The organism is Chryseobacterium oncorhynchi (genome assembly GCF_002899895.1).
Lineage (GTDB): Bacteria > Bacteroidota > Bacteroidia > Flavobacteriales > Weeksellaceae > Chryseobacterium > Chryseobacterium oncorhynchi.
The window spans coordinates 634385-692055 of record NZ_PPEI02000001.1; the positions used below are offsets into that span (position 1 = coordinate 634385).

General features: G+C 33.5%; 61 protein-coding genes and 3 tRNA genes (2 of these 64 running past the window's edge). 10 read left to right on the top strand and 54 right to left on the bottom strand.

The window, feature by feature from the left end:
• Positions 1-4294 carry the 5' portion of an alpha-2-macroglobulin family protein gene (locus C1638_RS03020; protein WP_109618048.1) on the bottom strand. 1634 nt of this gene lie to the left of the window's left edge, so 4294 of the gene's 5928 nt are visible here — the first part of the coding sequence; the start codon lies at positions 4292-4294; its stop codon lies off the left edge, out of view.
• 18 nt (positions 4295-4312) lie between these two features.
• Here C1638_RS03020 and C1638_RS03025 point away from each other — a divergent pair, with 18 nt between their 5' ends.
• The 5 genes from C1638_RS03025 to C1638_RS22225 all read left to right on the top strand — a co-directional run bounded on the left by C1638_RS03025 (position 4313) and on the right by C1638_RS22225 (position 7386).
• Positions 4313-5068, top strand: a complete 756-nt coding sequence (locus C1638_RS03025; protein WP_109618051.1) for a UbiA prenyltransferase family protein — start codon at positions 4313-4315, stop codon at positions 5066-5068.
• Positions 5069-5071: 3 nt separating this feature from the next.
• Positions 5072-6151, top strand: a complete 1080-nt coding sequence (gene recF / locus C1638_RS03030) for a DNA replication/repair protein RecF (protein ID WP_109618053.1) — start codon at positions 5072-5074, stop codon at positions 6149-6151.
• The gene (locus tag C1638_RS03035) at positions 6148-6816 is read left to right on the top strand and encodes a hypothetical protein (protein ID WP_109618055.1); all 669 of its coding nucleotides are present in this window, start codon (positions 6148-6150) and stop codon (positions 6814-6816) included. The genes recF and C1638_RS03035 overlap by 4 nt, the downstream gene beginning before the upstream one ends.
• 7 nt (positions 6817-6823) lie before the next feature.
• A complete protein-coding gene (locus tag C1638_RS03040; RefSeq protein WP_109618057.1) occupies positions 6824-7117 on the top strand; it encodes a hypothetical protein in 294 nt (97 codons plus the stop codon).
• A 104-nt stretch (positions 7118-7221) separates the two neighbouring features.
• A complete protein-coding gene (locus C1638_RS22225; RefSeq protein ID WP_165826487.1) occupies positions 7222-7386 on the top strand; it encodes a bacteriocin-like protein in 165 nt (54 codons plus the stop codon).
• Positions 7387-7453: 67 nt separating this feature from the next.
• On the opposite strand, the gene C1638_RS03045 is transcribed toward C1638_RS22225, so the two are convergent.
• The 3 genes from C1638_RS03045 to C1638_RS03055 are packed head-to-tail and all read right to left on the bottom strand — an operon-like array spanning position 7454 to position 11231.
• On the bottom strand, positions 7454-9484 hold the full coding sequence (locus C1638_RS03045) for a transporter-like protein (protein WP_109618059.1): 2031 nt from the start codon (positions 9482-9484) through the stop codon (positions 7454-7456).
• Between the two features lie 13 nt (positions 9485-9497).
• Positions 9498-10142: a monofunctional biosynthetic peptidoglycan transglycosylase gene (mtgA, locus tag C1638_RS03050; RefSeq protein WP_109618061.1), complete on the bottom strand. Its 645-nt coding sequence runs from the start codon at positions 10140-10142 to the stop codon at positions 9498-9500.
• A 42-nt stretch (positions 10143-10184) separates the two neighbouring features.
• Positions 10185-11231 (bottom strand): ABC transporter substrate-binding protein, encoded by a 1047-nt coding sequence (locus tag C1638_RS03055; protein WP_165826488.1) that lies wholly within the window; start codon positions 11229-11231, stop codon positions 10185-10187.
• A 60-nt stretch (positions 11232-11291) separates the two neighbouring features.
• Between C1638_RS03055 and C1638_RS03060 the strand changes: the two genes are divergently transcribed.
• Both C1638_RS03060 and C1638_RS03065 read left to right on the top strand, forming a co-directional pair.
• A tRNA-Arg gene (locus C1638_RS03060) sits at positions 11292-11365 on the top strand.
• A 206-nt stretch (positions 11366-11571) separates the two neighbouring features.
• Complete coding sequence (locus C1638_RS03065) at positions 11572-12693, top strand: tyrosine-type recombinase/integrase (RefSeq protein ID WP_165826489.1); 1122 nt, start codon at positions 11572-11574, stop codon at positions 12691-12693.
• On the opposite strand, the gene C1638_RS03070 is transcribed toward C1638_RS03065, so the two are convergent.
• The 22 genes from C1638_RS03070 to C1638_RS03180 all read right to left on the bottom strand — a co-directional run bounded on the left by C1638_RS03070 (position 12690) and on the right by C1638_RS03180 (position 35925).
• A complete protein-coding gene (locus C1638_RS03070) occupies positions 12690-14552 on the bottom strand; it encodes a hypothetical protein (RefSeq protein ID WP_109618065.1) in 1863 nt (620 codons plus the stop codon). The two genes, C1638_RS03065 and C1638_RS03070, sit on opposite strands and share 4 nt — an antisense overlap.
• Positions 14552-16576 (bottom strand): hypothetical protein, encoded by a 2025-nt coding sequence (locus C1638_RS03075; RefSeq protein WP_109618067.1) that lies wholly within the window; start codon positions 16574-16576, stop codon positions 14552-14554. Before C1638_RS03075 ends, C1638_RS03070 begins: the two co-directional genes overlap by 1 nt.
• Position 16577: 1 nt before the next feature.
• Positions 16578-21065: a phage tail tape measure protein gene (locus C1638_RS03080; RefSeq protein WP_109618069.1), complete on the bottom strand. Its 4488-nt coding sequence runs from the start codon at positions 21063-21065 to the stop codon at positions 16578-16580.
• Positions 21066-21771: 706 nt separating this feature from the next.
• Positions 21772-22032 carry a hypothetical protein gene (locus C1638_RS03085; protein WP_109618071.1) on the bottom strand — a complete coding sequence of 87 codons (261 nt, stop codon included), beginning with the start codon at positions 22030-22032 and terminating at the stop codon, positions 21772-21774.
• The gene (locus C1638_RS03090) at positions 22019-22345 is read right to left on the bottom strand and encodes a hypothetical protein (RefSeq protein ID WP_109618073.1); all 327 of its coding nucleotides are present in this window, start codon (positions 22343-22345) and stop codon (positions 22019-22021) included. The genes C1638_RS03085 and C1638_RS03090 overlap by 14 nt, the downstream gene beginning before the upstream one ends.
• 24 nt (positions 22346-22369) lie before the next feature.
• Positions 22370-22603: a hypothetical protein gene (locus C1638_RS03095; protein ID WP_109618074.1), complete on the bottom strand. Its 234-nt coding sequence runs from the start codon at positions 22601-22603 to the stop codon at positions 22370-22372.
• A complete protein-coding gene (locus C1638_RS03100) occupies positions 22600-22821 on the bottom strand; it encodes a hypothetical protein (protein WP_109618076.1) in 222 nt (73 codons plus the stop codon). The genes C1638_RS03095 and C1638_RS03100 overlap by 4 nt, the downstream gene beginning before the upstream one ends.
• 147 nt (positions 22822-22968) lie before the next feature.
• Complete coding sequence (locus C1638_RS03105) at positions 22969-24684, bottom strand: hypothetical protein (RefSeq protein ID WP_109618078.1); 1716 nt, start codon at positions 24682-24684, stop codon at positions 22969-22971.
• Positions 24659-25300 (bottom strand): hypothetical protein, encoded by a 642-nt coding sequence (locus C1638_RS03110; RefSeq protein WP_109618080.1) that lies wholly within the window; start codon positions 25298-25300, stop codon positions 24659-24661. The genes C1638_RS03105 and C1638_RS03110 overlap by 26 nt, the downstream gene beginning before the upstream one ends.
• Entirely contained in the window at positions 25275-25607 is a 333-nt protein-coding gene (locus C1638_RS03115) for a hypothetical protein (RefSeq protein ID WP_109618083.1), read from the bottom strand. The genes C1638_RS03110 and C1638_RS03115 overlap by 26 nt, the downstream gene beginning before the upstream one ends.
• Entirely contained in the window at positions 25604-26176 is a 573-nt protein-coding gene (locus C1638_RS03120; protein WP_109618085.1) for a hypothetical protein, read from the bottom strand. Before C1638_RS03120 ends, C1638_RS03115 begins: the two co-directional genes overlap by 4 nt.
• A complete protein-coding gene (locus C1638_RS03125) occupies positions 26163-26987 on the bottom strand; it encodes a hypothetical protein (protein WP_109618087.1) in 825 nt (274 codons plus the stop codon). The genes C1638_RS03120 and C1638_RS03125 overlap by 14 nt, the downstream gene beginning before the upstream one ends.
• A 102-nt stretch (positions 26988-27089) precedes the next feature.
• Entirely contained in the window at positions 27090-27347 is a 258-nt protein-coding gene (locus C1638_RS03130) for a hypothetical protein (RefSeq protein ID WP_109618089.1), read from the bottom strand.
• Positions 27344-27640, bottom strand: coding sequence for a hypothetical protein (locus C1638_RS03135; protein WP_109618090.1), 297 nt, complete (start codon positions 27638-27640; stop codon positions 27344-27346). Before C1638_RS03135 ends, C1638_RS03130 begins: the two co-directional genes overlap by 4 nt.
• 192 nt (positions 27641-27832) lie before the next feature.
• Complete coding sequence (locus C1638_RS03140; protein ID WP_109618092.1) at positions 27833-28252, bottom strand: hypothetical protein; 420 nt, start codon at positions 28250-28252, stop codon at positions 27833-27835.
• Positions 28253-28254: 2 nt separating this feature from the next.
• Positions 28255-28695, bottom strand: coding sequence for a hypothetical protein (locus tag C1638_RS03145; protein WP_109618094.1), 441 nt, complete (start codon positions 28693-28695; stop codon positions 28255-28257).
• Positions 28676-29488: a hypothetical protein gene (locus tag C1638_RS03150; RefSeq protein WP_228428004.1), complete on the bottom strand. Its 813-nt coding sequence runs from the start codon at positions 29486-29488 to the stop codon at positions 28676-28678. Before C1638_RS03150 ends, C1638_RS03145 begins: the two co-directional genes overlap by 20 nt.
• Positions 29489-29526: 38 nt before the next feature.
• Positions 29527-30447 carry a DUF6712 family protein gene (locus C1638_RS03155; protein ID WP_109618098.1) on the bottom strand — a complete coding sequence of 307 codons (921 nt, stop codon included), beginning with the start codon at positions 30445-30447 and terminating at the stop codon, positions 29527-29529.
• On the bottom strand, positions 30447-31793 hold the full coding sequence (locus C1638_RS03160) for a hypothetical protein (RefSeq protein ID WP_109618099.1): 1347 nt from the start codon (positions 31791-31793) through the stop codon (positions 30447-30449). Before C1638_RS03160 ends, C1638_RS03155 begins: the two co-directional genes overlap by 1 nt.
• A 374-nt stretch (positions 31794-32167) precedes the next feature.
• The gene (locus C1638_RS03170) at positions 32168-32980 is read right to left on the bottom strand and encodes a hypothetical protein (protein WP_109618102.1); all 813 of its coding nucleotides are present in this window, start codon (positions 32978-32980) and stop codon (positions 32168-32170) included.
• Between the two features lie 60 nt (positions 32981-33040).
• Positions 33041-35098: a hypothetical protein gene (locus tag C1638_RS03175; RefSeq protein ID WP_123838313.1), complete on the bottom strand. Its 2058-nt coding sequence runs from the start codon at positions 35096-35098 to the stop codon at positions 33041-33043.
• 2 nt (positions 35099-35100) lie between these two features.
• Positions 35101-35925: a Clp protease/crotonase-like domain-containing protein gene (locus C1638_RS03180; protein WP_109618106.1), complete on the bottom strand. Its 825-nt coding sequence runs from the start codon at positions 35923-35925 to the stop codon at positions 35101-35103.
• A gap of 106 nt (positions 35926-36031) precedes the next feature.
• Here C1638_RS03180 and C1638_RS03185 point away from each other — a divergent pair, with 106 nt between their 5' ends.
• On the top strand, positions 36032-37870 hold the full coding sequence (locus C1638_RS03185) for an acyltransferase family protein (protein WP_109618109.1): 1839 nt from the start codon (positions 36032-36034) through the stop codon (positions 37868-37870).
• 37 nt (positions 37871-37907) lie between these two features.
• On the opposite strand, the gene C1638_RS03190 is transcribed toward C1638_RS03185, so the two are convergent.
• The 26 genes from C1638_RS03190 to C1638_RS03305 form a co-directional block, all read right to left on the bottom strand.
• On the bottom strand, positions 37908-38531 hold the full coding sequence (locus C1638_RS03190; protein ID WP_109618111.1) for a glycoside hydrolase family 19 protein: 624 nt from the start codon (positions 38529-38531) through the stop codon (positions 37908-37910).
• 10 nt (positions 38532-38541) lie between these two features.
• Positions 38542-39009, bottom strand: coding sequence for a hypothetical protein (locus tag C1638_RS03195; protein WP_165826490.1), 468 nt, complete (start codon positions 39007-39009; stop codon positions 38542-38544).
• Entirely contained in the window at positions 38912-39361 is a 450-nt protein-coding gene (locus C1638_RS03200; RefSeq protein ID WP_123838314.1) for a hypothetical protein, read from the bottom strand. The genes C1638_RS03195 and C1638_RS03200 overlap by 98 nt, the downstream gene beginning before the upstream one ends.
• A complete protein-coding gene (locus C1638_RS03205; RefSeq protein ID WP_109618116.1) occupies positions 39318-39686 on the bottom strand; it encodes a hypothetical protein in 369 nt (122 codons plus the stop codon). The genes C1638_RS03200 and C1638_RS03205 overlap by 44 nt, the downstream gene beginning before the upstream one ends.
• Before the next feature lie 15 nt (positions 39687-39701).
• Entirely contained in the window at positions 39702-41768 is a 2067-nt protein-coding gene (locus tag C1638_RS03210; protein ID WP_109618118.1) for a polysaccharide deacetylase family protein, read from the bottom strand.
• A 12-nt stretch (positions 41769-41780) separates the two neighbouring features.
• Entirely contained in the window at positions 41781-42458 is a 678-nt protein-coding gene (locus C1638_RS03215) for a hypothetical protein (RefSeq protein WP_109618120.1), read from the bottom strand.
• Positions 42459-42497: 39 nt separating this feature from the next.
• Positions 42498-43049 (bottom strand): hypothetical protein, encoded by a 552-nt coding sequence (locus C1638_RS03220; RefSeq protein WP_109618122.1) that lies wholly within the window; start codon positions 43047-43049, stop codon positions 42498-42500.
• A complete protein-coding gene (locus C1638_RS03225; RefSeq protein WP_109618124.1) occupies positions 43049-43450 on the bottom strand; it encodes a hypothetical protein in 402 nt (133 codons plus the stop codon). Before C1638_RS03225 ends, C1638_RS03220 begins: the two co-directional genes overlap by 1 nt.
• A 673-nt stretch (positions 43451-44123) precedes the next feature.
• On the bottom strand, positions 44124-44444 hold the full coding sequence (locus C1638_RS03230) for a hypothetical protein (RefSeq protein ID WP_109618126.1): 321 nt from the start codon (positions 44442-44444) through the stop codon (positions 44124-44126).
• A 13-nt stretch (positions 44445-44457) separates the two neighbouring features.
• A complete protein-coding gene (locus tag C1638_RS03235; RefSeq protein WP_109618128.1) occupies positions 44458-44859 on the bottom strand; it encodes a hypothetical protein in 402 nt (133 codons plus the stop codon).
• A gap of 2 nt (positions 44860-44861) precedes the next feature.
• Complete coding sequence (locus C1638_RS03240; protein WP_109618129.1) at positions 44862-45452, bottom strand: hypothetical protein; 591 nt, start codon at positions 45450-45452, stop codon at positions 44862-44864.
• A 4-nt stretch (positions 45453-45456) separates the two neighbouring features.
• Positions 45457-45906 (bottom strand): hypothetical protein, encoded by a 450-nt coding sequence (locus C1638_RS03245; RefSeq protein ID WP_109618132.1) that lies wholly within the window; start codon positions 45904-45906, stop codon positions 45457-45459.
• A 42-nt stretch (positions 45907-45948) separates the two neighbouring features.
• Positions 45949-46197, bottom strand: coding sequence for a hypothetical protein (locus C1638_RS03250; protein ID WP_109618134.1), 249 nt, complete (start codon positions 46195-46197; stop codon positions 45949-45951).
• Positions 46198-46419: 222 nt separating this feature from the next.
• Entirely contained in the window at positions 46420-46605 is a 186-nt protein-coding gene (locus tag C1638_RS03255) for a hypothetical protein (RefSeq protein WP_109618136.1), read from the bottom strand.
• Positions 46602-47375 carry a DNA adenine methylase gene (locus C1638_RS03260; protein ID WP_109618138.1) on the bottom strand — a complete coding sequence of 258 codons (774 nt, stop codon included), beginning with the start codon at positions 47373-47375 and terminating at the stop codon, positions 46602-46604. The genes C1638_RS03255 and C1638_RS03260 overlap by 4 nt, the downstream gene beginning before the upstream one ends.
• Before the next feature lie 47 nt (positions 47376-47422).
• Positions 47423-48487, bottom strand: coding sequence for a hypothetical protein (locus C1638_RS03265; protein WP_109618139.1), 1065 nt, complete (start codon positions 48485-48487; stop codon positions 47423-47425).
• A 35-nt stretch (positions 48488-48522) separates the two neighbouring features.
• A complete protein-coding gene (locus C1638_RS03270; RefSeq protein WP_109618141.1) occupies positions 48523-48870 on the bottom strand; it encodes a hypothetical protein in 348 nt (115 codons plus the stop codon).
• Between the two features lie 8 nt (positions 48871-48878).
• A complete protein-coding gene (locus C1638_RS03275; protein ID WP_109618143.1) occupies positions 48879-51866 on the bottom strand; it encodes a hypothetical protein in 2988 nt (995 codons plus the stop codon).
• A gap of 24 nt (positions 51867-51890) precedes the next feature.
• A complete protein-coding gene (locus tag C1638_RS22155) occupies positions 51891-52316 on the bottom strand; it encodes a hypothetical protein (RefSeq protein WP_123838315.1) in 426 nt (141 codons plus the stop codon).
• 2 nt (positions 52317-52318) lie between these two features.
• Entirely contained in the window at positions 52319-52624 is a 306-nt protein-coding gene (locus tag C1638_RS03285; protein ID WP_109618147.1) for a hypothetical protein, read from the bottom strand.
• Between the two features lie 6 nt (positions 52625-52630).
• On the bottom strand, positions 52631-52858 hold the full coding sequence (locus C1638_RS03290; protein WP_109618148.1) for a hypothetical protein: 228 nt from the start codon (positions 52856-52858) through the stop codon (positions 52631-52633).
• Positions 52859-52946: 88 nt separating this feature from the next.
• Positions 52947-53052: transfer RNA gene (locus tag C1638_RS22230), tRNA-Asn, on the bottom strand.
• Between the two features lie 71 nt (positions 53053-53123).
• Positions 53124-53230, bottom strand: a tRNA-OTHER gene (locus C1638_RS22235).
• Between the two features lie 104 nt (positions 53231-53334).
• Positions 53335-53532 carry a hypothetical protein gene (locus C1638_RS03295; RefSeq protein ID WP_109618151.1) on the bottom strand — a complete coding sequence of 66 codons (198 nt, stop codon included), beginning with the start codon at positions 53530-53532 and terminating at the stop codon, positions 53335-53337.
• Positions 53533-53572: 40 nt separating this feature from the next.
• A complete protein-coding gene (locus tag C1638_RS03300; RefSeq protein WP_109618153.1) occupies positions 53573-54130 on the bottom strand; it encodes a helix-turn-helix transcriptional regulator in 558 nt (185 codons plus the stop codon).
• A gap of 4 nt (positions 54131-54134) precedes the next feature.
• Entirely contained in the window at positions 54135-54356 is a 222-nt protein-coding gene (locus C1638_RS03305; RefSeq protein WP_109618155.1) for a hypothetical protein, read from the bottom strand.
• Between the two features lie 142 nt (positions 54357-54498).
• Here C1638_RS03305 and C1638_RS03310 point away from each other — a divergent pair, with 142 nt between their 5' ends.
• Positions 54499-54783, top strand: coding sequence for a hypothetical protein (locus C1638_RS03310; protein WP_123838316.1), 285 nt, complete (start codon positions 54499-54501; stop codon positions 54781-54783).
• Between the two features lie 258 nt (positions 54784-55041).
• On the opposite strand, the gene C1638_RS03315 is transcribed toward C1638_RS03310, so the two are convergent.
• The gene (locus tag C1638_RS03315) at positions 55042-55206 is read right to left on the bottom strand and encodes a PTS sugar transporter subunit IIBC (RefSeq protein WP_076350970.1); all 165 of its coding nucleotides are present in this window, start codon (positions 55204-55206) and stop codon (positions 55042-55044) included.
• On the bottom strand, positions 55193-56683 hold the full coding sequence (locus tag C1638_RS03320) for a recombinase family protein (RefSeq protein ID WP_109618158.1): 1491 nt from the start codon (positions 56681-56683) through the stop codon (positions 55193-55195). Before C1638_RS03320 ends, C1638_RS03315 begins: the two co-directional genes overlap by 14 nt.
• A 662-nt stretch (positions 56684-57345) precedes the next feature.
• Between C1638_RS03320 and C1638_RS03325 the strand changes: the two genes are divergently transcribed.
• Positions 57346-57671, top strand: partial view of an AAA family ATPase gene (locus C1638_RS03325; protein WP_109618160.1) — the beginning only. The gene runs 4255 nt beyond the window's last position; only the first 326 of its 4581 coding nucleotides appear in the window; it begins with the start codon at positions 57346-57348; its stop codon lies off the right edge, out of view.

The window sequence follows — 57671 nt, forward strand, 5'->3', positions numbered from 1 at the left end:
AGCTAGGAAGAGCGAACATAATTTCCCAGATTGGATTGGTAGTCAATTCCAATGTATTGGAAACATTTGAAATAGTTGTTGAAGTAGCATCTTTAAGGTTATCCAAAACAAATGTTTTGGTTTCTCCTTCTTTTACAAAAACAGGAACAGCATCGGTAACCAGCATTCTGTTCGGTAACACGGCAACCGCCTGCTGTTCTCCATCAGAATAGGCTCCTGCTTTAGCCACCACTTTTAAAATGATTGAAGAAACATTGTTTGGAACTTTTAACTTCCACGTTAATGCACCGTTTCCGTTTTCAGTCAGATCAAAATTTTGAGCTCCTGAAGCAACACCAAATTTTGAAGAGATATTTTCGTTTGTGAATGCATCCAGAATCTGTAATTCTGCAGAACCACTCAGTTTTTTATCGGTAAGGTTTGACAATTTTGACTGTAAGTTCAATTCATCCCCTTCTCTTAAGAATCTAGGATAGTTTGGCGTTACAGAGAATTCTTTCTGTGTTACCACTTCTTTTTCCTGGGTAGCAGCTCTGGCATCCTTGGTATGAGCAAGGAACATCAGCTTCCATTTTGTAAGAGCTTCCGGTGATATGAATTCAAAGCTTACATTGCCTTCTGCATCGGTTTTTAGATTCGGATAGAAGAATGCTGTTTCACTTAAGTTTTGGCGTACAGGAACTTTTTCTAAAGATTCTTTTTGTTGAGATTGTTCTACAGCTGCATCTGCAGCAACACTAATTCCCGCCACTGAGCCAGCAAGTGATTCCTTTCTTTCCACAGCATATGCTTTTACAACAACCTCCTCAATATTTTTAGATGAAACGGTATCTTTAGATCTAGCGGAAGGAGCCGGAGGTAAAGCGCCGCGTTTTCTTGGGCTTCTTACAGCATTCCCACCTAGATTATAGTATAGGCTGCCATCAAACCAGTTAAAATTAGGAACTTCAACATAATTCCCATTATAGTATTCCTGTCTTTTCTGATATCTTTTCTGCAACAAATAATCCTGCATAGTGTAAGATGAAATCATTGTAAATGGCGTGTATAACTTCTCCCAGTTATATTTATTTACAGCAAACTGATCCAGAGACATATCATACATATTGGCCAATACCTCTGCATTTACTTTTTCCTTATCATTTCCGGTAACTTTAATGGTCCATTTTTCTTTTGAATTAGGCTCCAGTTTATCTCTGAAAGTAACTGTTTCTATTTTTAAAGGCTTCTCTGTATCTTTTATTTTCAGGGCTGCACTCTGTGTTTCCACATCATTAAATGCAACCAATTGAAACTGAAGGTTAAGTTCTGATACACTCTTCTCTTTTGGAATATTGGCGGTATACTCTAAAATTCCATTTTTCAGCTGATGGGTTTCTGAAATGGTTTTTCCAGATCCATCCTGAACAAAAACATTTACCAAAGCATCAGGAACCGCAGAATACACATAAACTTTTGTTTTCTCACCTCTTGTTACCTCATCTTTTGGAGCAATTACCGTAAGGAATGTTTTTTGAGCCGGTTTCAGCAAATTTTTATCCCAAACACTGAAGTATTGGGCTGATTTTATGGTGTCTTTTCCTTCAATATTGAACAATTCCAGCTGATAATCTCCGGCTTCCAGCTTCCCTAAATCAAGGCTGGTCGAAAGTTGAGTGTTATCCGTTGACGCCGGTTGTTGTCTATCCGTAATTACTTTTTCTGTTTTCCAGTTTTTAATCTCATCATTTTTATCAAACATGTCGTGTGGAAACTTGCTGATAAATTCATTTTTTGAGTATTTCGGTAAATTTTGAACTTCTGATTTAAAATTATTTCTAAAAATCCTGTCCGGAGCTGCCAGCTTTGACAACTTCACCTGATATGGTTTTTTAAGATTTTGTTCGTTATAATTTTTTGTTTCTACTTTAAGCTTTACATTTTCATCACTAAAAGCATTTTTAACATCATCTGCTTTAATGTAATGAGAAACTGAAGCCACACTCAGCTGTGTATTGGCAGACTGTGTTTCGCCATTAATATCTGTAACAGAAGCATTGATTTCATAATTATCAATCTGTATTCCCTCTAGTTTTTCATCTTTCTTTAGATCCAGACGAATAACAAATTCTCCTTTTTCATTGGTTTTAGCTTCTCCCAGAATTGAATTTTCATTGTCGTCACCTCTTGGATACCACCAGAAATATCTCCATCTGATATTATGTTTCTTGATCTCGTAGTTTACCGTGGTATTGCTTAATGCTACACCGGAGAACATCGTAGCTTTCCCTTTAAGTTCTATGGTCTGACCATATTTATATTCGTCTTTTACAGGCTCAAAGGTTACTTCAAACTTTGGTCTCTTGTATTCCTCTACCCTGATATCTTTATACCCATCACTTTTGCCATCCGTATTCAGATAGAAAACCCCGTTTAGTTTTCCTTTTGGTAAGGTAAAACTTCCATGATAAGATCCAAATTCATTGGTCGTAAATTTTTGTGAAGAAACTTCCTGATTATTGGCATCCAATAAGGTTATTTTTTGCTGTAATCCTGAAACTACAGACTCTATTTCCTTATTCAGCTGCGTATTCACTACCTTGAAGTATACAATCTGCCCCGGTCGGTAGATGGCTCTGTCTGTGAAGATTTGTGCCTTAGTACGGGATTCTTTGTTTGGATTATAATCTTCTGTGCTGCCTCGGCTTCCATAAACCTGCATGATCTGAAAATCATTGGTCTTTGGCTGTTGGATAAGGAAAGTTCTATAATATTCTTTACTCGCAGTAACAGGAAGTTGGAAAACTCCTTTTTCGTTGGTTTTACCTGTAAGTTTGTTAATCGAGTTATTACCTGCAAATTCATGAAAAGTAAGGTTTTCACTTATGACAGGTTTTCCGTTTTCACTGTTAACCAATTTCAATTCATCAGACAGCGAGTTTTTAGAAGACTTATTTTGGTAAATGATCTTGCTTCCGGAAACAATGAAGTAAAAATTCTGTTGGGAATCAATATCATTAGTTTTATCATTTTCACCGTCTACTGAATATTCTACAACATAAATTCCTGATGGAAGTGGTTTAATCTCCAATGAAGTTTTGTGAAGTTTATAATCTTTAGCATCTGAAAGCTGATAGTTTTCTTTTCTTACCAGACTCTTTTTTATATTTTTAAAGTTCGTACTTCCATAAGAATTCTGCATATATTTCATCAATGATGCAAAATCCTCTTTTACTTCATAAATGTTTAAAGAAAAATCTGTAACATTTTGAGATTCTGCTACAAAATGAATAGGCAGATTATTTTGGGTCTGCTTTTCATATTTAATGGTTAACGACGGATTTTTAATCTGTGTTTCCTTACTTTTAATATTTCCGATGAAAGGAGACTTCGGATACTCGCTTTTTGCCTGTTCTGCAATAGCAAGTGCTTCCTTAAATTTATCTTTCATGACAAGTTCAGTCATGATATCTTCCATGATCAGTACTTTGTAATCACCCTCTACATTAGATTTGGCAAGATTCTGAAGCTGTTCAAGCTTATCTTTACATTGATTGAAGTTGCAGTTATCAACCAATTTTTCTTTCATGAAATACAGCTTGGGATTTCCGTTGTTTGAGGCAATCAAGTCATCAAAGATGGCATTAATTGAGGTACGGTTTTCTGTAAGCTCATTTTTGGTAAAAAGATTACTCTCTGATAAAAAGCTAACCTTTTTAAGAGCATACCAATCGTAAAGGCTTGGAAAGTAAGCAATATCCTTTATCTCTGAAAACAAAGCTTTATACTTTTCCAATGATGTCTTTTTCAGTTCCTGTTTCTGCTGATCCAGTTTCTGATAGTTTTTGGTTAAATAATTTTTAAAATCAAGCTTTGACCATGTTTCAATCTGTGAAACATCTTGTGTATTGATATTAGTTCTTCCATTGATTTTCCAATAATTCTGGTTGTAATAATCCAGAAAAAAACCGTTCAAAAGAACTTGATAAACTAGTTTCTCTTCTCCTTTCAATTTTCCCTCAGCATCTTGAAGTTTGCTGAAGAACTTTGAAGCCGAATCATTCTTATCATCGTCTACGGTTTGCTTTACAATACTGAACTCTGCTTTCAGGGAACGGATCAGCTGAATTGTATTATTTTCTTTCATAGCTTTGTTTTCTAGGTCCAAAATAATGGGAAGATTAGATTTATAAGCTCCTTTCTGACTATTTTCTGCTATTTTTTTCCACTGGTCATCGTAATATTTCTGTGCAAAAACCGGTGAAAAGCCTAGCGATAAAAGCGAAAGCATAAATATCTTGGAAAATCTTTTCATATATATTAAATTTGATAAATGAACATTTTAAAAATACTGAAAAAATCCGTTATAGACAGTCAAGTTTACGTATCCTTAATGGGAACTCTTTTTGCAGTATTTTTCATGAAAGAGCAAAACACATTCCGTTTGCCTACTGTTCTTCTAATTTTCATCACCTATTTCAGTGGGTATCTTTATACTAAATATCAATACACCAAGCATTTTTTCAAAATTCTGGTTTTAAATGCGGTTGCAGGAATTGTCTGTGCTTTTCTGATCATTCACAATCATAATGAAATAAGACTGTTAAAGTGGTTTGTAATTGTTGTTTTAGGATTGCTCTACAACAGTTTTTTTCTTGATATTTATATCCGAAAAATTCCTCTTTTAAAAGTATTCTATGTGGGATTGGTTTGGGCATTGGTTAACTGCTGGCTCACTCTTCCGGAATTCAGTCTTCCCATTTTCCTGATCAGTTTTTTCTATATCACGGCATTGGTACTTCCATTTGACATTCGGGATATGAATAGTGATACCGTAAAGACTTTCCCCATGTTAATAGGCATTCAAAATACAAAATACATTGCCTATGCCCTTGTCTTCATAAGCAGTCTTATAGCTATTTTTTACCTTAAGCCTCTTTATGTCATTTCATTTTTTTTATCTACAATTATCACTTATATTCTTATTTATTTATCTGAAAATAAAAGAGATGACGCTTATTTTTCATTCGGTGTGGAAACTTGTTCAGCACTTCCTTTTTTATTTCTACTAATAATGGAGTATTTTTGACGAATGATTATCAAGAAGCTTTCCCTTTACAATTTCAAGAACCACTCTGAGAAAAAATTTGAATTTTCCCCGCAGATCAACTGTTTTGTGGGCAATAATGGTGCGGGAAAGACCAATATTCTGGATGCTCTTCATTATTTATCGGTAGGGAAAAGTTTTTTAGGAAATACGGATCTGAACAACATCAAAAGAGAAGAAGATTTTTTCACTATTGATGCTGAAATCCAGAACGAAGACAGTGAAGATATCATAAGAATTACTCAGCCTAAAGAAGCCAAAAAAATCATCAAAAAAAATGACAAAAGCTATGACAGGCTTGCTGATCATATTGGTTATTTACCCAGTGTAATGATTTCTCCTTATGACTCCAACCTGATTTCAGACTCTGGAGAAAGCAGAAGAAAGTTTTTAGATTCCATGATTTCTCAAACGGATTCCGAATATCTTTTTGATCTGATACAATACCAAAAAACCATTCAGCAGAGAAACGCATTATTGAAATATTTTGCTAAAAACAGAACATGGGATAAGGATTCTTTGGAAATTTACGATGAACCGATCGCTCGATTTGGAACAAAAATTTTTAATAAAAGAAAAGTATTTGTAGAACAATTAAATCCTATTGTAAAGAATTTTTATCAAATTATTTCCGGAGGAAAAGAGACGGTTTCAGTCATTTATGAATCTCATTTACTGGAAAATTCTTTTGCAGAGCTTTTAAAAGGAAGCATTGAAAAAGACCGTATGCTCACTTATACTTCAAAGGGAATTCACAAGGACGATCTTCTTTTTGAGATGGATCATGTTCTCATCAAGAAAATTGGTTCGCAGGGACAGCAGAAGTCATTCCTTATTTCACTTAAACTTGCTCAGATGAGCCTTGTTAAGGAACTTACCAAGAAAACCCCAATTCTTTTATTGGATGACATTTTTGACAAACTTGATGATACCAGAGTTTCTCAATTAATTGAATTGGTGAACAAGGAAAGCTTTGGACAGATATTCATTACGGATACTCACAGAGAGCGAACTGAAAGTGTGGTGAAAAAAATTAATGAGGAAAGTATTATATTTGAGGTATGATCTCAAGGGTATTTATCATCGTATTTTCACTATTATTTACGTTTTCATACAGCCAAAAAAAGAAGAAAGCGAAAGATTTACTTGCTGAAATCCACAGATACCAGCATGGTGAAATTAATAAAAACTTTAAATCTATTCCTTTACAAAAAAGGGTGTCCAGATTTCCGTTTGATAAGGCTACCAAGATTAAAATTATTTCCTACAACCTAAAATATAAGGGAGCAAAGGGTTATACACCGCCTCCCCCGCCGCCGATAACTAAGCAGGATTCCATTAATCTAAACACATATTATGAGAATCTTAAAAAATATAAATCTGTTGAAATAGAAGACCTTATTAAGGATAGCAGTCATCAAGGTATACAAGAGTCAAAAACTCTTACATTAACTGAAATTTCTGAACTCAGTGATGTTCTGTATAATACCTGCCACAAATATTATGTTTCCTATACTTCTCAGAGCGGATGTTTTTTTCCTAGGAATGCCATCTTGTTTTATGATGAACATGATAAGGTTTTTGCTTATTTTGAGATTTGTTTTGAATGCTCCGGAATAGAATCATCTCCAAAAAATATGATGGATTCTTTCGAGACCTGCGAATTTCTTTATCCTGATCTGGAGAAGTTTTTTAAAAATAAAGGTTTAACAACCGAATACGTACAGTAAAAGTAAAATGAAGAAGAAAAAACGTGAATATCAATCCTCTGAACTTGTAAAATCTTTTGCAAGAATCTATGGTTTTGAAGATAAACTGATAGCTTTTGACATTAAAGACTTCCTTGAGGATTATCTTGATGAAAGCCTTTTCCGTGAGATCAAAAGCGTGAATATTGAAAATAAATGCATTATTATTAAAATTGATTCTCCATTGCTTAAGAATGATTTTAAAATGCGTAAGACTTTCTATCTGAAGAAGTTTCAGGATAAATTTGGAGCAGAACAGTTTCAGGATCTTCAGATATTCTAGAATTTACCCTGCTCATCTATGCTGTAAGTAAGAATTACTCAATAATTATATCACTACATATAGAAATAATGTAATATATTTAAGGTTCACAAAATTATTACATCATGAAAAAAGTACTTACATCAAAAAAATTATCCAGAAACAATTTAAAAGCTATTCAGGGTGCAGGGCAAATGGTATGTTGTCTTGTAAGCTGCGGAGATACCAATCAATGCATCTTTTGGGAACAATTACCCGCAGAATGCCCGGAGTTCCCTTATTGCCTTTAAAAGCTATACAATAGACTAAAATAAAACGAGGCGATCTTAACAATAAGATCGCCTCGTTTTATTTTTATTAATGTTCTTCTGATTTATTAGAAATCGTACTGCTCATTAGGTCATCCGCTTTTTTATCGAGTCCTGAGCTTAGTGGTAAGAAAAATTTCAATGGGTGCTTCGTAAAGTATCTGAAAATCTCTTTGTAGATCTCACTCACCTGTCCGAAATTCATCTTTCTGGATCTAAAGGCAAGAAACATAGACAAACTGAAACTTACCAGGAAGTTGAAAAATCCGATTAAGAAAACCGTTACAAAAGACATCCAGAATGTATAGGAGTCTACTGAGAAGTCTTTTCCATACAGTCCCAGCGCAAAATTTCCGGCTGCAAAGGTAATGTGTCTGATATCTAGATCAAGCCCAAAAAACATTCCTACAGGCGCTGTAGCACCAAGGAAAACTCCGAACCAAAAATTGGAAACAATCCCCGGCCAGTTTTTAGCATAATACTTAGATAGACCCTTTGCAAATTTTTTCCCGAAGAAACTTCTGATAGAAAGGTTTTTGGCTATCCTCTCAGGAATTTGATAGAAAACTGAGTTATTTCCGATATTTCCTGAAATAATTCCTGAAATAAAAAGGTAAAACCCTGCAATACTTGCATGCAGAATCGCCTTGGATTTAAATGGATCAAGATCCTTTAATAATTTATCTGATCTGTCTACAGCTAAATTTTGTGATAGAAATACATCCAGTCCGTAAATAATAGCCAAAGCTATAGGAAAAGCAAGCAATACATTCCCAACAAAAGCAATAAACTGGCTTCTGAAAAGCTTTGATACAAGATGGGCAAATTCTGTATTGTTTCTTTTATTGTTGCCCTCTTCAGACAATACCTTGGTCATGGTAGCAGCAGTCATGGCCGGCTGTTTTGTTGCCAGCGTAAACCCCATCAGATAAATCATGATGAATCCCATGGCGTAGTTCATTGAATAGAGGAATGCGTGTGAAAAATCACTTCCCGGAATATATCCATAGAGCATTTTCAATACACAAAGCGCCCCAACAATAATTCCACCACCACTGGCTTTATAGAACATCGTCATATATTCTTTTCTGGTAGAAGTGATATAGTGTGTTCCGGCTTCTGCAGTATGATTGGTAATAAGGTGAGAAATCAGCCTTGTACTGTCATTGATAAGATCTGCAATGTTGTTCTTATGAGATTTATAGTTCAAAATATTAAAAGCCAATTGCTTGGATTTAATAAGAACGTCCTCTTCATTATCAATCACTAAAAGCTGTACGATCTCATAGATTCTATCGGTCTGTTGTCTGATCTTCAGCAAGGATTGATTAATCTTCCCTGAAATACCATATTTAGCAGAATTTTTAAAAGCGATATTAACGAACTCCTGACACTGTCCTGCATAGATCTTAATCTGCTTGTATCTGCTATCTTTGGAATGGAGTTGCAATTCGGGATCTTTTACTAAGTCTTCTGCCAATGTTTCCAGCTCATTTTGAAGGGCTAAAAACGGGTTATCCAGATTTCTGTACTGTGGTGCCATTCTCACGACTTCCACTTCCATGGCCATTCCCGTTACCCTCCAGGAAAGGATATTCATCGAGAAGATAAGCTCCTTTTTCACATTAGGCTTCGTAATAAAGTCTGCCGCTCCTAAAATATTCAAAAATTCATTGATCTCATTTTCAGGAAGATTATGAATATATTCAAGATCTTTTTTAGGTCTAAGACTTATATTATCAATCATATACCAAACCGTTTTCTCATTTTCAACGGGTGGTAACACTTTATTCAGAATTCTTTTTTTAAGTTCCGGAAAAAAGGCATTTTCAGAAAGAATATTCGCTTCTGTCAATGACAGGTTGAATGGTCTCCCTTTAAAGATATTATGAATGTAAAGCTTAAAGTTTTCCGCAAAATTCGGATTGCTTCTAAGGAAATTGAGCACATCTGTAAAGTCTGCCTTTTTAACGCTCTCTAAAAACTCTGCAAAAGGCTCTAAAGAAAGTGTTTCGTTCTTAAAAGAAAAGTATTTTTTAAGAACTGACTCAAAATTTGTGCTGGAATTAAAGAATTTCATTAGTACAAAGATACTATTTCAAACTCACATTCCTCATCTGTCTCATGATCCAATTGTGTTTCTTTCTTAAATATGGGGATGGATTCCTTGGATCATACTTCTTTGGATTGGGCAGTACAGCGGCAATCCATGCTGCATCTGAAGCACTTAGATCTTGGGATGATTTTCCAAAATAATATTGTGCTGCCGCCTCTACACCAAATACTCCCTGTCCCATTTCAATGGAATTCAGGTATCTTTCCAGAATAATATCCTTACTCCATACTTTTTCAATAATAAAAGTATAAACGGCTTCTAATCCTTTTCTTACCCAGCTCCTGCCCTGCCAAAGGAAAACATTCTTTGCGGTCTGCTGGGAAATGGTACTTCCACCTCTTATTTTTTTCCCCTGCTCATTATGCTTCATAGCTTTTTCGATGGCTGTATAATCGAAACCGTTATGATCAAAAAATTTCTGATCTTCAGAAGCTATTACTGCCTTTTTCACATTATTTCCCATTTCATCATAGGAAATATAGTCTCTGTGTAGTTTTCCGTATTCAAAAAGGCCTCCTATCTGTGTAAGGGTTATAGGCGGATTAAAAAATCTGCCCCAGATAATAAAAACCACGTTCAGAACAAGAACGATGAAAATAAGCTGTTTAATTTTTTTCCACATAACTTTTAAAAAGGAAAGGCAAAAATAAGCAAATACTCCGATTTACTGCAACTCTTTCATATAGGTAAGTTGATAATCCGGCAAAAGTTCAGGATGAAAGATTTTAATGTAGTCTTTCAGGATCAAATCAGCTCTTACCACTCCACTTTCAAAGAAATCATTGGCTTTTTGTTTTTCCTTTCCTGCAATGGTATAAATTTTACCTTTATTGAATACATCCAGCTTTCCGTAGAAAGGATTCATTCCCAGCATTTCTTTTTTTGAAGTATGGCTTCCGGCATTTACCCAGTACTGAACACCTCCTGCTTTGGCATATACCTCCTCAAAGCTCATGGTAAGGGCTTTTTCTTCCTTATTATCTTTCATAATATAATTCGCATTAGCGTCAGCAATATAATGTGCTACAGAAGTATTTCCACCTGGAAGATACCAGACATCACCGTACATTTCATTAGCCAATACTACAGGCTTTTCTTTTGATTTCAATGCCAATTGCTTCAGATCATTATAGTTTTTCTCAACTTCCTGATATTTGGTTTTAGCTTCTTTTTCTTTTCCTAAAAATTCTCCAAAAAGCTTGATGTAAGCTGTCTTTTGCAAGGGCTGCTGTTCCATATACTCATCCAAAAACACGACCTGAATTCCGTTGTTCTTCAGCAATTGATATGTATTATCAAAACTTGCAATATAATTGGTGAAAATAGCATCCGGTTTCATGGATATAATTTTTTCCACATCGTATTTCTGCTCGCTACCCACATTTTGAATCTTTCCCTCCTTAAGCAGGTTCTGAATCTTTTCTGAATAAATATATTCCGGACTTGAAACTCCTATAATCAGGTTTTCCGCTCCCAATTCTGAAATATACCCTGCCATACTTGCATTCAGTAGGATAATTTTCTTGAAAGGAATTTGGTTTTTATTAAAATTATAGGTAAAATTTCCCGATTTTAGTTCCAAGACACCGTCTTGTTCTTTAAATTGGGTACGACTCGAGATATTTGTCCAATCTGAGGACGAAATTTTTGTTTCTCTTTTACAGGCAATTAGCGAAAATACCGTAAATAAAAGTAAAATTTTCTGTTTCATCTTTCAAAGAAAAGAAAAAAGTGCTATATTTGCAAACCCTTAAACAACAAGGTAACACAAGGCCTCGTGGCGCAACTGAATAGCGCATCTGATTACGGCTCAGAAGGTTACAGGTTTGAATCCTGTCGAGGTCACATTAATAACAGGTTAACAGTTAAATCAAGCTTATTTCAACTTATGAAGTACTATGATTTAAAGGTTAACCTGTTTTCTTTTTCCCTTTTGTCATAAAGCTGTCACAACGATTCTGGCCAATAATTATTAAATCTAAATTATTATTGATATGACTCAGAACAGACCTTCATTTCTTGTCACAAAGCTTGTCACAAAAAACAAATTTATGACAATCACAACACACTTTTACCTAAACAACTACACAAGGAAAGACGGAAAACGTCAAATTTTTTATGATGTTTCCATTAATAAAGAGAGAGAAAGAATACCCACCGGTCTCTATGTTAAACCTGAACACTGGGATAATATGAATAGAAGGGTTAAAAAAAAGTTTGATACTGAAGATATCAATCTATCTCTTGATAACATGGACTCAAAGACAACCGAAATAAAAACTCATTATAGATTATCAAAGGGAGCATTTCTGGATATTAAAACTTTTAGAAACGAATTTTTCAGTAAAACTCCAAAATATGATTTCATTTCATTTATGAGGCATAATATTGAAGAAGTGCCTACTAAGGAATCATCAAAAAGACATGCAAGATCTGTTTTAGCTAAACTGGAAGAATATAAAAGCCCCTTACCATTTAATAATCTTACATTAGGCTTTTTTGAAGACTATAGAGGACACTTGTATAAAAAGGGAAATAAAAATACAACTATAAGTGGTAACATTAAGACAATAAAAAAATATATAAATCTTGCCAGAAAACACGGACTCTTCATCAATTTTGACACAGATGAACTAAAAGTCGGATCAATGGCAGGAAACAAGACTAATCTTACTATAAAAGAAGTTAGTATTTTGAAAGATTATTACTTTAGTGAGGATATCGATCCTCTACATATGTTAAGCCTTGGTTATTTCTTGTTTTCTTGCTTTACAAGCATGCGAGTTTCGGAGATTCAAAATCTAAAAAGGTTTGACCTGAAAGGAAATGCCATTACTTTTCATTCAGAGAAAACAGAAAAATCACATACAATCGTGCTTAATAATACCGCGAAATCATTAGTAGAAAGTCAGCCCAGATTATTCGTAGAGCACCTTCATGCAAACTACATCAATAGAACTCTAAAAAACATAATGAAACTTGAAAAAATAAATATCAAAAAAAACGTTTCTATGCATACCGGCCGACATACATTTGCCACCAATTTTTTAAGAAAAGGCGGCAATGTAAGAGACCTGCAGCAGATACTTAATCACTCAAGTATTCTGACAACAATGATATATGTGCATATCGTTGAAAAAGAATCAAACTTATCTATCTACCTAATGGATTAATTTATAGTTTCGGTGACAAATTCTACCTCGTAGGTATTGTCACCGACTTTATCCTTGTTAAGTCTTACTATTAAATGAATATTGTTATAGCAAAATATATGTTTTTTAATGTTCATTCCAACAAAACTTTCAGCATTCATTATTTTAGTCCAATTATATTCGGTTCCCCTTACTCTTTGGCGTAACCACTTTTTAAAATTTTTATCAAACAATTCCGGATGAGCACAACCGGGAATATTCTTTGAATTATTCTGGCCTGCGACTAAGCCATCATAATAGACAAGTCCAATAAGATCATCAGCATCTTTTTTAACAATGGCAGTTGGAACAGAGTTTTCTTTAGGTTTTAAAACAGGTAACGGATATCCTGGTATTTCAATTTCATTTGTATCCTTATTTTTTGATCCATTAATTTTGGAGCCTTTATCATCATAATACATACTATCAAGTGAGTAATTATCAAGCTCAGGGAATTTAATTAAAAATGATTTTTTCTTCAGGTGATTTCTTTTTGGTTCCTTCACTTCAAAACTTTGAAAATCCTGAATAACATCAGGCTCCCTATCTCCTAATTTATTCATAATTACCTTAGCACCTAATACTTCAAGATCGTAATTAAACCAATTTTTAACACCATTAACATAATCACCAAAAGTAATATTAGGAACCGCCCTTGCAAGGTTAATCTCATTAGCATTAATCACTACTTTAGTTTCCTCACTTCCTGAGTTATTCTCAGTTAAAACATCAGATATAAGCTCAAAACTTATAATATTATATTCTGAACCATCAGGATTAATGGGTACATAATCCGCATAGAATGTAATTACATTATCTGCATCCCTATTGAAATATGAAGAAAAATTTAAATTAATTGTTCTTATAATCCCACCATCAAAAAATTCTTTAAAAGCATAAACATCAACCCCATTAACACTAATTTTTAGTTCTACTGTACTATTGTTAAATGTTTTAAAATCAAAAGCTCCTACAATATTATAATTTCCTTTTGGTAAAGAACCTATGCTTTTATTGTAAGTTCTTTTCCTTAACCTTATGACATGCCCATTAATGTAATAACTAAAGGGGTCATCAGTATTATAATCTAAAGGACTAGCAGTTACTCCAACCTTTGTTTGAGATTTCATAGTAAAATATTCTGTTCCGGAAAATAGCCACCGTTGCTGGAGATCCGGATCAATTAGTATATCACCAATTAAATCATACCCAGCATCTGCAAAACCGACCTTTAATAAGTAGATAGGATGTGGACAAGGATGAACGATATTCAAATTATTGATATCACCATTTCCTGCAATATAATTCTGCTTAAATTTACATAATCCATTATCTATAACACTGTCATTATAATATCCATCAAAAGCATTCCACATGTTGCTATTTTGGTCATATTTTTTGGTAAATATTCTTGGAAAATTATAATTAACAGAAGGCCATTGTTTAGTTATTATAGATTCAGCATGCGTATAGATATTATCTACTTTGAAACTATCTAATGGAAGTTCATTCAATTTTTTTTCAAAATTTGGAATTTCTTCTAAGCCAAAATCTATCTGCCCAATCAACTTATTTCCCTCAGTCGTTTGGATCTCTAATTTCGCTTTGTAAGTTTGATCTTCAAAAAAAAGTAATCCAGGAATATTCGTTTCAAGATTCTTACTTTCAAAGCTTGAATAATCACCAAACGTATTAAGAAAGACATCATCTAAGTAAATTTCGAAGGGAAAGAAAAAAGGAGTTAATGTTTTTTGACTCATCATTGAGTTTTCTTCTTGAGTGCTAAATTTAACATTGGATAAATCTATTACTCCTTTATCCGTATAAAACTTTATTTCCATTATTCTACAATTAAAAATTCTAAATCAAACTGAATTAGCTCTACAGTTGTATCTTTTTCAGGCAGTTTTTGGGTGATACAGAATCCACGATATACTTTATCTTCATACTCTATAAAACATAACTTACTTTCAATAATTTCATTAATCGTTGGAATACATTTAGCAATTAAAAACCCAGTATTTATAACTAAAGTACTTACTTTGCTCACATCATATTTTTCTTTCAAACGGGTCAAAACATTTTGGTCATAAATATGATTATAATCAGGATTCTTTTTAATGTGACCAGTAAAAGTAAAAGCTTCCGGAACCAGATTCTGATTTTCAAATTGAATATTGATAACAAGAGGGCCGGGCCATAGAGATGTATAATAAATCAACTTCTTTTCGGGCGTTATTTCAATTGACTTTTTTACTGGAAAAATGATTTTATCTTCTTCATCTTCAATCTTTAACCTTGTAATCACACCATCTTCAATTATATTGGGTGCTCCTATTCCAATATTAGAAGGATTTAAAAGCCCTTGAATGTAAGTAAAGATATACTTTGATCCTGGAACTCTTTGCCGATGAAGATTATTAGTAAGTAAAGGAAATCCTGAAGGTTTTTTACCCGGATAAAAATAAATTGAATCAATAGATTCACTATGAATAACATTATAATCTGCATCTAATTCTTCCACTAACACTTTAACTTCTGCCGGGTACATCCATAATTTATTATCTAAACGTGAAGGAGCATTAGGTTCTCCAAGCACACTTTTTTTTAGCCTCACAAAATATTGATGAATTTTAGCTCCCAAATCAAAGGAAGCCCGATCATTATAATATGGAACCACCAACGATCTTTCAATTATTTTTGTACCCTCTTCATTTTTAAAAATGACATTTAATGTTGATTGGACAAATCGTGAAGTATTATTTCGGCGAACAAAATTTATTCGTTTATCATCCAAGCAAAAATTATAAGATTCTTTGTTTGATAAATAAACGAAGCTTATAACAGATAATGAAACAGGTACAGAAATAAATTTATTCTCAAAATTAATTTTAATTTCTCCAGATAATTCCCCTATTGGCAACGTTTGAGAATTCAAAGTACTAACTGTTATTTCAATATCTGTATTGCCTGAATTAGATGATAATTCAAGCCATGAAGGAGCTACAATAGTAAATGCTTTTCCATAAGGATTGATAATTCTTAGTTTCTCTGATTTTACTTCTGCTGCTGCCTGAAGTAAAGAGAATGCTAATGAAGTTGGTGTGACCAATAAATCTTTGTTCAATACAAACAAGTGTATCAAAAATGAATAAGCATTAACGGACGATCCACCAACAAGCTTTTTCTTTATTAGACAACTAATTTCGTACATTCCTTCAATAGGAAGAGCTGCATTATTTTGAAGAGGAGAAGAAGGTTCAAGCAAAAACTGATTATTCTGAATTACATCAATATTCTTAAAAATCGCCAGATTATTGAAAAAAGAAAGATCAGCATTAATAGAGTTACCTTGAATCAGCACATTCTGATCTCCGGATAATTGATTATTCTGTCTATTAAAAATTACATTATATATTTTCTTCTCTGTTATAATAGTTTCATTCCCTTGAATTGTTAATCCTATTTTTATAGAAGTCTGATTTATAAATTCTAAAAACCCAGGTGTATTTGGAACACCATATAATGTAAAGTATATTTCCGTATTATAATTACCATCCTGAAGATTATCAAAATTTTTAAAAATAAGATAGAAATTCTTATTAAGGTTAGGTGAAGTAGTAGAAAATGAATCAATAATTGAGTTTCCGTCAGAAACATCATTGACATCAATGGGAGTACCTGAACTGTTAGAATCAATTCTAAGACGATATTGTGAATAAACTTTACTTGTAGAATATTGTAAGTCAATTTTCACATTAGCAGGTAAAGGATCACCTCTTTTCCAGGTAATATTGGTCGTGAGTGTATTTGCGTTTAAATAATCCTGTGGTTCTCCTCCACCTTCTGGGAATGTTAGTGGCATATTAATGTTTGTTTTTATTAGTTAATGTTAGATATTCTTCAGTCATTTCATGAACATCCTTTCCGGTTCTCGCGTTTTTCAGGAAATACCCTTTAACCCCATTCTCTTTGAGATCAATCATAATTTCAGTATTTGCTTTGATAATTTCTATCGCTTGGATAAGTAGTTCATCATTTCCGGAAGATCTCGCCTGAGCTGGATAAAGCCCTTCTTCAAAACCTTCAACTCTTTTAATTTCGTTCATGTACGTTCTTTGAATTGCCGGATCTATCTTTTGCATCGTCTTTCCGGATACAACAAGTTCCGGCATACTGGCTCCCGCTTCTCCCACTAGCATAGTAGGTTCATCATAAATCCCTGTTTTAGACGCTCTTCTTCTTGCATTAAAAAGTTTATTGTCTTGAGATCTTAGAACAGGATAGAAGCCGTCTTCTGCACCTGGAGCTGCTGGAAGGGGCTGACTCATCACAGTTCCCAACTGCACAGCACCAAGTGCGCCAATAATTACTGATAATGGAATTGCCATAGGATATCCTGGATTTACCCAAGCCTGCATAATAGCAAGAGCAGTATTAGATACAATCTCAGCGATTTGCATCATCCTTTGTCGCTTCGCCTGTTTATACTCTATTTCAGCTTTTTTGCGATCTAACTCTGCATCAATAGCCATTGTTTCCTTCTTGTATCGATCTTGAGTAATTAATCCAGCATCTAATTGTGATTGCAGTTTTTTCTTCTTCTTATCACTGCTGATCTCCATTTTTTGAAGCATTTTTTGCTCATTAGCCTGAACAAAAGAGCTATAAGCACTAAACATGTTCTTTGCTACAGTAATAGCAGCACCAACTTTATCAATCTTATCTTTTAAAGAATCTGTATTACTGAACAAAACGAGCCATTGATCCTGTGTTAAACCAAATAGATCTGTAGACCCTTTACCGAAAGCAGATAATTTTCCACTAATTTTTTCAGAATCACCTTTTTTTAGTTTGGTAATTTCTGCCATTAAAGTGGCTATTTTATTTTTATACTCTTCAATCGTTTTGATTTGATCTTCTGTTACGAATTCAGGAGTAATTTCAGCGAACATGTTGAAAATATCAATCTGGTCCTGAAGAAATATTACCTGCTCTTCCAGTGACTTTTTTTGATAATATTTTTCAATGGCAGATTTACCTTCTTCCCAATTCGTAATCAACGCAAGTGTTTCCTTAGAAAAGCCTTTACCCTCAAGGAATTTTTTCTGAGATTCAAGTGTATTATTATCAGATATAGCCTTATTCTGCTCAGTGGTGATTGCTTTTAAAACAGTTTGTAAATTTTCTTCCTGTTTTTTTAAATCTTCTTTCAGATACTTTTCATCTAAGGCATAAATTTTAAAATTAGCTTTTTCTTTTTCTGCAATTTTAGTATCCTCAAGAAGTTTGTTCTCACGAATCCACTGATTTTTAATTTCAATAAATCTTTTCTGCAGATCACCTTTTTCACGGGCGATAATTTTATCTATATCATCAAAATCAGATTGTTTTATTTTCTGTTTGTCAAGATCAGAAAGACGCTTATCTCTTTCAGCTTCGATTTGAGCTTTTTCTTTTTCATATCCATCTTTTTGTTTATCAGCAAGTGCCTGCTGTTTCTGAGCTTCTAGCTCGACTTCCTTTTGATCGTAACTTTCCTGATTATCTAACATTTTCTGACGCATTCTCTTATAAGCATTTTCCGCTTTTTCAGCATCTTTTTCAGCATCAGTTTTTTTACCTTTTTTCACCTTTTCAGGAAGTGGTTGATAAGTAGACTCTTTTATTACACCTTCTGACTTCACCTCAGTTATTTTTTTCGCAATGGAATCAATACTATTATCTATGTTTTGTAAATCCTTATCTGTTTTCTGAACCAGATCATTTACAAACTGAATCCCTGCTTTCTGGGAGCCGTCAGGATTAAGCATTGATTTATCTTTCTTATTTTTATCCTGTGTTTCTTTGAATATTTCCTGTTTTCCGGCCAGTTTTTCTCTCTTTTCATATTGTTCATCCAAAAGTGCTTGTAAGGCTCTTACTTTACCAGCAGCTTTAATTTTTTCGATTAGAGAAGAATAGACTTGATCCAGTTTTTTAGTTGCCAGATATTCAGAATCCAATGTTCCTTTGAATTCAGGGGCTATTTTGATAAGCTCCTCATATGCTTTTTTTCTATCTGCTAATTGTGAATTTTTATCTTTCAGTACTCTAACAAGTGGCTCTACCTTGCTTTTCAGCTCAGCGGAAGACTTCGCTTCTTCATCATTTATTCTCTTTGCCATTTCCGACTGAAACATCATCTCTTTTGATTGCTTACTGGCTGATTTAGCAGCTTCGTCAGCTGATGATTTAAATAGCATGTATGCAGTAACTACACCCATAACTAGTGCAGCAACTGCTCCCCAAGGACTCGCGGCCGTAACTAAATTAAGCCTCTCCTGAGCAACTGCTTGTAAATTAGTACTACCAGTTAGCCTACCTAAAGCCAATGCCCCATATCCTAAGGAAATATTGTATAGATTCTGCCAAGTTGTGCTTAACTGTTTCAAAAGATTACTTGTTTTTTCAACGATAGTATAGGCAAGCAATTTCTCTTTTACTTTTGCCAAGGTCAGTTCTGACAAAGCAAGAGCTGCATTATATGAGAAAATAGCAGTAACAGCTACAGTCATTATTTTAATGAGAAACATCAATGATTCTCTAAACATAGTTACTCCACCTGTCTCATCTTTCACAACTCCAAGCAACTTTCCAATGACATCAATAAGCCAAGCTAAAACCTTTGCAACCTTTTCACTTGTGTAAATCTCCTCCCACTTTCTCTTCAACTTATCATATATAGCGGCTGCATTATTATTAACTTTATCAAACTCTTGCTGAAGTGATGTAGCATCTTTCACTGCTCCATTGGAAAGTTCGATTGATTTTCTGAATTTTTCTGTATTATCGGAGGCCGATCCAATAACAGCTAATACTTCATTTGAGTTAAGTTTTAATCCGTCAAGAATTTGGGACAATTTTACAGGATCAAGACCTTTTGCACCTTCTGAGAATTTCAAGAAGAATTCCATTGGATCTTCATTAATAAGCTTTTCAACTTCTTTCTGCGAGATCCCCATTACTTTTGCAAATGCTGCAGTTTCTTTAGCAGCTGTTCTAATGAAGTTCATATAACCGGATGAAGCTCTCTCTGCATCAATACCACTTTCTTCAAAAGCACCCCCTAATGCTAATGTTTCCGCAATAGATGGTTTTAAAGCTTCCGGAAGCTGACCTATTCTCAATGCAAAATCAGCCATGTTCTCTTCACTGGCTGCTCCATCTGCTCCAAGTTCATTAAGTCCTGAACCTATCTGATTAATAGCCTCAGGAATACCCAAATCTTTTGTTTCCTTGAACAAACCTTTTATCTTTCCAATCTTCTCTGCAACTTTTTCCACACCACCTGAAAAGGAATCCCCAAGAGCCACATAAGCTTTATCAACTTCACGGGTGAATTCTTTAATCTCAGCTTTAGGAACCCCTAACCTCCCACCTACTTCCGCTATCTTTAATAGATCTATCTTGTTAGTTCTTGTATCAAAATCAACATAAGCAGCAGTAAGTTCTTTGACTTCATCGATGGTCATCCCGGTTGTTTTAGCAACCGCCGTCTGTGCGTCAACTAACTTGTTGTTAAGATCTACTACCTCTTGCATCTTTATGAGGATACCTGCAAAAGAAGCAACAACAGCGGCTATTACTCCTATGTATTCATTAACAGAATCAAAGAATCCACCTCCCTCTTCCGGTCCTTCCCTTAACTCTTGTATTCGTTCGTTGATCGCATCTAACTCATCTCTGGTAGCATTAAGCCCTTCACCTGGTGCCATGTGTTTCATAGCCTCCTTAAGCCCTTCTGCTCTTCTTGTTAGCTGATCTATAGTGAGAGACATTATATCCATAGACTTAACCTCCTGGTCTATCTTCTCTCTATTATCATTGATTGCTTGTTGGGTTTTCTCAATCTCAGATCTGAGCGTCTTATACTTATCCGTTGTTTTATCGAAAGCCTGTTGATGAACCAGCTGTTGCTGAGTTAATGATGATATCTCTTCGTTAATAGCTTTTAATGATTCTTCAGACTTTTGCTTTACCTTATCAATCTTCGTTTGAAACTTCTCATATTCCTTACTACCTACCTGGTATAAGGACTGTTGATTTCTTAATGATTTTGTTTCATTAATTAATGACAGCTCATTCTCTTTCCTCTTTGAGTTAAGTTTCTCAATTTGCTTGGTCGTAGTACCCAAAGTCTTCTCCTCACCCTTTCTTACCTTATCAAGATCCTTCTCTTGCTGCGTTAAGTCTTTCAATCGAACACCCAATACCTTATTGGCTTGTTCAAGATCCAGAACCCTCTTCTGAGCTTCATCACCATTGATAACAATTTTGAGCTTTAGTATCTCATCTGATATAACCTTTGCCATTAGATTTTTTGGCAATGTTACAGTGATATGACAGCATACAACGTTACATCAAAACCTATATAAAGAGGCTATTGAATAGATGATATACTATAATCAAACTGCTAAACCGGGCATAATCTCAGATCTGAACAAGGACCTGTTCAGGGGGTAGCAGCTCAGCCAGCCTGGAACCATATTTCCGGCCAGATAAGGCCCTGCAACTGCAAATACGTAATACGGCGGCTCGGCCTCTCGCTTTGAAAGCAATGGTAAAAATACATTTCGAAAGGTTTAAGTGCTGAAAATCAGATTCTTGATATTTTTACTTTTAAATTTTTTGTAATAAATGGGATATTTTACCTGATAAAAAGCACTATTTATAATTATTATAGTTTCTTAATTAAAGAAGCTTTTGAATTGATTTAAGAATAAAGTAATTGCAGAAAACAAGATGCAATCTTCTTATAATCAATAGAAATTTAGAAAACAAAAAAGAAAATTATTAGAATTTTTAACTGCAACTCTTGAAAAGAGTAGTGAAAGTATTATTTCTTAAAATAACCAAAAATGAATGTTGCAGGATAGAAAATGAATAAAAATGATTCTTTGGAAAATGATAGATTCCGGAAATAGTTGCAGGGCAAAAAAAAGCACCGACTGTGACGAGCCGGTGCTTAAATAATCCAATTAGATTATAAATGCTTTAACGTTCTACAAATGTATGAAATTATTGAATCTTTTCTCTTAATTTATTAATAATAAAATATGTATTGGACATGCAATTTTGAGAGGGATATTCATTCTTAACTTTATCATAAAATTCATTTGCCTTGTCCGATCCTATATGTTTTTTAATAATATAGAGCAAACTATTAATTTCCAAATATTCTTTAAACCTACTATTTATATCAGGAAGGCTATAAACTATAGGTTTATGAGATATTGTTTTTAAACCTAAAATTTTATTTTCAAATTCAGTTTTTTCCATTAAAACCATTTTTTTCAACCATCTCAATTATATTAATAACCCTTCTTTCTAATTCTTCTGTTATAGCAAGCTTTGGTACATTTCCGTAATAAGCAAGACTAGCTCTATCTATAGTTTCAGCACCTGAAGTTCTAATCATGATTCTACCAGGTGGGTAAGTAACATTTTTAGAACAAGCTCTTTTTATATTTTGAGCAAAATTTAAATACTCAAGAGTCTTTACAATTACTTTAAACATCATAAGAGAAATCTTCTTTTGATTTTTTTTTCTTATGGAAATAATTTTTTTTGATATTCGTTTCTTATTACTCATTTTACATTTTTTTTTAAAGTTATACTAAGAAGGATATGGTTTAAAAAGATCTTCTGTTAAAAGCACTCCATTTTGTTCTAAAATACTAAGTACTTTCAACTCTTGATAGCTAAGTGATCTTTTCAAAGCATTTCTTTTATCTCTCACAACAGATTGAGATACATAACCATTTTCAATAAAAAACTTTTCATTAATTGAAAAAGGCGAACTCTCCCAAGGACCATAATAAGTAAGTATATTTAAATTTTCGCAGCTCATATTTCACCGTATTTTATTTTTTCATCAATGAATTCTTTTACTAATTTTTCATAATCTTTCTGAAAATCTCTATCCTTATAAAAATCGATTGTTTCCCACATTTTATATACCAGGTAGAAGGGAGATAAGCTTTCTACCTTTGCAATAAATTTGGGCCTTTTATCATGGTAAATGTAGATCTCACCATCATCTGATTTTAAAAGTTTTAAACCTTTCATAAAACAAAATTAAGAAATAGTATCAAAAAAACGCCCAAGGCATCAGAAGACAAATTGTCCTCCGTAGCCTTGGGCGTGTTTTAAAATTGGGTGAGAGCTTTTTTAAAAACGGAGGACTTTATTTAAATCTCCATTTTCATTTTTTGACTAATCTCCTATCGTTTCCGGATCTGAATAACTGGTTGTTTTATCTCTCAAGATATTCATCCATTTTTTACGACAAATAAGATATTTAAGAGCATCTGAAAGATTCGTTGAGTACATTGGTCGTTTTTCCAGAGGAAGCTTCTCAGAAGACTTATCCTTGAAGATCTGACGGATACCTTTTGTATTACTTTTCACAATCTGTTTTGCTACATTCATGGAAGATATAAGCTGTCTACACTGGTATTTATCAAAAAGTAAAAATGGTAATTCCTTATAATTCCCACTAAACATTGCTTTTGCTAAGTTAAATTCTTCTTGCTGTGTAATGTTTCCTTGGTTACGTGACATTAAATTGACTGTCCATCCGGTAGAAGTTCCATCTGGTTTAGTTTCTAAAAACTTTTTAACTTCAGCCGCCCAATCACGGCCAACACTTTGATAAGCATTACCGGATCTATCATAATACACATCAATGGTTTTATTTTTATGGTTTTTGAAGAATTCCAAGAACCGGGCGCAGATCTTCTCTGTTTTTTGACCAAGTGAATAGAAGTTCTTCAATAATCTGAGTGTATTCCCTTGTGTTTGACCAACTACAAATGAAATCATATCTCCAAAGTCCACTCCTAGTTCAAGAGGCCGGTTATGGATACAGTACTTAAGATCTGTGGAAAACGTTTCTGCAGCATCACCCGTTTTATAACGGAAATAGTTTTCTTTGATAATACCATCTGTATAGATATGCCGATCATCAAAACCAACATAAAAACGCTGGCCGGCTTCCACCTGTGGCGGCTGAGATAAAACGGATGTATTGAATTCAATTTCTCCAAGAGCTTCAAGAGCCGTTTTGAAAAAATCAAGACGTAGAACATTGACATTAACAAATGATGATGCCTTGTAGAAGAAAGTTGAACTTTTTCTAAGCCTTGTTTTTAGGACTGTGAGTTTTTTAATCAGGTTTTTGAATTTCTTCAGAAGCCTTTCATTTCTTTTTCTGGCAGCTCTTATTGCATTGGCTGTAGCTTTATTAAGTTCTAATGAGATCTGAAGCAGATACTTAATCTGCTGTTTGTTCATTTCTTTTTCCTTATCAAGAATCCAGTCATATTCTCCCGGCATAATGATATTAGGATAGTCGGTAGTGAAAGTAACTCCAAGATAATAAGGTGAATGACCAAAAACTGTAGCATCCCCTCTGAGGGCAGGAAATAGCCTGTCAATTCTTTTCTTTTCAAGATATTTAGTTTCATCTCCAACAATATGTTGATACGAGTTACCAGCTCCGGAACTCGGTGTATCCATCGAAATATAATTGAAGAAATTCCCGGTAAAAGTGGAAATCGTGTGCTTATACTCCTGAGGAGTTTTGTATGGTTTTTTGAAGTGATCCGGTGGTGCTTCATCTACTACGTAGTGAACCCCCTCTATCCAGCCTTTCCTTTTCCAACCATCAATAATGGAAGGCACAACATTCTTTATAAGATTTGTGTATGTATTACCAACAACAGCAATATAACTATGTGGCATTTCATAACAGATATTCATCAATCTTTCTGATAGATAATCTGTTGTTTTCCCGGTACCACGTCCAAGGATCAGAAAAAGGTTTTGAGGCTCCATGAGATCCGTCAACATCTTAAGCCAGGTAGTATAACGGAGCTCTACATCATCATAGGACGAAAGCGAATCAACTCTTACTGTCTGTCTCTTCATCTTCAAAGATTCTAATAGGAATTAACATTGCTTCTTCTTTCAGTTTTTCAATGGCTTTGGGAGATAACTCTTTAGTATTATCATCTATCCAGGCTTCAATATCTGCAAGACTTTCGTTTCCAATTTCAAACTGATCCATATCTGTAGTATATACTTTGATAGGTTTGGCAAACATTTCCCGTGGAAGTTCTGGCGGATCTTCCTGATCTAACTGGCGAAGTAATGAAGCTTTATGAGCAATACGGCTTGCCTTCTCAAAGTCTGAAGCATTGGTAGAGAGTGCTCGTGACATTTCATAATCCTGATCTAGTTTAGCAGCATAAAAATTACGCCAAGCTTTTTTGGATATCCCGGTATCTGCATTAAAATATTCGAAAGCTTCATTATAAATATTTAGGGCCGCTATGCGGTTATTTTTAAAGGTTTCTTCAAAGGTTACAAGATGTTTAATTATCGCTTCCTTTGAACCATATATATCAATGCGATTCATCATTTTGTAGATCTTATCCAGCATTGCTACATACTCGGCAAATTGTTCCGGAACATTCCCACTTTGCCCTGATTCTATCCACCTGTATAGATCATCAATATTATAATCCGTCAATTTCTTCGCCATACATTATTCTTTTTCTAAGTTCAACAAGCCTTTGATTCTCTCTTAATTTCGTCATCTGCTGAATTGCGGTGATATTGCCTGATTTTGCAATTTGAGCTAATTTCATCCCGGTTTCTGCTTCTACTACCAAGATTCCACGGTCATAATGATACCTCACAAAAGAATACTCCTGTTGGAATTCTTTTCTTAGTTCTTTTCTGGGAATATCAAGATAAACTGCGATTCTGTCAATATCATAACCAGCTCCAGCGAGATCTTCTACCTGCTCAAGCTGCTCCTGGGAAAGTCTAACATCATAAGCTTTCATAAAAAGATTCGTTTTCTAAATTTGTAAACCTGTTCCTGATTGGTTAGAATAAACTGATTAAAGACTTCTGATTCATCCCATTCTCCGGAACCTTCCAAAACCAAGTAAAATTCTCCAGCTTTTATAAGCCCTATCTTACTGTTATTATTTGCAGTAATAACTTTAAAGTTGGCATTATCCTTTTCTGCTGAATTCAGTTTATCAAAAACAAAAGGATTTTCTGATTTTATTTTTTTGGATATAAGAATTTTAATACTTCCAATTCTCCCATTTTCCTGAAGCCTCAAAAGAGTTTCAATAACTTTTAATCCTATGGTCCTTGAACTGATGTAAAGTTCATTAATAAAGTGCCTCCGAGCAATCCAAAGAACGAAAGTGAAAATTGAAAATTCTTTTTCCGAATGCAAAAAGAACGTTTCTCCATCTGCCGGAATTCTCACCAGATCATCAACTGTATCCACCTGGTCTATTTGATGATTGAGATAAGCAGAAAGAGATCCGGAATAAAATTCACTCCATCCGGATTCTTCTTTAATCTCATCAATTTCAAAGAATTTATTCCTTTTCATTGAGTTTCTTATGAACTAAATCTTTCTCCTTCTCATATCCTGCTAGTTCTTTTTTCAGTTCTTCTGTTTTTTGAGGATCTTTGTTTTTGGTTATTTTTCCTTTTGTTCTGGATACATAGGATTTTAAATTGTTAAACCTATTGGAAAGTTCTGCAGGAGTCATGGCTGAAATAGACCTATCAAGCTTAAGATCTGCAAAAATTTCGTGTTCACCCAAAATCTCACTATTTTCTGCATAATGTTTCAATTCTTCGTGAATCTCCCTGTTTAATTGGAAATCTTCCAAGAGTTCATTAGCAATATTGAAAATTTCCACCTCTGTTAATTGAGGTTCTACCACGGAAGCTACTTTAGTAAAAAGCTCTTCGTGTGCAGCCTTATAACTATCAAAGGCAGTAATTGCATCGCTTACCAAAATTTTGAATTCATTTGGGCATTCCTTGGATCTAAGGAATGGATATTGAGCATACAGCTTTAATCCGCCTTTAGCATCCTTTTCAATTTCATCTAAGAACTTGGTAAAAGCATCCTTGTTTTCTGCTAATACAATTTCCAGATCATGTGGAGGCAGTTCCGGTACCTTTTCTTTTTCTAATTTAAAATTCCTGATATCCTGATCCTTGATATTTAACAGCTTTTTCAGATCATATTTAAGGTTTTCCAAATTCTGAGGTGTAAATCCTTTGGTATTGTAACTTCTTGACAGATGCCTGCCTCCTCCATGATTGATAAATACCACAAGTCCAGTATTAAATTCTTCCTGAGGGCTTTCCCAATCTGTAGTGAGAAATTCTAATGCTTTTGTACTCATTTTATTTTTTTAACAAAATTTGACAATTGCCAGCAATTGCAATGTTACACTAAAAGAAAAAGCCTGCTATAAAGCAGGCTCCATGTTCTCGCATAAGGTCATTTAAAGATTTTTAATTGCACTTAAGCTTTCCGGATCTTTTGAAAGATTTCTTAAAATACTCCGGCATGCTAAATGAAAATCATGACGCATAATTTTTTCATCCCGGTTTAAATCCCCTTCCGAAAGATTGGCATCTTCAAAAAGATGAAAGAGCATATCTTCCAATTCTTCCGGAGAATAAGAAATTAATAATTCTTTGATAGGTGAAAGGATTTCTGTGTTTGGGAATGCAGTTCCACTGTTTTTTTCCGATCTCATGATTTTAGTCTATTTTTAAGTGAATCATAAGAACGGACAAGACGTATATATGCTAATATGAAATTTCTGTGAATAGCATAGTGTTCACGGCCATCCGGAGTGATAACTGACAGTCTTACATCACCTTTCTCTAAAACTTTATATCTAAAAGATCTTAATTTATTTTTGCGAAAGAACTCGCAAGGTGTATCTAATTTCTTAGGCTTTTCTTTAAAACCTTTCACAGCCTGTGCGCCGGCAAAGCGGAAAATATCCAATGATGGAGTATCTTCTAAACTGATTGTGTGAGTCATACGACAATATATTTAAAAGTTAAATCCAAAAAAACACCCCCGTAGGAGTTGACTCACCGTTACGAGAACGCGTTAGGGTATTACTACTCCTATACTCCTGGGGGATTATATTTTTACAAAAAATTTTTTACGGGTTTTCCGTAGCGGTGAGTCACTGCAAATATATAATATTTTTCAAATGCTGACAAAAAATTATTCGTTTAATAATCCTGAGTCTTTCGCTAACTGCTCAAAGCTGTTCTTAACTTCATCTGTAAAACCAAATGAAAGTCTTTTTATAAGAAAACGTTTGCTGGAGAAAATAGGTGTATTGTGTATTGGAAAAAAATTCTTTTTGATTTTTCCTTTTCTTACTTTCTTTGAACCTATACTATAGCCTGACTTCGCCCGCACTGTTTTCATATCCACAAAACGAAACGCACTTATATGACTATATACAAGTGTATTGTCATTAACAGAAATACCCCTTTTATTCCATTTTCTGTTGGTAAAACCCACCATCTGCCTCTTGGTATCTTCAAGAATTGTTTTCGCATGATCTTCAAGAGTCTTTCTTATGAAAAGCCCCTCAATAATTCCTACGTCTCTATTTCTTTTTTCTGATAGTCCCATGATTATTGCGTAAAGAAATCAATAGTCCATCCATTACAGCTAGCCTTTCCCCGGACAGGATCTATATCTACATTGCTCATATCTAATCCTGATAACATAGGGTAGCATCCATCTTCCATTTTATCCAAAACAAAATCTCTCACTTTCTCCGTGACAATAAGTGTTCTCTCATATAACATTACAAAATCATCATTATTGATTGCAGAATAGTCTGTTTTTTCAAGGATCTGAAGCTGGAAAACCGGAAGCATCTTAAAACTGGATATTTTCCCTTTATGACCATAAGAAGGAATTACACCAATCAAAAGCATATTATCTGAAGTACTTACTTCTGATACAAAATCAGCAAGATCAGAATCATCTACCAAAGTGATTGTTTTGTTTATTTCAGGATTTTCAGATTTAATTTCTGAAAGCATCTCTTTAAGTTCTAGTGGTCTCATTATTTTTACTTCTTTCCTGTTCGTCTAATTCTTTTTTCTTCAGCTCATACAGGCGTACAAGCACCATCCACATATTGGTTTGTTCAACTTCCTTATAAGGTCCGAAAACCTGACTTTCTGCCAGTTCCGATATAATGCTTCGCATGCCGGTTCCGGGAATATTACTTACAAATTTTTCTACCCCTGATGTTGTGTAAATAAGAGATAGATCAATAGGATTTCCCATTACATTTATTTCACCCCCTAAAACATAGGTTTGAATTGAGGAGAAAAACAAGTAAAACCCGTAAAGGTGCCGGATATCAACATATTTAAAAATACTTTTTGCTCTTTTTCTGGAAATCTTATAATCATACTTTTCTCCTTTTTTCATGTAGAAAATTGCGAAAAGCATTCTCAATGCTTCAATATCTCCTGTATTTGTATAGTAAATATATTCGTCTAAGCCATCAACATACTGACCAAAAGTAACATACTTAAACCCATCTTCAGGACCGAAAAAATCACCAAACAACCAAAATTTAGGGTAATGGTTATTCTGAAAATCAAGTTTAATTTCAATCAGATTTCCATCTTCATCTTTCTCAAAAAAGTTTTCGACAAAAATGCTAAGCCTATTTACATTTTCTGTTGTTTCTTCAGAAACCTTTTTAGATCTTTTAAGACCAAGAAGTGCATATACAGCAGCAATCTTCATATCCATGAAGCTGATCTTCTTTTCTTTTGCCATCCAAATTATTTTTGCAAGATCTGCAAATTGCCGGCCGTCACACTCAGCAAGATTTTCAGGCATATAAAGAAACTTTTTTTTATGAGGTATTTCTATACTTATCATGTGCTTACAAAATTATCATCATCACTAAAGTCAAGATCCGGAAGCCTGAATTCTTCTAATTTTCTTTCCGGCTTTGTGAGGTTAGACATTTCATTTTCAATTTTCAAAAGATACTTTTCATAATCTGCTTCAAACTGCAAAGCAAGTTCAGACGGCATCAACTGGGAATTAACAGAGTTATTTTTTTTACTGGCATTTCCTGTGGATCGGACAATGGATTCTGGAAACATCTGGATATCCAAGTGGCGAAGTCCCCAGGTGATGGCATAATAAACAGCCGCTTTTTGGCAGATATTGTAAAGATCTACTTTATCTTTTAACTGGGTTCTATTTTGATACAAATCACTGCTTATTCTTGGTCTCATTTCCAGCTCTTCAAATTCTCTAAGAGCAGGCAGGAGATTAAGATATAGAAAGTAAGAGTCATTTAATCCGTAATGTTTTTCAAATTCAGGAAGTGAGGGCACAATAAGTTTACTATGCTGAAATTTTATTAGCCCAATAGTCATATTATTTTTAACCATGAATTTCAGAAGTAAATTCAAGTGTTTAAAATAAAAATGCTTAAGCGAATTATTATGTGTATCAATCTGCCATTCGAAAGCAGAAACTTCAAAATCATCTCTTCTCATCACACGCCCTTTATTGGTCATGGAAAGATCTCCCGTGGGAGCATAGTGAATATAAGATTTAAAGGCCACGGCAAATTTTACAAGATCAAAGAACTCTTTATTTTCTGGTGCCAATGGCTCAGCGGAAAGCAAATTATAATTATCATCACCAATAATCTCAATTATCTCATCTGTAGCAAGGACAAGTGCTGGGCGGGTTCTGTCCCAGGACATATCAGCATCAACGATTCCAACAGTTTTTTTAAAATCTTTTTGGAAGTCTTCTGGTTTAAATAGGAATTTCATTATCTGGGAGCATTTAAATTTCTTTGTTCTTTAGACATATCCTGTTGCATCTTTACCTCCTGATGGTACAAGCCCATTTTTAATTTTTTATGCGGGAAATTAGCTTTTATAGCCGCATTCATTGGATCCATTATCACCATTTCCGGAAGATCAATTCCAATTTGAAGATAATTATTAAGGGCATAATACTGCTCAGAACCGCTATTACTTTCCCCGGAATCCGAGATATTACCAATTGCGGTGTGTACCCCTACTCCTGTAGCTGTAGACTTATCCGCTTTATTTGCAATTGATATCTGTGCCTGCACTGTATCCTGCATTTTCTGATCTATTACAGTAATCTTCCAACCCATTTCAATAACATTAACACCTTCCACCACAAGCACCTGCTCAGAATGCCAGAATTTGCCTGCATTCTCAAGCCCGGAAAGAACTTTTTCGACGCTTTTAAGCATATTTCTTTTAAAGGTTTTAAACATAGATTCTTTAAAATCAATTCCTTTATCTGTACACTCTTGTTTGATATCATCTCGCTTTTGGTCCCAATATTCTTTTGGAGAAGTAATGTGATACTTGATATTGATTGAATTCTTACTAAGTGCTGCCAGAAACTTAGGCACATTATTGGACTGGATAATCCAAGGGATTGAACCAAGAATATGAGGGATACTGAAAAAATCTGAAGCAAAAGTATAAAGATTGGAATACTTTATACTTAACGGATATTTGAAAGGTTCAAATTTATCAAAAAACGGAAATACTTCTAACAATTCCGGCTGATCCTCCTTTGGAAGCAGCACATGGGTAGGAGTGTATAATTTACTTGCAACTAAAGGCTTTTTTGATGGTGAAATATGCTCAAGATGCCTAATTTTTGGAGCGTTTCCAATTCTCCATCCCTTGTTTTGAACTACTTTGGTAAAAAAAGATTCAATATGTGAAAAGTCTGTAGCACATTTTGCAAGATAGGTTTCATAATCCCAGGTATCTAACCAAGACTGTATTTCATCATCATTCTGATATTGACGATAAAGCACTCCCTGCTCATCAAATTTTTCTTCGTAAAGTTTAGGACCTTTTCCCCAATTAAGCCCAGTTTTTTTATTTAAAATTCCGGGAGATATGGAATTGGAATAAACGATATTCCGGATCTGAACAGGAAGCTCATTATTTTCCCCATAAGGAAAAACATTCCATTGCCCATTTACAGAAGAAAATGGGCGTGATGAAAAAACATCCATTGAAAAATAGGATTCATTTTTCTCCCGGCGCGGATCTACAACTTCAAAAGTAAAAGCTGCTGTATCTCCTCTTACAATGGCATCATCTCCTAAAAACTCTATCATGGGTAATTTTTAAATTATTAACTGTCATTAGTAACGGAAGCCAAAAATGTTTTCTTTCTCCTGTATCTGTATTCTCATATGCAATAAGATCATCAGCATACTTACTTTTTTTCCTGGGCATGCCTTTCGTTAGAATGGCATTATTAACCTTAATAAGACCACTAGAACTTCTTTGAGTTATACTACAACTTATAAAGCTAATCTTCACGGGATAATTTTCAGCGGAAAGTTTCCGCATCAGTTTAAGTGCATCATAAACATATATTGATTCCATTTGACAAAAGTATCAGGTAAAAAACTCCAAAAACGTTACACTAAAAAAAGCTGCTCACGGATGAGCAGCTTTCACCAACATATATATAATAAAAAAATACTTATTTCCTTGAGGCCTCTACCAAGTAGGTTTTTTCTGCTTTAATTACTCTCAGATTAATGACAGCATCTTTCAGCGCAATCCAATTGGTAGCTTCTTTCAACAATACAGGAACAGTTCCTGCAGGTGTATTTTTCAATACTACGGGAACAGTTCCCCCACCACCAATAAGGGTAATGATTTGATTATGCTCAAAGTTGGAAGCTGTAATCTTCACATCTGCTGTAACAGTAGTTGCAGGAAGTTGATAAACTGGTCCATCCGCAATCTGAAGATTTACATTTTCATCAGTAAGTTGCTTAGGCTGGGCAAAATTAACATCACCATTGTAGAACTTGATGAAATCCCTGTTAATCATTTCTTGCTCGAAAGTCAATGTGTTGATATTTCCATCTTTATCATCTTTTCCAGATGCTGTAAGAACTAGCGGATGGCAGTCTGATCCCATTACTCTCATTTCTTCATCACTTCCACAACCTCCATAAATAATAACAAAGCCCTCTCCCATGTATTTTTTAATAAAAGACATAGCGTCCTTAGTTGTCCCCGGATGTTCCCCTACATACTTATTCATCGCCCCTCTACCATCTGGATTTCCTGATGATTCAAAGGTTGCCGCCTGCGTCGGTGCAGTCATGTATATTTTAAAGAAATTGGTACCCGGTTTAAAGGTAAAATTTCCTTCCAGACTAACCCCATCTTCTGCCACTGTTGGCCATGTTGCAATATCATCAGCAAGAGCTGCAATCGCGTTAGCTTTTTTAGGTGTTGGAGTTCCTGCGTTATTTCTTGATTTTTTTAGATCTTGTCTCATATCTGTAAAACCGATTTACCTATACATCGAGAGGTTTTTGGTTATTAAAATTTACCCGGATTATCCTCTTGAATATTCGTTCCAAACACCATCAATAAAAATTAAATCAATGTATTTGGCAGCAGAATCCATTACATAATCTGATGCAGTTTTTATATTTCCGACTGTTTTAACAGTTAATGCTGAACCAGCTGCTTCACCACCAAAAATTCTGATTGTATTTCCTTCAGCACCTCCTGTGATAGAAGCTAAATTTACAGCCACTGTACCTTTGTATACAAACTGATTTGATTTTTCATATACAATAGTATCTGTTTTGAACTCCATTTTTGTAGGAGAAATTTCCGGAGCAGTTGTTCTTGAAACTTCTTTCCATGTAGCACCCGCCTTTACAAGAGTAAGCGTGCCCCCAGATTTAAGATCAAAATCACTAGTTAAAAGAAGTTCTGCATTTTTCTTCACCTTAACATTTGAAGTAAGAGATACATTACCTCTGATAAATAGGTAATTTCCAATGTTACCTTTGATAGAAGTAATATCTGTTGTAAAGTCTACAACCGGTGTAATTCTATTATGATTTGCATTAACAATTCCATTTGCGAAATCAAAGAATGGAATATAGAAATTTTTGTCAAACAACGGTTCCGTATTAGACCAAACTGCCTGCAATTCATATTTCAATGGATTATCCGGATCTGTTTCAAGACCAATGTGATTTACTCCGATTCCCAAACGATAGTCAGCAAACGCATAAACATCTCTTAAGAATTTTTCGAAAGTAAGTAGGGATTTTTCCTGAGGCTTATATTCCAGGATCTTCACATTATCTTTAAATGTGATAAAAAAGAATTTAGATCCTTCTAACTGATTAAGCGGAACAAATTCAATATTATCATAATCTCTTGGACTTTTTACCAAACCAGTATAATCATTGTTTCCGCCGAAAACTTCACGGTCCCTTTCTTTATATTTTCTGATCCAGTAAGGAGACCATACAAATTGTAAATCCATATTTCTGATATCAATAGGAAGAGACTGAATTGCTGCTTCCACATAATCTAAAACATTGGATTCAGTAAGATCACCTAAATAGAATGCGCGGAATTTCTTCGTAATATCCCTTGCATCAAAAAGCTGTTTGAAAACACCATTATTTCTGATAAGATAAGTTACAGGCTTATCATATTTCTCCGGCTTTTCAGAATACACCCCTCTTACAAGCACATCAGCATCTTCTGATCTGGCCTTTTCAAGATACTTGATAATAAGAAACTCAATGAAACTCATTTTATAAGCCTGAGATCCTTCCTTATTAAACTGATACATCCAGTTAGTCTCCAAAGCCTGTAATGCCCAATAATCAAACTGAAGATCAATTTGTACTGGTTTTACTTCCATTACTTCCGGCTTGATGGTAACCCCGCCTTTTGCTACCCATACGGCTTTTCTCGGTTGAGTAACTTCATTAACAGAAATATGAGCTGAAACAAGCTTATCTGCAACGCCAAAAATGGTATTTTGTTTCCATAATTCCGGAAGAGTAAATTTCTTTTCAAATAGAGATTCAAATTTACTTGGGTACTCTGCAACAAAGCCTTTAATATCTTCGTTTAAGGTATTTAAAACAAGTTCATTATCAAAGCTTGTTTGTGGGGCTGACATTCCAGCAACCGCCCTAGTATTCCACGGACGATCCATTTTAAATAGATTCTCCTGAATTCCCATCAAAAAGCCTGAAATTGCCACAATTGGCCCTGATCCAAATGCCGCTTGTACTGTGCTAATTGTTTCTGTAACTGTTTCCGGAGATTCTACAAGCTTAGCAATTGTTTTTTTACTTTTCTGTAAATCAGTATTAAGATTCTCAATTATTGTAGACTGCTGAGCATTTTCAGCACTCTTATTCTCCAGTTGTTCCCTAACGGCTTGCAATTGAGTTTTTGCATTACCTACACCCGTTAACTCCAGATTCGCCTGCTCTATAAGCGTGGCGGCATCAGCTTCACCAAGCTGTGTTTTTAACTTAGCTCGCTCATCGTCTGAAAGCTGAACCTGATTATCCTTAGATTCTACCATTGCAAGCCCTAAAAGACCAGCTAACATTTTTTGAAATTTCATAATTATTTTGATTTTATTTTTCTGAGTTCTGATTTTGCGACAATCCAATTATAGGCATCGTTGATATCTCCAATACTATCAGCAAGATTGTATTTAATAGCTTCCTGAGCTGAGTAAGTAGCCCCCTTAAGCACATCAGCTTTAACACCGGGTCTTCTTTCCATTACAGATGCTTGAAATCTCTGAGCCAATGGTGAAAGTTTTTTAATGAATAGATCGTATTTACCATCTAAAGCATCAATAAAGTCCTGATTTTTTTCTAAAGACTCCGGAGGACGGATAATAATTAATTCATCTTTAGGCTTTTCAAACATTATCATCGCCCCAATAGAACCAACTTCAGCAGTAAGATCATTAGAAAGCATTAGGTGATCCCCCAACAAGCAGGCGGCCCAATAATGAGCAGAAAAAGCCTTATCTATTAAAACAATTTTAGGCTTCTGGAGCTTGGATGAAGCATCTATCAACAAAGGCATTGCATCAGCATTTCCACCATTTCCATCGATATGAAAAATAGTTCCCAAAGTATCCGGATCTCTATCTAATTTAATAGCTTCTGATGCATATTCCTGCGCACCAATGTTGCACATCCCAGAATATTTAGTCATCACACCGGTCATAGAGATATAACCGACCTTATTAATCTGTTTTACTTTCCCGGTAGAATCATCCATCACACTTTCACCTCCAATGAAAGTAGATAATTGAGGGCGTTCATCATTGATTTTTCCACCAGAAAGAATGGTTTTTACCATTACTTTCAGTTGTTCCGGATCTTCCATATTGAAGAGCCAAGTACCGCCAATAATTTCTGATAGTATTTTCATATCGCAAAACTAAAGGAGACAGGGAAAAGGTTGTGTTACATTAAAAATATGAGATTCCGTAATTTGTATTTATTTAGATATTTCTATCTTTAATGAAAATTAAAACATGAAATTCAGAAGTGATATATCCTTTCTTCGCGCCGTCTCTGTAATTGCTGTATTACTATATCACTTTAAATTTTCTTTTTTCAAAGGAGGTTTTATTGGCGTTGATATTTTCTTTGCTATTTCAGGTTATTTAATGAGTAGAATCATTTTGTCAGGATTTGACAAGGGAACATTCACTTACTGGGGCTACCTACAAAAACGTATCAATAGAATCTTACCTGCATTACTTGCTATGATTACGTTTTTTGTTCCGATTATCTATGTTTTTTTGCCAACACAGTTCATTAACTATCTACAATCATATTTTTCTAGTAGCTTATTTTTTTCAAATATTTTCTACTATCTCAATTCGGGATATTTTGACAACAATTCACAATTCAATTTTCTACTTCATACGTGGTCATTAAGTGTAGAATGGCAATTTTACCTAATATTTCCATTTATTCTACTTGCACTTAAAAATCTTTATTTAAAAAAAAGGAATGTATTTAATTTATTTTTCATTGGAATAATGGTGTTGTCATTTTCTTCTATGCTGTATCATAATCAATCTTATTCATTCTACATGTTTTATACACGAGCTTGGGAAATGATGTTTGGAGGCCTAGCATTTTTATACGCTGGAAGTGCAACAAGAATTTCGTTCCGAAATAAATATATTCTTGTTATAGCTTCATTATTGCTAATTTTATGGTCAATCTTCTTAATTAATAGTCATGAAGTATTGTGGCCGTCTCCATTAACTATTATACCGGTTATATCTACAGCAACAATATTATTTGTAAATGTTGATTTGGAAGTTTTTAAAAATAAAATCATTTTGTTTTTAGGTAATATCTCCTACTCTTTATACTTATGGCATTGGCCATTCTTCGTTTTAAGTGTATTTTTATCTTTAAATGAGTTATTTAGGCATAAACTGCTGTTCATTGGTCTTTCTTTTATTTTTGCGGCCTTATCATATTTCATAATTGAGAAGAAAAACTATACTAAAAAGACATTTACTATAGTTTTTTCTAGCATCATTTTGTTCACTATTTCATTTTCTTTTTCAAAAATTAAAGAAAATAACATATTTGATGATAAAACAGCTATTTTAGTTTCTACTACCAGCAACTACAAAACTAGTGATGAAGCCTATAATCAATATGGGTTTAATGAAAACTACTTTAAAAGCACCGATGATTTTAAAGATTACGATTTAAATAAATTAAAAATTGATCCAAATAAAAGATACATTATTCTACTTGGCGATAGTCACGCAGGAATGTTCTTTCAAACTTTAAAAAAAATTGTAAAAGATTCAAAACACGAATTATTATTAGTCGCTGCAGATGGTACTTTTCCAATGGTTGATGCAAATACTAACTTTCCAGGTCCAAAAGAGTTTTTTAATTATTTCTATAAAGACTGGCTTCCTGAAAATAAAAACAATATTGATTTAGTTGTGATATGTTCAAATTATAGTGCGTATAAGCAACCGGACCTGAATAAGAATATTGATTTTACTGAGAAATATTTTAATCAACAAAGAGTTAAAACTTTATATATTGGTCAAACTCCTAGGTACTATCTTGATTTCCCTACTGAATATTATATTAATCAAGAATATAATATACTATCTCACAATCAAATTTTTATTGATGAAAGTGTTAATTCATCTAATTCATACCTCAAAAAAAGATTAAAATCAAGATATGTTGAATTGCTTGATTTTCCAGTAAAAAAAGTGAATGAAAATGGTGAGCCATTTATTTATGACACTAATCATTTAACATATTATGGAACTGAGCAGTACAAACCTATTATTTACCAAGGAATAAGAAACAATCTTTAAATAAACATTCCCCATCTAATAAGCGGGGAATGTTTATTTAGAAAACGGTCTTGTAGTATTTTAGTTTACTTTCTCTTTCAATTAATCCTTTAGGAGTTCCTTTCTTTTTAAGGCTTCCAATATTGATAATTTTGGAAACAGAATAAACATCATCTTTATCTGCAAAATTATTAAGCCCCCTGCTATTCCAATACCATAATGCAGCAATAATTGAATCTGATTCATTTAATAGAAGATCTGGATTTTCAATATAATTAACATCCAAACCTTTACTTTTTGCATAATTTGTCAGTTGCAAGTAATTTGATCTTCCTGTAATTTGAAAAATTCCACGGCCTCGGTATTTCCAACCATCTCCAGGTGTAATATTTCCAAGATTCTCGCGGCCCCATGTTCCACCATATACGATGTTTGCAATAACCATTTGATTAGCCGGATGATTTACACTTCTTCCATAATCGTAGGCCTGTGTATTTGTTATTCTATCCTTTCCAAAGGTGGATAAAAGACCCTCTACAGAATAATTAAGGCTTTCAGTTTTTGGCTTTAAACCACTCTCATGGTCTGCTTGTGCAAAAAAGTGTGCTAATCTCAACGGTGTATTAATTCCGTTTTTGTTTAAATGCGTTTTGTATTTGTTTGATAACTCTAATGCTGTCATTTCTTTCTTTTTATCGATTATTAAACCAAATTAAACCAGCAACTCCCAAAACGGCAACTGATACTCCACCCACCTTTAATCCATTCCAGAATCTTTTTCTTTGATGAATTTCAGCTTCTTTTTTTACTATTTCCATTTGAGCCTGTAAATAAGAAATATCAATATTTAATTGTTTTTCCCTTTCTTCAGCAATAATTTTATCTTGCTTAGAGATTTCCACTACAGTTCCCAGGGCTTCATCTTTTGCGGTTAATAAACTCTTGCTAACAGTAAGCGCTTTATCTTGTTCATTAATTAGCTGATTAGCGCCATAAAGTGCTGATTCAGTTTTTTGAAGTCTAATTTTTAGATATTCGTTTTGCTTAAGTCCCTTGTATACTTCAGGGATTTGTTCCTCCGGAATATTCCTTGTATTTGTATTTTGAGATAAAATCAAATTGCTCGTTAACAGAAGCAGAATTAATGTGATCGCTTTCATTTTGTGTATTTTTAAGTTCACTAAAATTTTTATCATATTGGGTTCTCATATTAAGAATACTGTTATTTATATTCTTAAAATTATCATTCAGAATACCAATACCAGCTGTTTGGCGTTCTAATACAGTTTTAAAAGAATCTCTTTTATTATTAGCTGCATTTTCACGCAATTCGGATTGGTATTTTTCTAATCTCTGGTTTTCCTGGATCTTCCGGATCTCTGTTAATTCTCTATCGCTGCTTTCCTTAACTACGGTATAAGCGAAAGCTGATACCAATAGAACCACAAGGAAAGCGGATAAAAGGTCTTTATTGATCTTCATTTTCTTCGGATTTTTTAATATTAGGTTCATCGTCGTCTAATTTAATTCCAGCTCTCTTGGCTGCAGTATCGAATATTTTGAAATACCTCTTGTCTAACCAGTCCGTTAAGTATTGTCCAGCAAACGCTACCATAGGAAGCGATGGAGAACGCCACTGGCTCCAGTTGAAAGCCTTTAGCAATTCCGACGCCACATAAGTCAAGCAAAGATTTATAAGCAAAACCGCGACTACATAAGCTATACTTATTTTTTGTTTGTTTTTTATATAAACAAAAGAAATGTAAGCTCCCGATCCAATCAGTACCGAAAAGATTACTGCTAGAACCTCGCTGATATTGTAGTTTATATTTTCCATTCATTTCCTAAAGATTTAATTCGCGCTTAATGGAATATGGTCAGTTAGCAATTTTCCGTTTCTTGTAATTCTAAATCCATTGTCAACCTCAATTATATTAGAGAATTTTTCAACTGCTTCTCTCGGCCTTAGAATCTTTGTTCCGGTAGTTCTGCAATGGTCAATTATTTCCTGCAATTGCGTGAAAAAGTCTGATGGATTACTTCCGTTATTGCGGAAGTGAGTCATAATAACCACTAATTTATTTTCGCTGTGTGCCTGTGAAATGATTGATTTAATTTGTTCTTTAGTTAGAGTGTTTCCGGGAGGAGGCTGAATTAATCCAAAATTCAACCTATAGATACCCATATTGTAAAATGTATCAACTGAATTTAATCCATTACTGGCTGTATCTGCTCTAAAATGAAAGTTATATCCTAATAAATTTAATATGTCTAGAGTGTCTTGATTAAAGTTCCCGTACGGGGATGCATACATATCATTGATCAAACCAAAACTATCCAAGTAATCTTTACATTTTTTTATCTCCTGATATTGTTCATCATATGTAATGCCATTCATATTGGGTAAATGGCTTTCTGTGTGGTTTATTATATCAATTAAACCCAGGTTATAAAACCCGAGAATCCGTTCCATGGTGTTTGGATTGGCTTTCGCCACAGCACTAATACACGCAACGCCAAACGGCACCCCGTTTTTATGCATAAATGGGGCTAATCCCCCTAATGCTGCGCCGTTGATATCGTCATCTACAAAAGTAACCGCGCCGCCCTTAATATCATTATTTAATGACAGGTTTTTAGCTTTCGGAATATTTGGAAAATTGACTTTTTTGACAACATTGTAAAATGAAAAAATAGGTTGCCATCCGTCAGTTTGCCGTTTAGTAACCCAGCAAAATGATATCTTTTCGTAGGAACTAATATCTAACATTATAATAGTTTCCTTTGTTGCGTCTGTTGTTCCTTTTATTAAAATCGTTAATTCCCCGTTTTTCTTAATTCCTATTAGAGAGGCGTATATCTCTAACTGAGCCTCTGTACCCGTATAACTCTGCGCACAATAAAACATGTATTTCGCATTATTTGTCGGCACGTTCTGTAAGTTCCTATAGCTAGCTTCTGTACCCGCTGCAATCGTATTGTCTTTGTTGAGCAAACCGTTACCTGGTGAGGCTATATTAATATCTGATATTTTATTGTATTTTACTTCAGTCATGGATTTCTCCAACGCTTTCGAAAAATCAATAGGAGCTGCCAACTTTAATATTTCAGCATCCATATATTCTTTTACACTATTAACTCCTCTATTGCTAAAACTTGTAGTAAACGTGTTTAGTGTATTGTTTTTTGAGTTAATATATAAAGTTGCAACATCGGTTATATATATCGACTTATCGACAACGGATGACGTTGTATCACCTTTAAGCAAAACCTTATAGGACCCATTCTTTAATTTGGCTAATATAGTTGAATAGGTATCTACAGGTGCATTTGCATTCCACATTGGCCCTTTAAAGTTGAAAAACTTATACCCCACCGGCACAGGAATTTCAGACATTGAATGATTTGCGTTCGCTTGAACGGTACCATCGCTTAAAATAATCGAAGCCGCCCATGTTAGAGTAAGTGTCCCGGTATTTGCGCTGTCCCCAAAATTCTGCAATGCAACTGTAGTCCAATCATACCTATCAGCTGCTGCTTTCATTGTAGATGGATCATTGTCATTTGCTGGATCAAATACTTTTTTTGAATTAATCATTATTTCGACGTTAACAAGCCCCCATTTAGCTCCGTCATAAGAAATAATTCCAAGTTTATCAATATTGAATCCAGGGGATACATTATTGTAAACACCTGGACCCGCCCAATACCATTTTGCAGAGCCAGGTTGTACAGAAACCACATCTGTTGGTTTTAATACTCCAGCATGATCTGACTGTTTATTGATATGAAGCCATGTTCCATCTTTTTTATTAATATTAATTGAACCATCAGGCAGGATAAACATACCTTGTCTCCCCTGTAGATCTGAAATAGGAGGGAGAGTTATTGTAGTAATTGGCACTAAATATTCATTCATAATTATTAGTTTTTACCATTGATTTTTTATTGGAAATTTATTTATATTTTGCAAATAAGGAGAGAGAATATTTGCCCAATAAACTTTTTGCGGCTCATTTAGGTTGGTTCCATCTTTACGAGCGAATATGCCTTCAAAATCTATATCCGGATCTTCAAGTGCTGATTCATCTAAAATTATTGATCCATTGTAAAATAAAAGAGGAGTTTCATCAGCAAAGTTCTGTTCAAAGGTTATCTCCCATGATTTCTTATCATTATCATCATTGAATTCGCCTGTTAGATAAAGTGGATTTTCTTTACTTCCATAAATTCTGTGATAAACTTGATCATATGAATTCATTACCACTACGAATCCTTTATTGATATTATTTTTTATGAACTGATGAATTTCTATTTCATCACCAGGATAAGCACCACTCACTTTCTTTTTGAAGCCCCTTGATTCAGCATCTCCATCTGTTTTAATATTACGCTTTTGCGTTGAAGGTGTTAAGTATAGAATATGGAATCGTCTTCCAGGCTTTAAATGAATATCGCCAGTACATACAATTCCCTTATCAACAGTAGGTGGTAATGATATGATATCATCTGTATCTAATATATACAGTTCTCCTTTTTTAGGTGTTGGAAGCCCAGAAGATGAATTTTTTGGTTTACGAGCGTTGAGTCTAAATGAAGAAGTGGACATTCGTTTTTTTTTACAAAAGTCCAGGATTAAGCCCTCTTTTTACGTTACACCAAAAAAACCGTAATTAAGTTTATTATTATTTTGAAAAAGTGAAAGAACTCCGTTATTCGTATAACGATAGTATAGAATCCTCATTTGGTTTTCTGAGTACCCATACTCTAACAGATCATAGATTTTACAAAAATCATTGATGGCCTTTTTAATTTTATTTTTATAGTTATTCCCACGGCAATAGCCCTTGACAAAAAAACAGAAGTATGTACGGAAGTAGGAATCTAAGAACTTGTAGAAATAATCCAGATCTTCAAAACTAAGATCTATAGAAAATTCAGAGCTATTGTAGAAATTAAGAATTTCACTACCAACTATCAGCTTACTATTTTCATTCTTACAGTAGATAGTTAAACAATATTCTCTGACCATTTTTTTATTGGGTAAACGTGTGGTAATAAAATGACCTAAAACGCTTTTGGGCTCAATCAAAATTTGTTTATAATATCCACCATCCTTAATAATGCATACGCCGTCACATTCTTTTAATATAAAGGGTATAAGATAACCTGGAACTTCTATGGGCTTAAGGCGAATCATTAATCTAAACTACTGGATGTTATTTTTACAGAAAACCGATCTAAAGAACCTCCTACAGCCACCTGTAATGGAGTATTACTAAAGAAATCATTTTTATAAAGCACAATTTTTTTCTCTTCATTTCCTGAAATTGCAATAGCAACTACGGCTCTTATTTGAGTTATCTTCCGAATATCTTCTATTGCAGGTTTGCCAGGGATTGAAAAACTAATTGTATTGAGAATGTATGAGCCAGATTGAGAGAGCTTTGTTTCATACTCATAGAAAGCAGTTCCAGGTGTATAGTCAAAACTTTCTTTAGAATTGGTTTTAAATATGATTTCATCATTTTGAATACCATCATAAAGTTCTTCTTTATAAAATAAATACAACTTACTGATATACAACGGATCACTTTTCATATCTAGAATTTACTCAAAGATACGAAAAGTATCCTACGGTATAAAAAATATCATGAATAAAATCAAAAAAATTGAAATTTATTTGTAAGGTTGTAATTAAAACGTAATTTCCTGATAATCAATATATTTAATTCATTAAAATATTGTAATTTGATTATTTCAGCTTTGTAAGCATTTTGTAATACTCTTTTTTATTACATTTTTTTTGTAATTGTAATTTAATAATTACAAAAAAATAAAACATCTGTAATGCCTTACAAATCTGCATTTCCTATTATTAATTACAATATTACAAAATAAAACAATTTTTCGAGGGGTGCAAGGGGAGTATTTAAACCGTCGCCCTTTCTTCTTTTTGAAGAATGCCGGGACTGTAATTTCTAAATCCGGAGAATCGCATAAAAAAATCCTACCAAAAAATTAGTAGGATTTTGAATTCTGAATCATTACTTAAGAAAAGATCCAGTATAAAAGGCAAATTAATGCAGCTAACCATATCCACATAACAACTCCAATTATTCTCATTTGAAAGTCTTTATGCTTGAATAGCATACAATCGTTTAAAAATGTTTTAATTGCTTTCATAGAACTAAATTACTTTCATTTTAAAGGATGTGATTGCGGGTTTCCGTAACAATTTATAAAAAAAAGGACGTAAGTAATACGCCCTTTTTTAGTACGGAAGATCATCTTCTTCCGTCATAGCTTGCGAGATAGATTCTGAGCTGGCTTCTGTAGTTTTAGGTTTCTTATATTTTAAATTCCCAATGTAAGCCTGATTCTCGCCTTGGAATTCAGTTTTGTTTTGCACCTGGATGGAAGCATTGTTGTTATACTGATCTGCCTCACTTTTTACCCAGACGTTAATATCTACCATTAAATGCCGGCCTTTTTTTAAATCTACCCAGGCCGCTTTTGCTTTTCCTGTTTTCAAAGCTTCCTGAAGCTCTGTAAAATCTATTTGTCCATAAAAAGATAGTGGAGTATTGTCCATAATTTTATTATTTTTATTGTTGATTTAAATATGTTTTAAAAAATTTACTATACTTAAGAAAGCTCAAAGAAGGTTCTTCCTGCCAATTAAATATATATACCATGCCAGAACTTAATGTCATATCTAGTATTTTCATTTCGCGGTCTATAATGTCTTTGGCAAAATTAAAAGCGTCTTGTTGATTAAGCCCTTTTCTCATTCCATTCATAAAAATATTATAATAAATAGAATCACCTGGATAAGAAATTGGTCTTGTTGTGTGACAATTACGAAAGTAATCAAGCCCATTCTGTATAAGATTCGTTTCAGGTTTATAATCTAAAATTTTCAGGATTTGATTTAGCTCTTCCTGCCAATTTTTATTGGGACTTTCTCTTGATAATAAATACCAACTCTTTCCTGTTCGCCTTTTCATAGTTAGAATGGAAGTTTTTGTATCTCTTCCCACTTTTCTTTATAGTACTTCAACACAGGAACGAGCTTTTCCCAAATATCAATACTATTCAATAGTGATTTTGCAGTATCATGAATCAGGTCCTCACTTTCTATTTCCCCATATCTGGGCTTATCCAATTGAAGATCATCTACTATAATATAGGCCATAATTGGTTCATTAAATACTATAAAATCGCATGAAACAGCTATTAAATTGTTATCATCATCCCAATTATTTTCTACTATATGTTTCAAGCGGAGATTAGGTGTGATTTCTACATTCGCCTTACCTGAAGCCATATTAATTAATTCATCAAATTTATTTTTTTCAAGTATTCTTTTCTGTCTCTCTATTTTATGTTTAGGTTTCCGAAAATCCTTGATTATTTCTCCCTTTTCATTATAGTAGACTATTTCCCACGTTGGATGAGCTAAGGCTTTAATCCCATTATCGAAAAGAATTTCAAGATATCCGTTCTTTTCTTTATTTATTTTTCCTGATTTACCATCAGCTTCTACCTTCATTCCTTTTGATAGGAATGGAAGGTCATAATATTGTTTAATATATTCCATGTTTTTACTTAATAATTGAATGAATTAAATATTCTCTATGATATTCTATTCTACTTAAAAAATTGCAAATCATTTTGATAAAATCTAATAATTGTTTTGGTGCTGTACCATAGGTATGTTCTAAATCGAAGTAACCAAAAGTCATAAATCCTTCAGGGAATACAGATCCATGTTGAGTGAAAATAAGTTTATCACTCTCCCAGTCAGTTACCCCATATGCTGGAGGATCTCCATAATAAAATCGAACTTTATCCTTAAAAAGATCAAAATGAAAATCTCCGATTATCCCAAAATCATAATAAGGAAGCCCATTTTCTTCTTCATTATTATACCCCCAATACTCACATTTAGTGAAATCTCCTGTTAAATAACTGAATACTTCTAAGTGATCTATCTGATCAGGATGAAAGGCATTAAATACCGGAAGTTCTGTTTTTACTAATTCTTGTTCCACTATAATTCTTGTTTTAAAGTGCCATCCTAAGATGGCACGGGGTTATTCTGGTATTTGAAAAATATATTTAAAGTTTAAAGTTCTGCAGTCAGAATCATTAAATTGTTCTTCATTATTTTCAATAAGAAAAGCAATATTTTTAAAACCTGTTAGCGACTCAGCTGACATAGCCTTCTCTGTTCTTATTTCTGCTAAATGAACTCCATCTTTAGAAGGGTGAATTGTTGAATTGTAGCCCTCTATTTCATTAATTCTTCTTAGTTTTTGTGAAAATTTTTCGTGATTTTCCATTGTAATAATTTATTTGTTTGTTAAAGTATTTCAAAGTTTATGTTTACTTTCAAGCATTTCCAGCCAATTTTTTTAGCTTCATTCCAAGGGATTGTCTTTTCTAACCAACTTTCGATACAAATCTTTCTTTGTGACTTTATGGATTCGGGAATGATTGATCCACTTGGATGCTGTATCACATAATAATTTTTAAATGTATTTGTCATTGTTTTGGTTTTAGTTTTAGTTTGTTAAGTTACACCACCATTGTTCAAGTTCCGCCTGCCATCGTGGCTTACCTCCTCTAAGATCCAGTACACCGCATCCCCTATCACTAGTCCATTTCATACCGGCTGTAATAGTTTTCATTTTGTTTTTTGACAATGCTTTTAAATTTTTCATATTTTTATGTTTAAAGTTGTTTTTCATATTGTAAAAAGTTTTTGTTGATTAGAATAATTTGTTATAAGAATTTCAGTTTGCCTTTTCTTGATATTAGCACGTTCTTTTAAAAGAATAATATTAAGCCCTCTTTTCTTTGCTTCATGAATAATGAAAGGATTTTCAAACTCAGACATTGCTGAATTAATTCCGCAATTAACCATTATATCTAAGCAATCTATACTATCTTGTCTTGTCCAATTTGGAACTTTATAATAATTTTCAGTATCTAAATACACGGGATCTAAATAAACAAAGCATTTTTCTTTATCGTTTAAACCTTTTGTAAAACTTATTCGTGGTAAAACCTCCCTGAAGTCCCGGTTCATTATCTTAACATCTTGTAGCTTTAAAAATGTTTCATCCAGATTATTTAAAATAGACTGTTTTGCATTATCTAAGCCTAATCTCAAAGTATCTCCTTTGCCCAGGTATGAAAAATTTGATAAAAAAATAAATCTTATGGCTTTTTTAAGCGGATCAACCTCTATATTGTTTTTCCAGTATTTCATCATAGATTCTGATATCGGAACTTTCATAATTTCCTTTCGAAATTCTTCCAAGTAATTCTGAACAACCATATATAAATTGGTGACATCATCATCAAAATCATTTACAATTGAATATTTTGGCTTTGGTAAGTAAAAAAAGCTTCCACCTGCACCAAAAAATAATTCTATTCTCATTCTATGAGGCGGAAAGTATTCAATTAAGTTTTTGTACATCTTTCTTTTATTTCCAAGTCTTGTTAAAATCATTATAGTTTTGCATTTTTATATTTATTAATCCTCTACTGACCGCTTATTCAATTCCCACATTGTGAAAATACCTCACAACTCTCTTCGTCATCATATATTGATAGCTGAACAGCTGTTGTTCTACTATCATCCTTTATTTTCTTTTTGACCGATCCAGCCATTTTTCGAATTTCTGCCACAGTTCTATTCTCTCTGAATATTTTCAATGGTAACTTTGGAAGTTCTTTCCCTTTAAAAAACATTTCTATGAGTTTTTTTTTAGGAATATAGAATCCATATTTTTTTTCTAAGTATTCATCAAATTCAAATTTCCAAGGATCATCAATCATAATCTGCATGAGCTTTTCAAAGGATTTTTTATAACACGTAATACAATTCCCCTCCCAACCTTGTAACATTAACCTAAAGGGCATAATAGACCACCAAAAATTAACATGCTGTTTCGTGAAAGGTTTCCAGACAACCAATGGATAAAATAGATTTAAATCCTTTCTTTCTTTAGACATACGATCAAATTCATCAACTCTTATCCCAATGAAGGTATCATAAGCTTTATGTCCTAAACTTTTCATCAATGAATGTATAGGCCTTTCCTTTAATTCACGAGTAGAAACCCTATTTGATACATTGGCCAGTCCATATTTTTTAACCATCATTTCATATGGTGTATCGTTTCGCTTCTTCCAATCCTGGTTTCGGGTTGCTGTTTGGTATGTTACGATCCTATGTACAGTCCCACAATCAACTTCTTCAACACACATTCTAAAAATTGGAATACCTGATTTTTTATCTACTTTATTAAATTCAATTTCTTTCAATTGTTCAGGAGAAAAAGAATTTAAATAATCTTTTTTTTTTTCAAAAGATGTGAAAGTTTTAAATTTTCCAAATGCACGTACTTTAAATCTTATAACAGCTTCAACCCAAATTATTTCACACCCGAAATATTCAGCGCAATTTTTCACAAATTCAAGAGTTGCATCATTTTCACGTCCTGTATTGGCATATAATATTGTGAAGTCATATTCGTTACTTTTGTTTTCCAAAAGCCACCACAACATAAAACCCGAAGTTTCACCACCAGAAAATGAGATTAATCCCTTTTTTTTCATTATTACAGTATTACATTTTTACATTTATTAATCCTCTATTTCCGGCTGACCTCCTGTTCGCTTATGAATACATAATTATCTCGAGGAGGAGCCAAAATTTCAATTCTTCCAGCATACTCTTGTTCGTATCTTGCAAGCTCATTGTAATTCATAGGCATGTCAGTAAAAATTCTGAAAACCTGCTGGTCAGTCAATTGTCCGCCCTCATAAATAAAACCTGTTTTTCGTGCTCCCCTGTACGTTATCACAACCACATCACCCGTTCTAAGGAGTTTTATTCCGATAATATCTAAATTGATCAGCGTACAATTAAAACTCAGGTATCCAAACTGTTCCCGCAAATCAGATCTGAATGGCGCCCATTGTGCAAATTTTGTTTCCATAATGTTATTTAATAAGGGTAGTCACTATCACTATCTTTTATTTCATGATCCTCACCAGCTCCAAGTGGTCCATTGAGTTCAGCCAAGTATATATATTCAGTTGCAATTCCATTATAGCTTCGCATAATTCGACCATCTGAAGTAGTCAATTTATCTGCTGGATTCAATATGTATCCTTTTAATTCACAGAATTGCTTTAATTTGTTTTTAAATGATGTTGCAGAAATGTTTTTCACAGAAGCATTATAATCGACTAAATTCTTATGTGCTTCTTTTTTAATGACTTCACGGTTTAGATTTTCATCAATAAAGTAACTTTCGGCCCATTCTAAGAATACAGGCCCCATTTCAGAAATAAGATTTCTCTTTTTAATGTTTCCTTGTGGCGCTCCTATTTTCTCGTTTGTAGAAAGGTAGAACTGAAGACACTGCATCGCAAAATTGATAAACAGGTTCCACTGCTTGTCATCCCACTCTGTGAAGAACATGTTTTTAAAATCATCTTTCGGTTCTCGTTTGTCAAAACCATCTTTTGCGCCATGATACCAGTCTGAAAAAGCTACAAATAAAATCCTTTCAGTGGTGGACGAATCTAAACCTATAGGAGCATAGTTTGTTGTAATTCCAATTTTTGGCGACTGATAAAAAGGAATTAAATAAGCATTTTGATTTTTTGGATTCACATTCAAATCTCCCGTGATATCAGTGAATAGTTGACTAAATGGAAACTTCTTATCTGCATCATCAAATAAAATATAATCTGTCTGCTCAGTAACTCCATCATAAAGGAAATCACTTTCCAGCAATCCTTTCTTTCGAGCACCCATATATTTTGAATTCATAAAAAGCCTTATTGCTTTATTTGAAAGTAGTGATTTACCGGTTCTACCGTGAGACTCTGAATCATCAACCACTTCATTATCCATAACATACCCGCAAAGCGCCCTTGAAGGATCCTTATATCGGTGTAGGTTATACCCAAAATACCAGCATTTATTTAGATAGTGTAATTCTTGCTCATAAACTTGATCATCATCTAGCCCGGTTTCAGAACCTTCAGTTTTATACTTATCCAGAATGAAATTATTTTCGTTCAAATAATTTTCAATTTTGGATTGAGGAAGATTCTTAATTTCTTCTTTCCAAAAAACCCGGGAACCATTGATTAAATAGTTTTGAAAATCACAATCTTTTCTAAGTATTGTTAAATCCCAATTTCCATTTTCATCTTTTTTTGCCTTAAAGAAAGGAGCTTCAATTTTAATTTCACGAGTATTAAGTATATGACGATTTTGCTTTTTAATAATGGTATTTAAAATATCGTTTTCCATCACGTAACGGCTATAACCTTTCGTAATTTCTTCAATCCCCTCAGATGTAACTTTCCAGATGAAATTATCAAAAAAGAAATATTGACTATTTGCTGTATAATCTGTAAAATCAAAATCCTTAACCTCCAAATTCACAAGCTTTTTATCGGAAACAGCTTCCGAACCGATCAACATATTTAAGAGATCATCAGGATAAAGTGATAAACCTTTTTCTCGTTGTTTTTCGTCCAGAAAACTGTTGAAAAAATCTTTAATCTCCTGAGCAGAAACCTCCTTTAAAATGTGTTTATCCTGTTTTACAAAATAGTACCCTTCTTTTCTATTCTCATCCTTAATACGGTAGAATCCATTAAGTTTTAAAAAATTAAAAGCATTTTTATAATTAACTTTATAGTCGGTTGTATTTCTTGTTTTATTGTAACTACTTGTCCAAAATTTCCCTGGTCTCGCCAGCTCTAAAAACCTTTCAACCTTTCTTTTTAATTCTAGTTGAAGAGGATCATCAAAGCTGCTATTAGTTTTCATAAAATCGGTGAAATCTTTCAAGGCATTTCCACGGAAATCTTTTCTTTTTGTAATTTCTTCTGGAAGCCAGGCAGTCTTAACATCCATATGCTCAAGGGCAATCTTTTTTCCAGCTTCCACACCCGTAGGATCAAGGTCAGGAACATTAATAACCTCATGTGAATGTTTGAATAATAATCCTATTTCTGACTCAGTAATATCTGCTGTCTCCGAATTAAACCAAACTACAGCATCTGCTTTTCCGGTTGAAGCCATATTGATTGAATCACGATCTCCGGAACAAATGATCACTTTTTTTAATTTTGTGATTACTTCTTTTTCTGCTCCTGTAGCATGACCATGTTCATCAAGAATATCTTCTTTACTAACTGTCATATTTTTCAGGATATCTAAACCGAAAATATGTTGCTTCGGTTTTTTTCCTAAATAAGAAAACCTATATTTTTTATCCGCAGATTTTGGCTGATAAATCTTTAGCCATTCTCTGGAAGGATCTGCAGGTTCAACCTTTACATCTTTCTTAGGACCACGCAATGATAATTTAGGTAATCCACCACCCTCAGATATAATAAACGCTAAAATTGGATATGTTTCGGAACTAGTAACCGTAAAAACATCACAGAACTCTTTTTGTGTATTTTCAACTTTTTTAATCCAACTATAAGATTCTAAAGAAAAAAGCCTGTATTTTTTACAAATATCCGGTGTTACCAATGGTCCTAAAATCTCCAATTCATATTCAGAAAATTCTTTGGTAGTATAGGCAAATCCATCATCGTTTAATTCTACCCCTTCATATTCATTAAATGGACATTTAGTAATATTCTTTACTCTGCTTTTACTTTTATCAATTAGATTAAGTTCTTCACCCAACGCAAGAAGAGATTCAAAATAAGTCTTTCCGGTATAGTGGGAATAAATGTGGATCCCATGTTTTGATTGTGAAAAAAAATCACCTGAAGCACCCCAGTCTTTCACAAAATAAATACCATCTTTTTTCGAAACGTTAGCACTCTCTGTACCTTCCTTTCTTATTTTAAAATGCTTATTTAAATTAGCTTCTGGAAGAAATCTTTCAATTAAATCCCAGCCTCCATTTGTTGCTTCAAAAATCTGTTCCTGTTGTATTGGAAATGACATGCTATAATCTGTTATTAATGGTTATCACTCTGATTCCTGCTCAATCTCTTCCAATGCAATAAGGAAAAGACCTACGTAAATTATTTCTCCAAGAAATTGCATTCCTGCTTTCATTTCTTCAATAGATTTATCTTTAAAATCTGAAAATTGTAGATAGGGATTAGATTCTTTCCATTTTTTAAAATCTGCTCTCACATCTTCTTTCAAATTTTTTACTTTTTCTAAAAGGGAGGTTTCTTTCCCATCTGATATATAATAAGTCCTCGTTTCTTGCTTAATAAGTTCTATATTCATACTCAATGCATAGTTTATATTGTTAACAAAATTTGATAAACATATAGCAGTTCTATCTGCACTATTAGCTATAGTATTCAACATATTAGATAATTGAATACATCCTACCCCCTCATGAACTTTTTTTAATTTTCTCCGGTGTTTTTTGCTACTCATTATTATTCTGGTTTAGTTATTTCATACTTTCTTTTGATTTCATAAATCCGAACTATCGCGAAATCAAGCCCTTTTAAACCAAAGTCTTTGTTTTTTTCTCCTCTACTATACCATACAATACCAGTAGAGTTGCTTTCAATTTCCTGAGAAATAAAGCCAATCTGACTTGCAATATTTTCTTTAAAAGATTGTAGGTCTTTTTTATCTATAATAGTTCGGTCTATTTTACCTAGGAATTTTATAAGTTCTTTTTCAAGTGTATTTTTTGGTTGAGAATTACAATTCACATAAACTAAGTATTGATTCATTATTATCTAATTTTTGGGTTTGAAAAGCTCTTTTCCGCAATTGGAACAATGCCAGGTCATTCTTAAATCTTCTTCATTACCACATGAACATTTTTTCCATATATCATGGTTATGGTGCTTGAGAAGTTTATTAAACGATATGTTTCCATAGGTATTTTTAAAATCCGATATCGAAAATTCTATCTTTGGTTTATTTCGATATGATTCAACGAATTGCTTTATTTCTGGTTTCATAATGATCTTTTTTTAAGGAAAAACCCGACCAGCGTAACCAGCCGGGTAAAAACTAATAACCATGAAAACTCAAATTAAACATGAGTTGTAGAGAAGACCGGATTCGAACCGATACGAGAGGCGTTATCTTCCTTTAATCTCATGAGCACTGAACCAACAGTCTGCCAAGGCGTCTACCATTCCGCCACTTCTCTTAAAAAACCCGACCAGCGAAACCAGCCGGGTAAAAACTAATAACCATGAAAACTCAAATTAAACATGAGTGTAGAAAAGGAGGGATTCGAACCCCCGCCCCCTGAGGTCCATCCCCTTACACGTTTTTCAGATGGAATGGAATAGCCCAGCGCTCTGTTCCCCTAAGCTATCTTCTCCGATTAAAAGCACTTAAAGATCATCTACTCTGATTGAAGCTCTCACGATTATAACAGAAAACATTGCTTTTGATTCCATTTTAGAACTTCTTTCGAAAAAGTGCTTTATATTTTTTTATAAATTTTCATCAACTGCATTGAAAGCTTATCCTTTACCTTAACAGGAACCCTTATCAATCCTAAATCCTGGTAGTTTCTAAGAGTTCTGGAAAAGGCGAATAAATCCTTTTCATTATTTATTCCCTCAATCTTCATAATTGTATTATGAACATCTATTTTTAAAGGTATTTTTAACCAATTCATTTTCATAAAAACCCCGCCTAAACGGGGATAAGGTTAACAGTTAAACCAGGCCCAATTCAATCGCTACTCTGGCCAGTTCTTGTTTTGTATTTACATTCAAATTTTTGTAGAGTTTGGTTCTATAAGTTTCAAAGGAACCTAAAGGAATCTCCAACTCTTCAGCAATGACTGTATTTTTCATTGACGAAATCAATAGTTGAATGGTTTTAATATCAAAATTTGAAAGTCTATTACCATTATAATTAATAGGTTTACAAACCTTTCCAAAACCTATACATTCATTGGCAAGTGGACAATCAATCCCATCAGGTTGACATTCTCCATTCTTATAATCTGGGGAGAAATTCAATCCTCCAAACCTACATTTTGCCAACATTTTTTTTTGATCTTTATTAGAAAGACTCCAAGATTCAAGGATCATTCTAACATCAGTTTCATTTTTGATAATTTCATCCAAAAATTGGGTTTCAGAATCAGGTAAAGAATCATAGTTCATTACACTGCCTCCTTTAATTATCATTAATTCATTTTCTTTTTCATTAAAGAAAATCTCAAGGGAAGCGTCACACATTCCCGGATAAAGTCTAGTTGAAGCCATTTATTTAATCTAGTATTGATTTATTTTTCATTGCAACCTGTTTCAAAGCTGCAATGATAAGAGGATCTCCCTCCTTTCTCATTCTAACTGTTCTAATATTGCTTCGAGTTGCTGTAGGAACTATTTCAAGCACCTTACCTGTATAATGATGGGGTAAATAGTTATCTATCAATTCAAACGCACTCTTAATATTGGAATCAATTTTTTTTACTTGCTTCTTTTTCATTATTTTTGCGTTGCAATTTGTTGCACTGTGTTACTTAACGTCACAAAGATATGTATTATATCTTGCGATACAATACGTAACGCAAAATTTTTAATTAAAAATCCATAACTATATGACAATCAGTGAGAAAATTTATTATCACATGAGTATTAAAAACTTGCAGGTTAAAGAATTTGCTGAAATTTTGGATATTAAAAGAGTTAATTTATCAGCAATGCTGAATGGAAGAAACAGATTTACGCAGGATTTTTTTGAAGCAATAATTAAATACGCTCCTGAGATTGACCTAAATGCACTAATTGATGTAAATGTGGATGAGGATTTTTATAAAATAGAAAAGGGCGGTTCAAATGATTCAAACCGCCTTGAAGAACTTACTAAGTATCTAAGAGAAATCAAAAAAATAACATTAAATGCGAAGATTTGACACAAATCCGGCACAATCAAAACCTAACACATTGATAAACAACAATTATTATAATCCTGTCGAGGTCACTTAAGGAGACAACTATTTGATAGTTGTCTCTCTTTTTTTACACATAAAATACTCTATATCAAACTTTTACAGCCTGATATTTTATGGTTTGAATTTTTTGATATGAAATCCCTAGTCCATCTGAAACAGACAGTCTAAAAGTGCTCTATCAGAGATTTCATCGGTATTGAAACATAGTTTGAAATCCCATTAAGGTTCTAATATTTTTTTCTCTTTCGGTTTATCATAATTTTTTGATACTAAATATAGTAATTCCAATATAATTTTAGCTTCCTTCTCATTTACCTGAATTCCATTCTTAGCAAGAAGAATAATTGCTTGCTCAACTGAAACATTTTTATCAATGAAATTCATTTTTCTTATTAGTTTTTCGGTTACTTTTCTTTAATAATATTTTTGAGAATGCTTGATTCAAGCCCAAAGAGAGATCTCCTGTTTTATAATCAATATCAACTGGTGGAATAAGACTCACAAGACATCTTTTGTCTGAGGTATCAAACTCAGAAAATTTTCGAAAAACTTCGACTAATTCTTTATCTTTTATTTGATCCTTTTTATCAATAGCTTTTAATTTAAGAAAAATATCACGCGCTTCCTTCTTAAGATGCCTAATGTTAACTTGATTCTCTTTTTTTAATTCATTGTAGTCATCAATTTTTAATACTCCTGCTAAAAACAACTTTCTGCCTTGAGAAAGAACTTGTCCCTCTTCTTTTATTTTTCTCTCAATTAAATTTTGATTGTGCAAATAACTTGCTTTCAGTGTCTTTATATTCTGGTCTTGTAAAATACATTTAAATAAGTCAATTGTATTATTTGATAGTATTAATTGCTGAAGCTTATTTTGATAACAATCATTCAGAAAAACTGCGTTTATCCTTGTCCTACAGCGATCATGACAATGATAATATGGGTATTTTTTTGAACTTCCTTGTGCAATACTTCCAGTGAGTTTTCGATCACAAACAGGACAAATCAAAAAACCTCTAAGAAAAAACATTGCTTTTAAATCATCCCTTTTAGCTGTAGTTTTTCTTTTTGTATTAATGACAGACTGAACCTGATAAAATAACGATTCAGATATTAAGGGTTCATGCAAACCTTTTATCATTTGTTCTTCATTAGATTTAAGTTTGACTGATATAAGCCCACAATAAACTGGATTCCGTAAAATTCTGAAAAAGTGTGACCGTGAGCATATCAATCCTTTCTCATTAGCCATTCTCATGATTTCAGAAATCTTATGATCGTTCTGGGCAACTTGATGAAAAGACCACTTTATAATATCCGCTTCAGGTTCTTTAGGAGCAATAGTTTTTTTACCATCCATTAATGTCAAATTAATAAATCCGATAGGTGCTTTATTAGGATACCTACCCATCAACTTCGCTCTACGAATGCCATTTGCAGTATTTTGAGCCCTCCGAGTATTTTCTGCTTCTGGAACAGCTAAATATACAGCCAACATAACTGTGCTTTCCGGCACAGAGAAATCAATTGGTTGATCAATAGCCATTGCTATCGTTTTATATTTTCTAAGCTTTCCAATCATTTCATATGCATATTCAACATTACGACTAAATCGGTCCCATTTGATAAATAATATGTTCTTTTCTTCTGCCGATGATTTCTTTTTAATTTCTAAAAATAATTCTTTCCACTCTGGTCGGTTGAAATTTTTGGCAGAGTAGTCTTCCCGATAAATTCCTTTGACTTCTATATTGTTATATTTACAATACTTCAATAATCTATCCTCCTGCTCTGGTAGAGAGTAACCTTTTCTTTTTTGTTCGTCTGTACTTACGCGGACATATAAATAGGCTGACTTCATATAATTAATGTATTTATTTGATTTACAAATTAATATTTTTAAGTATATGAAATGATAAACAAAAAGCAGTTTATGCTGTATCAAATTAAAACGGGAAATTCAGTAGAAAACTTTGATAGTAACAGCAGTAATTAATGACATTATCACATTAATATGAAACCCACATATCACATATCAGAAGTATTTTTAAAGAACTGCAAAATTTTGACTACAATCCTATCAGCCAGGATATCGCAGTACAATGGAAATATTACAGCAATAATCAATTAATTGCATAAGATCTACTTTTATATTTCATCTTTAATTCACGGGTAGATTAATCATTGGCAGAATTATAGAAACAACTTTAACACACTTATAATTAATACATTAAACTTAAAAAAAAAGAATGATTCGGATGTTAGTAGAGATCACCACTAAGTAGCCTTTCATTGTAAATATTATTTTCATGTTACTATTATTGCAACCTTCTAACTAGTCATATTCAAAACTCAATTTTGACCCATTACTAATCAACCCCATTGACAATTTCATTGAGATAACATTTTAAGCTTTCAACTTTCAACAAAAAGACACTTCCAGCAGTTCTAATCATTGTTGTAAAATACTAAAAGCTGTAGAAAAATAATTTTGTATTTCTTATCTTTATAGATTATTATCCCATGATACAGATCGTCCATACATTTCCAGAGATAACGGAAGACCCTTTTAAACCAATAGCTTTTGCGAATCAATCATATCCTTACAACCAGATTTCGAGCGATAGACGCTTTGAAGAGCTTCTATACAGCATTGCCAAAGCACAGTTGGGCAGGGCTCAATTTATGGAATTTGATGAGGTAAGCCTGATGTCAGGTGTATCTGAAAAAGGAAGAGATTGTTCACTTTTCTATAATGGAAATACTAATGGACTTATCCAGTGCAAGAAGTACGACAAAAATCTGGATAAAAACAATTTTGGCAAAGAGATAACAAAGTTTGTACTTTA

Excerpts from the sequence above, each read along its gene's own strand:
- C1638_RS22155 (WP_123838315.1), bottom strand. The coding sequence starts at position 52,316 with ATGAGTAGCAAAAAACACCGGAGAAAATTAAAAAAAGTTCATGAGGGG.
- C1638_RS03305 (WP_109618155.1), bottom strand. The coding sequence starts at position 54,356 with ATGAAAAAGAAGCAAGTAAAAAAAATTGATTCCAATATTAAGAGTGCG.
- C1638_RS03310 (WP_123838316.1), top strand. The coding sequence starts at position 54,499 with ATGAGTATTAAAAACTTGCAGGTTAAAGAATTTGCTGAAATTTTGGAT.
- recF (WP_109618053.1), top strand. The coding sequence starts at position 5,072 with ATGATTATCAAGAAGCTTTCCCTTTACAATTTCAAGAACCACTCTGAG.
- C1638_RS03135 (WP_109618090.1), bottom strand. The coding sequence starts at position 27,640 with ATGACTCACACAATCAGTTTAGAAGATACTCCATCATTGGATATTTTC.
- C1638_RS03200 (WP_123838314.1), bottom strand. The coding sequence starts at position 39,361 with ATGAACCTAATATTAAAAAATCCGAAGAAAATGAAGATCAATAAAGAC.
- C1638_RS03270 (WP_109618141.1), bottom strand. The coding sequence starts at position 48,870 with ATGGAAACAAAATTTGCACAATGGGCGCCATTCAGATCTGATTTGCGG.
- C1638_RS03040 (WP_109618057.1), top strand. The coding sequence starts at position 6,824 with ATGAAGAAGAAAAAACGTGAATATCAATCCTCTGAACTTGTAAAATCT.
- C1638_RS03175 (WP_123838313.1), bottom strand. The coding sequence starts at position 35,098 with ATGAAATTTCAAAAAATGTTAGCTGGTCTTTTAGGGCTTGCAATGGTA.
- C1638_RS03025 (WP_109618051.1), top strand. The coding sequence starts at position 4,313 with ATGAACATTTTAAAAATACTGAAAAAATCCGTTATAGACAGTCAAGTT.
- C1638_RS03130 (WP_109618089.1), bottom strand. The coding sequence starts at position 27,347 with ATGAGATCGGAAAAAAACAGTGGAACTGCATTCCCAAACACAGAAATC.
- C1638_RS03220 (WP_109618122.1), bottom strand. The coding sequence starts at position 43,049 with ATGATTCGCCTTAAGCCCATAGAAGTTCCAGGTTATCTTATACCCTTT.
- C1638_RS03125 (WP_109618087.1), bottom strand. The coding sequence starts at position 26,987 with ATGAGTACAAAAGCATTAGAATTTCTCACTACAGATTGGGAAAGCCCT.
- C1638_RS03300 (WP_109618153.1), bottom strand. The coding sequence starts at position 54,130 with ATGGCTTCAACTAGACTTTATCCGGGAATGTGTGACGCTTCCCTTGAG.
- C1638_RS03190 (WP_109618111.1), bottom strand. The coding sequence starts at position 38,531 with ATGACAGCATTAGAGTTATCAAACAAATACAAAACGCATTTAAACAAA.
- C1638_RS03195 (WP_165826490.1), bottom strand. The coding sequence starts at position 39,009 with ATGAAAGCGATCACATTAATTCTGCTTCTGTTAACGAGCAATTTGATT.
- C1638_RS03145 (WP_109618094.1), bottom strand. The coding sequence starts at position 28,695 with ATGAGACCACTAGAACTTAAAGAGATGCTTTCAGAAATTAAATCTGAA.
- C1638_RS03295 (WP_109618151.1), bottom strand. The coding sequence starts at position 53,532 with ATGAATTGGTTAAAAATACCTTTAAAAATAGATGTTCATAATACAATT.
- C1638_RS03240 (WP_109618129.1), bottom strand. The coding sequence starts at position 45,452 with ATGGAATATATTAAACAATATTATGACCTTCCATTCCTATCAAAAGGA.
- C1638_RS03285 (WP_109618147.1), bottom strand. The coding sequence starts at position 52,624 with ATGAATCAATACTTAGTTTATGTGAATTGTAATTCTCAACCAAAAAAT.
- C1638_RS03275 (WP_109618143.1), bottom strand. The coding sequence starts at position 51,866 with ATGTCATTTCCAATACAACAGGAACAGATTTTTGAAGCAACAAATGGA.
- C1638_RS03035 (WP_109618055.1), top strand. The coding sequence starts at position 6,148 with ATGATCTCAAGGGTATTTATCATCGTATTTTCACTATTATTTACGTTT.
- C1638_RS03315 (WP_076350970.1), bottom strand. The coding sequence starts at position 55,206 with ATGAATTTCATTGATAAAAATGTTTCAGTTGAGCAAGCAATTATTCTT.
- C1638_RS03265 (WP_109618139.1), bottom strand. The coding sequence starts at position 48,487 with ATGAAAAAAAAGGGATTAATCTCATTTTCTGGTGGTGAAACTTCGGGT.
- C1638_RS03180 (WP_109618106.1), bottom strand. The coding sequence starts at position 35,925 with ATGAAAATACTATCAGAAATTATTGGCGGTACTTGGCTCTTCAATATG.
- C1638_RS03140 (WP_109618092.1), bottom strand. The coding sequence starts at position 28,252 with ATGGGACTATCAGAAAAAAGAAATAGAGACGTAGGAATTATTGAGGGG.
- C1638_RS03320 (WP_109618158.1), bottom strand. The coding sequence starts at position 56,683 with ATGAAGTCAGCCTATTTATATGTCCGCGTAAGTACAGACGAACAAAAA.
- C1638_RS03210 (WP_109618118.1), bottom strand. The coding sequence starts at position 41,768 with ATGAATGAATATTTAGTGCCAATTACTACAATAACTCTCCCTCCTATT.
- C1638_RS03250 (WP_109618134.1), bottom strand. The coding sequence starts at position 46,197 with ATGGAAAATCACGAAAAATTTTCACAAAAACTAAGAAGAATTAATGAA.
- C1638_RS03065 (WP_165826489.1), top strand. The coding sequence starts at position 11,572 with ATGACAATCACAACACACTTTTACCTAAACAACTACACAAGGAAAGAC.
- C1638_RS03105 (WP_109618078.1), bottom strand. The coding sequence starts at position 24,684 with ATGAAGAGACAGACAGTAAGAGTTGATTCGCTTTCGTCCTATGATGAT.
- C1638_RS03255 (WP_109618136.1), bottom strand. The coding sequence starts at position 46,605 with ATGAAAAACAACTTTAAACATAAAAATATGAAAAATTTAAAAGCATTG.
- C1638_RS03205 (WP_109618116.1), bottom strand. The coding sequence starts at position 39,686 with ATGGAAAATATAAACTACAATATCAGCGAGGTTCTAGCAGTAATCTTT.
- C1638_RS03080 (WP_109618069.1), bottom strand. The coding sequence starts at position 21,065 with ATGGCAAAGGTTATATCAGATGAGATACTAAAGCTCAAAATTGTTATC.
- C1638_RS03230 (WP_109618126.1), bottom strand. The coding sequence starts at position 44,444 with ATGGACAATACTCCACTATCTTTTTATGGACAAATAGATTTTACAGAG.
- C1638_RS03260 (WP_109618138.1), bottom strand. The coding sequence starts at position 47,375 with ATGATTTTAACAAGACTTGGAAATAAAAGAAAGATGTACAAAAACTTA.
- C1638_RS03090 (WP_109618073.1), bottom strand. The coding sequence starts at position 22,345 with ATGAGTAATAAGAAACGAATATCAAAAAAAATTATTTCCATAAGAAAA.
- C1638_RS22225 (WP_165826487.1), top strand. The coding sequence starts at position 7,222 with ATGAAAAAAGTACTTACATCAAAAAAATTATCCAGAAACAATTTAAAA.
- C1638_RS03235 (WP_109618128.1), bottom strand. The coding sequence starts at position 44,859 with ATGAAAAGGCGAACAGGAAAGAGTTGGTATTTATTATCAAGAGAAAGT.
- C1638_RS03120 (WP_109618085.1), bottom strand. The coding sequence starts at position 26,176 with ATGAAAAGGAATAAATTCTTTGAAATTGATGAGATTAAAGAAGAATCC.
- C1638_RS03185 (WP_109618109.1), top strand. The coding sequence starts at position 36,032 with ATGAAATTCAGAAGTGATATATCCTTTCTTCGCGCCGTCTCTGTAATT.
- C1638_RS03170 (WP_109618102.1), bottom strand. The coding sequence starts at position 32,980 with ATGAGACAAGATCTAAAAAAATCAAGAAATAACGCAGGAACTCCAACA.
- C1638_RS03100 (WP_109618076.1), bottom strand. The coding sequence starts at position 22,821 with ATGAAAGGTTTAAAACTTTTAAAATCAGATGATGGTGAGATCTACATT.
- mtgA (WP_109618061.1), bottom strand. The coding sequence starts at position 10,142 with ATGTGGAAAAAAATTAAACAGCTTATTTTCATCGTTCTTGTTCTGAAC.
- C1638_RS03155 (WP_109618098.1), bottom strand. The coding sequence starts at position 30,447 with ATGAAATTCCTATTTAAACCAGAAGACTTCCAAAAAGATTTTAAAAAA.
- C1638_RS03110 (WP_109618080.1), bottom strand. The coding sequence starts at position 25,300 with ATGGCGAAGAAATTGACGGATTATAATATTGATGATCTATACAGGTGG.
- C1638_RS03150 (WP_228428004.1), bottom strand. The coding sequence starts at position 29,488 with ATGCCTGAAAATCTTGCTGAGTGTGACGGCCGGCAATTTGCAGATCTT.
- C1638_RS03075 (WP_109618067.1), bottom strand. The coding sequence starts at position 16,576 with ATGCCACTAACATTCCCAGAAGGTGGAGGAGAACCACAGGATTATTTA.
- C1638_RS03215 (WP_109618120.1), bottom strand. The coding sequence starts at position 42,458 with ATGTCCACTTCTTCATTTAGACTCAACGCTCGTAAACCAAAAAATTCA.
- C1638_RS03085 (WP_109618071.1), bottom strand. The coding sequence starts at position 22,032 with ATGGAAAAAACTGAATTTGAAAATAAAATTTTAGGTTTAAAAACAATA.
- C1638_RS03290 (WP_109618148.1), bottom strand. The coding sequence starts at position 52,858 with ATGAAACCAGAAATAAAGCAATTCGTTGAATCATATCGAAATAAACCA.
- C1638_RS03055 (WP_165826488.1), bottom strand. The coding sequence starts at position 11,231 with ATGAAACAGAAAATTTTACTTTTATTTACGGTATTTTCGCTAATTGCC.
- C1638_RS03045 (WP_109618059.1), bottom strand. The coding sequence starts at position 9,484 with ATGAAATTCTTTAATTCCAGCACAAATTTTGAGTCAGTTCTTAAAAAA.
- C1638_RS03225 (WP_109618124.1), bottom strand. The coding sequence starts at position 43,450 with ATGAAAAGTGATCCGTTGTATATCAGTAAGTTGTATTTATTTTATAAA.
- C1638_RS03160 (WP_109618099.1), bottom strand. The coding sequence starts at position 31,793 with ATGATAGAGTTTTTAGGAGATGATGCCATTGTAAGAGGAGATACAGCA.
- C1638_RS03070 (WP_109618065.1), bottom strand. The coding sequence starts at position 14,552 with ATGGAAATAAAGTTTTATACGGATAAAGGAGTAATAGATTTATCCAAT.
- C1638_RS03115 (WP_109618083.1), bottom strand. The coding sequence starts at position 25,607 with ATGAAAGCTTATGATGTTAGACTTTCCCAGGAGCAGCTTGAGCAGGTA.
- C1638_RS03095 (WP_109618074.1), bottom strand. The coding sequence starts at position 22,603 with ATGAGCTGCGAAAATTTAAATATACTTACTTATTATGGTCCTTGGGAG.